The organism is Pseudomonas sp. GW821-FHT10C09 (genome assembly GCF_059415465.1).
Genome location: NZ_JBWKNG010000004.1, coordinates 57672 through 113914, shown reverse-complemented (window position 1 = coordinate 113914; position 56243 = coordinate 57672). Strand labels below are relative to the sequence as shown.

At 58.8% G+C, this 56243-nt stretch carries 54 protein-coding genes and 1 pseudogene (2 of these 55 cut by a window edge); 37 read left to right on the top strand and 18 right to left on the bottom strand.

What is annotated here, in order from left to right; all coding sequences use genetic code 11:
- The 6 genes from AC07N8_RS05050 to AC07N8_RS05025 form a co-directional block, all read right to left on the bottom strand.
- Positions 1-1603 carry the 5' portion of a hypothetical protein gene (locus AC07N8_RS05050; protein WP_493141722.1) on the bottom strand. It extends 506 nt beyond the left edge of the window, so 1603 of the gene's 2109 nt are visible here — the first part of the coding sequence; the start codon lies at positions 1601-1603; its stop codon lies beyond the left edge, outside the window.
- Positions 1590-1967, bottom strand: coding sequence for a hypothetical protein (locus AC07N8_RS05045; RefSeq protein WP_493141724.1), 378 nt, complete (start codon positions 1965-1967; stop codon positions 1590-1592). The genes AC07N8_RS05050 and AC07N8_RS05045 overlap by 14 nt, the downstream gene beginning before the upstream one ends.
- A 39-nt stretch (positions 1968-2006) precedes the next feature.
- Entirely contained in the window at positions 2007-3110 is a 1104-nt protein-coding gene (locus tag AC07N8_RS05040; RefSeq protein WP_493141726.1) for a tyrosine-type recombinase/integrase, read from the bottom strand.
- A gap of 11 nt (positions 3111-3121) precedes the next feature.
- The gene (locus AC07N8_RS05035; protein ID WP_493141728.1) at positions 3122-4375 is read right to left on the bottom strand and encodes a tyrosine-type recombinase/integrase; all 1254 of its coding nucleotides are present in this window, start codon (positions 4373-4375) and stop codon (positions 3122-3124) included.
- 221 nt (positions 4376-4596) lie between these two features.
- Complete coding sequence (locus AC07N8_RS05030) at positions 4597-5106, bottom strand: cupin domain-containing protein (RefSeq protein ID WP_493141730.1); 510 nt, start codon at positions 5104-5106, stop codon at positions 4597-4599.
- An 82-nt stretch (positions 5107-5188) separates the two neighbouring features.
- Positions 5189-6112, bottom strand: coding sequence for a LysR family transcriptional regulator (locus tag AC07N8_RS05025; RefSeq protein ID WP_483842236.1), 924 nt, complete (start codon positions 6110-6112; stop codon positions 5189-5191).
- 142 nt (positions 6113-6254) lie between these two features.
- Between AC07N8_RS05025 and AC07N8_RS05020 the strand changes: the two genes are divergently transcribed.
- From AC07N8_RS05020 to ppk2, 8 genes are all read left to right on the top strand, one after another.
- Positions 6255-6659, top strand: coding sequence for a RidA family protein (locus tag AC07N8_RS05020; protein WP_483842237.1), 405 nt, complete (start codon positions 6255-6257; stop codon positions 6657-6659).
- A gap of 113 nt (positions 6660-6772) precedes the next feature.
- Positions 6773-7804: an NADPH-dependent aldehyde reductase Ahr gene (ahr, locus tag AC07N8_RS05015; protein ID WP_493141733.1), complete on the top strand. Its 1032-nt coding sequence runs from the start codon at positions 6773-6775 to the stop codon at positions 7802-7804.
- 39 nt (positions 7805-7843) lie between these two features.
- Complete coding sequence (locus AC07N8_RS05010) at positions 7844-8452, top strand: trimeric intracellular cation channel family protein (RefSeq protein WP_483842239.1); 609 nt, start codon at positions 7844-7846, stop codon at positions 8450-8452.
- Positions 8453-8550: 98 nt separating this feature from the next.
- The gene (locus tag AC07N8_RS05005; RefSeq protein ID WP_483842240.1) at positions 8551-8826 is read left to right on the top strand and encodes a hypothetical protein; all 276 of its coding nucleotides are present in this window, start codon (positions 8551-8553) and stop codon (positions 8824-8826) included.
- A gap of 300 nt (positions 8827-9126) precedes the next feature.
- Positions 9127-9498, top strand: a complete 372-nt coding sequence (locus tag AC07N8_RS05000; protein ID WP_493141736.1) for a DUF3302 domain-containing protein — start codon at positions 9127-9129, stop codon at positions 9496-9498.
- Between the two features lie 3 nt (positions 9499-9501).
- A complete protein-coding gene (locus AC07N8_RS04995) occupies positions 9502-10461 on the top strand; it encodes an HlyD family secretion protein (protein WP_483842242.1) in 960 nt (319 codons plus the stop codon).
- 159 nt (positions 10462-10620) lie between these two features.
- Positions 10621-12348, top strand: coding sequence for a SulP family inorganic anion transporter (locus tag AC07N8_RS04990; protein WP_493141738.1), 1728 nt, complete (start codon positions 10621-10623; stop codon positions 12346-12348).
- A gap of 140 nt (positions 12349-12488) precedes the next feature.
- Entirely contained in the window at positions 12489-13307 is an 819-nt protein-coding gene (gene ppk2, locus AC07N8_RS04985; protein ID WP_493141740.1) for a polyphosphate kinase 2, read from the top strand.
- Positions 13308-13329: 22 nt separating this feature from the next.
- Here the strand turns inward: ppk2 and AC07N8_RS04980 are convergent, their stop codons facing one another.
- Positions 13330-13671 (bottom strand): potassium channel family protein, encoded by a 342-nt coding sequence (locus AC07N8_RS04980; protein ID WP_493141742.1) that lies wholly within the window; start codon positions 13669-13671, stop codon positions 13330-13332.
- Between the two features lie 95 nt (positions 13672-13766).
- Between AC07N8_RS04980 and potE the strand changes: the two genes are divergently transcribed.
- From potE to AC07N8_RS04965, 3 genes are read left to right on the top strand one after another with little or no spacing between them, the layout of a single operon-like run.
- Positions 13767-15107, top strand: a complete 1341-nt coding sequence (potE, locus tag AC07N8_RS04975) for a putrescine-ornithine antiporter (RefSeq protein ID WP_493141744.1) — start codon at positions 13767-13769, stop codon at positions 15105-15107.
- Positions 15108-15155: 48 nt separating this feature from the next.
- Positions 15156-16049 carry an amino acid ABC transporter substrate-binding protein gene (locus AC07N8_RS04970; protein WP_493141746.1) on the top strand — a complete coding sequence of 298 codons (894 nt, stop codon included), beginning with the start codon at positions 15156-15158 and terminating at the stop codon, positions 16047-16049.
- Between the two features lie 38 nt (positions 16050-16087).
- Positions 16088-16276: a hypothetical protein gene (locus AC07N8_RS04965; RefSeq protein ID WP_483842248.1), complete on the top strand. Its 189-nt coding sequence runs from the start codon at positions 16088-16090 to the stop codon at positions 16274-16276.
- Positions 16277-16307: 31 nt separating this feature from the next.
- Here AC07N8_RS04965 and AC07N8_RS04960 read toward each other — a convergent pair whose 3' ends face one another.
- From AC07N8_RS04960 to AC07N8_RS04940, 5 genes are all read right to left on the bottom strand, one after another.
- A complete protein-coding gene (locus AC07N8_RS04960; RefSeq protein WP_493141748.1) occupies positions 16308-16583 on the bottom strand; it encodes a type II toxin-antitoxin system RelE/ParE family toxin in 276 nt (91 codons plus the stop codon).
- Positions 16583-16855, bottom strand: a complete 273-nt coding sequence (locus AC07N8_RS04955; protein WP_483842250.1) for a CopG family ribbon-helix-helix protein — start codon at positions 16853-16855, stop codon at positions 16583-16585. Before AC07N8_RS04955 ends, AC07N8_RS04960 begins: the two co-directional genes overlap by 1 nt.
- Before the next feature lie 275 nt (positions 16856-17130).
- Complete coding sequence (locus AC07N8_RS04950; RefSeq protein ID WP_493141750.1) at positions 17131-18741, bottom strand: mechanosensitive ion channel family protein; 1611 nt, start codon at positions 18739-18741, stop codon at positions 17131-17133.
- 180 nt (positions 18742-18921) lie between these two features.
- Positions 18922-19119 carry a YbdD/YjiX family protein gene (locus tag AC07N8_RS04945; RefSeq protein WP_007949127.1) on the bottom strand — a complete coding sequence of 66 codons (198 nt, stop codon included), beginning with the start codon at positions 19117-19119 and terminating at the stop codon, positions 18922-18924.
- A gap of 15 nt (positions 19120-19134) precedes the next feature.
- Positions 19135-21192: a carbon starvation CstA family protein gene (locus AC07N8_RS04940; protein ID WP_123431644.1), complete on the bottom strand. Its 2058-nt coding sequence runs from the start codon at positions 21190-21192 to the stop codon at positions 19135-19137.
- 371 nt (positions 21193-21563) lie between these two features.
- Here AC07N8_RS04940 and AC07N8_RS04935 point away from each other — a divergent pair, with 371 nt between their 5' ends.
- The 5 genes from AC07N8_RS04935 to AC07N8_RS04915 all read left to right on the top strand — a co-directional run bounded on the left by AC07N8_RS04935 (position 21564) and on the right by AC07N8_RS04915 (position 27371).
- Positions 21564-22931 (top strand): cache domain-containing protein, encoded by a 1368-nt coding sequence (locus tag AC07N8_RS04935; protein ID WP_493141753.1) that lies wholly within the window; start codon positions 21564-21566, stop codon positions 22929-22931.
- A gap of 32 nt (positions 22932-22963) precedes the next feature.
- Positions 22964-23596: a response regulator gene (locus AC07N8_RS04930; RefSeq protein ID WP_483842253.1), complete on the top strand. Its 633-nt coding sequence runs from the start codon at positions 22964-22966 to the stop codon at positions 23594-23596.
- Positions 23597-23676: 80 nt separating this feature from the next.
- Positions 23677-25233, top strand: coding sequence for an efflux transporter outer membrane subunit (locus tag AC07N8_RS04925; RefSeq protein ID WP_483842254.1), 1557 nt, complete (start codon positions 23677-23679; stop codon positions 25231-25233).
- The gene (locus AC07N8_RS04920) at positions 25226-26353 is read left to right on the top strand and encodes an HlyD family secretion protein (RefSeq protein ID WP_493141755.1); all 1128 of its coding nucleotides are present in this window, start codon (positions 25226-25228) and stop codon (positions 26351-26353) included. The genes AC07N8_RS04925 and AC07N8_RS04920 overlap by 8 nt, the downstream gene beginning before the upstream one ends.
- Complete coding sequence (locus tag AC07N8_RS04915; RefSeq protein WP_483842256.1) at positions 26343-27371, top strand: DUF2955 domain-containing protein; 1029 nt, start codon at positions 26343-26345, stop codon at positions 27369-27371. The genes AC07N8_RS04920 and AC07N8_RS04915 overlap by 11 nt, the downstream gene beginning before the upstream one ends.
- On the opposite strand, the gene AC07N8_RS04910 is transcribed toward AC07N8_RS04915, so the two are convergent.
- Positions 27356-27811: a hypothetical protein gene (locus AC07N8_RS04910; RefSeq protein ID WP_483842257.1), complete on the bottom strand. Its 456-nt coding sequence runs from the start codon at positions 27809-27811 to the stop codon at positions 27356-27358. The genes AC07N8_RS04915 and AC07N8_RS04910 overlap by 16 nt on opposite strands.
- Before the next feature lie 198 nt (positions 27812-28009).
- Here AC07N8_RS04910 and AC07N8_RS04905 point away from each other — a divergent pair, with 198 nt between their 5' ends.
- The 4 genes from AC07N8_RS04905 (at position 28010) to paoC (ending at position 34300) form a co-directional block, all read left to right on the top strand.
- On the top strand, positions 28010-30403 hold the full coding sequence (locus AC07N8_RS04905; protein WP_493141758.1) for a DUF3772 domain-containing protein: 2394 nt from the start codon (positions 28010-28012) through the stop codon (positions 30401-30403).
- Between the two features lie 110 nt (positions 30404-30513).
- Positions 30514-31155 (top strand): aldehyde dehydrogenase iron-sulfur subunit PaoA, encoded by a 642-nt coding sequence (gene paoA, locus AC07N8_RS04900; RefSeq protein WP_493141760.1) that lies wholly within the window; start codon positions 30514-30516, stop codon positions 31153-31155.
- Positions 31152-32108 carry an FAD binding domain-containing protein gene (locus tag AC07N8_RS04895; protein WP_493141762.1) on the top strand — a complete coding sequence of 319 codons (957 nt, stop codon included), beginning with the start codon at positions 31152-31154 and terminating at the stop codon, positions 32106-32108. Before paoA ends, AC07N8_RS04895 begins: the two co-directional genes overlap by 4 nt.
- Positions 32105-34300 (top strand): aldehyde oxidoreductase molybdenum-binding subunit PaoC, encoded by a 2196-nt coding sequence (gene paoC, locus AC07N8_RS04890; RefSeq protein ID WP_493141764.1) that lies wholly within the window; start codon positions 32105-32107, stop codon positions 34298-34300. The genes AC07N8_RS04895 and paoC overlap by 4 nt, the downstream gene beginning before the upstream one ends.
- On the opposite strand, the gene AC07N8_RS04885 is transcribed toward paoC, so the two are convergent.
- Positions 34297-35205, bottom strand: coding sequence for a helix-turn-helix domain-containing protein (locus AC07N8_RS04885; protein ID WP_493141766.1), 909 nt, complete (start codon positions 35203-35205; stop codon positions 34297-34299). The genes paoC and AC07N8_RS04885 overlap by 4 nt on opposite strands.
- A 161-nt stretch (positions 35206-35366) precedes the next feature.
- Between AC07N8_RS04885 and AC07N8_RS04880 the strand changes: the two genes are divergently transcribed.
- The 3 genes from AC07N8_RS04880 to AC07N8_RS04870 all read left to right on the top strand — a co-directional run bounded on the left by AC07N8_RS04880 (position 35367) and on the right by AC07N8_RS04870 (position 39264).
- Positions 35367-36725, top strand: coding sequence for a glutamine synthetase family protein (locus AC07N8_RS04880; RefSeq protein ID WP_483842263.1), 1359 nt, complete (start codon positions 35367-35369; stop codon positions 36723-36725).
- 152 nt (positions 36726-36877) lie between these two features.
- Complete coding sequence (locus AC07N8_RS04875) at positions 36878-37966, top strand: polyamine ABC transporter substrate-binding protein (RefSeq protein ID WP_483842264.1); 1089 nt, start codon at positions 36878-36880, stop codon at positions 37964-37966.
- The gene (locus AC07N8_RS04870) at positions 37963-39264 is read left to right on the top strand and encodes an NAD(P)/FAD-dependent oxidoreductase (RefSeq protein ID WP_493141769.1); all 1302 of its coding nucleotides are present in this window, start codon (positions 37963-37965) and stop codon (positions 39262-39264) included. The genes AC07N8_RS04875 and AC07N8_RS04870 overlap by 4 nt, the downstream gene beginning before the upstream one ends.
- Positions 39265-39295: 31 nt before the next feature.
- Here the strand turns inward: AC07N8_RS04870 and AC07N8_RS04865 are convergent, their stop codons facing one another.
- Both AC07N8_RS04865 and AC07N8_RS04860 read right to left on the bottom strand, forming a co-directional pair.
- Entirely contained in the window at positions 39296-39688 is a 393-nt protein-coding gene (locus tag AC07N8_RS04865; protein ID WP_493141771.1) for a tautomerase family protein, read from the bottom strand.
- A gap of 46 nt (positions 39689-39734) precedes the next feature.
- Positions 39735-40655 (bottom strand): DMT family transporter, encoded by a 921-nt coding sequence (locus AC07N8_RS04860; RefSeq protein WP_493141773.1) that lies wholly within the window; start codon positions 40653-40655, stop codon positions 39735-39737.
- A 99-nt stretch (positions 40656-40754) separates the two neighbouring features.
- On the opposite strand from AC07N8_RS04860, the gene AC07N8_RS04855 reads away from it, so the two are divergent.
- Complete coding sequence (locus tag AC07N8_RS04855) at positions 40755-41660, top strand: LysR substrate-binding domain-containing protein (protein ID WP_493141775.1); 906 nt, start codon at positions 40755-40757, stop codon at positions 41658-41660.
- Between the two features lie 4 nt (positions 41661-41664).
- Here the strand turns inward: AC07N8_RS04855 and AC07N8_RS04850 are convergent, their stop codons facing one another.
- A complete protein-coding gene (locus AC07N8_RS04850) occupies positions 41665-42144 on the bottom strand; it encodes a VOC family protein (protein ID WP_493141777.1) in 480 nt (159 codons plus the stop codon).
- 304 nt (positions 42145-42448) lie between these two features.
- Here AC07N8_RS04850 and AC07N8_RS04845 point away from each other — a divergent pair, with 304 nt between their 5' ends.
- The 4 genes and pseudogenes from AC07N8_RS04845 to AC07N8_RS04830 all read left to right on the top strand — a co-directional run bounded on the left by AC07N8_RS04845 (position 42449) and on the right by AC07N8_RS04830 (position 45449).
- Positions 42449-43009, top strand: a complete 561-nt coding sequence (locus AC07N8_RS04845) for a lipid-binding SYLF domain-containing protein (protein ID WP_493141779.1) — start codon at positions 42449-42451, stop codon at positions 43007-43009.
- A gap of 130 nt (positions 43010-43139) precedes the next feature.
- Positions 43140-43250 (top strand): annotated as a pseudogene (locus AC07N8_RS04840) (MurR/RpiR family transcriptional regulator); the annotation flags it as partial.
- A gap of 189 nt (positions 43251-43439) precedes the next feature.
- Positions 43440-44546 carry an alkene reductase gene (locus AC07N8_RS04835; protein ID WP_493141781.1) on the top strand — a complete coding sequence of 369 codons (1107 nt, stop codon included), beginning with the start codon at positions 43440-43442 and terminating at the stop codon, positions 44544-44546.
- A gap of 540 nt (positions 44547-45086) precedes the next feature.
- Positions 45087-45449 (top strand): DUF6124 family protein, encoded by a 363-nt coding sequence (locus AC07N8_RS04830; protein ID WP_483842272.1) that lies wholly within the window; start codon positions 45087-45089, stop codon positions 45447-45449.
- A 96-nt stretch (positions 45450-45545) separates the two neighbouring features.
- On the opposite strand, the gene AC07N8_RS04825 is transcribed toward AC07N8_RS04830, so the two are convergent.
- Complete coding sequence (locus tag AC07N8_RS04825; RefSeq protein WP_493141783.1) at positions 45546-46166, bottom strand: dihydrofolate reductase family protein; 621 nt, start codon at positions 46164-46166, stop codon at positions 45546-45548.
- Between the two features lie 228 nt (positions 46167-46394).
- Here AC07N8_RS04825 and AC07N8_RS04820 point away from each other — a divergent pair, with 228 nt between their 5' ends.
- From AC07N8_RS04820 to AC07N8_RS04780, 9 genes are all read left to right on the top strand, one after another.
- Positions 46395-46991, top strand: a complete 597-nt coding sequence (locus AC07N8_RS04820) for a paraquat-inducible protein A (RefSeq protein ID WP_483842274.1) — start codon at positions 46395-46397, stop codon at positions 46989-46991.
- Positions 46988-47644, top strand: a complete 657-nt coding sequence (locus AC07N8_RS04815) for a paraquat-inducible protein A (protein WP_483842275.1) — start codon at positions 46988-46990, stop codon at positions 47642-47644. The genes AC07N8_RS04820 and AC07N8_RS04815 overlap by 4 nt, the downstream gene beginning before the upstream one ends.
- Positions 47625-49283 (top strand): PqiB family protein, encoded by a 1659-nt coding sequence (locus AC07N8_RS04810; RefSeq protein ID WP_483842276.1) that lies wholly within the window; start codon positions 47625-47627, stop codon positions 49281-49283. Before AC07N8_RS04815 ends, AC07N8_RS04810 begins: the two co-directional genes overlap by 20 nt.
- A 32-nt stretch (positions 49284-49315) precedes the next feature.
- A complete protein-coding gene (locus AC07N8_RS04805) occupies positions 49316-49873 on the top strand; it encodes a PqiC family protein (protein WP_483842277.1) in 558 nt (185 codons plus the stop codon).
- Between the two features lie 251 nt (positions 49874-50124).
- Complete coding sequence (gene pmrG, locus AC07N8_RS04800) at positions 50125-50748, top strand: lipopolysaccharide core heptose(II)-phosphate phosphatase PmrG (protein ID WP_493141785.1); 624 nt, start codon at positions 50125-50127, stop codon at positions 50746-50748.
- Between the two features lie 102 nt (positions 50749-50850).
- Complete coding sequence (gene arnT / locus AC07N8_RS04795) at positions 50851-52599, top strand: lipid IV(A) 4-amino-4-deoxy-L-arabinosyltransferase (RefSeq protein ID WP_493141787.1); 1749 nt, start codon at positions 50851-50853, stop codon at positions 52597-52599.
- Complete coding sequence (locus AC07N8_RS04790; protein ID WP_493141789.1) at positions 52596-54137, top strand: ArnT family glycosyltransferase; 1542 nt, start codon at positions 52596-52598, stop codon at positions 54135-54137. The genes arnT and AC07N8_RS04790 overlap by 4 nt, the downstream gene beginning before the upstream one ends.
- A 340-nt stretch (positions 54138-54477) precedes the next feature.
- Complete coding sequence (locus tag AC07N8_RS04785) at positions 54478-55491, top strand: iron ABC transporter substrate-binding protein (RefSeq protein WP_493141791.1); 1014 nt, start codon at positions 54478-54480, stop codon at positions 55489-55491.
- 3 nt (positions 55492-55494) lie between these two features.
- On the top strand, positions 55495-56243 hold the 5' portion of the coding sequence (locus tag AC07N8_RS04780) for an ABC transporter permease (protein WP_493141793.1). The gene runs 850 nt beyond the window's last position; only the first 749 of its 1599 coding nucleotides appear in the window; the start codon lies at positions 55495-55497; its stop codon lies off the right edge, out of view.

The window sequence follows — 56243 nt, the reverse complement described above, 5'->3', positions numbered from 1 at the left end:
ACGCCAAGAACTCTTGTTGGGCTGCGTTGTTTTCTTCAATGCTCGTGTGCTGGTAATAGACATTCTGGTCGAGGCGCTTTCGCCCCAGGGCCAACGCCTGCTGAACGTCACTCATGCCGGTCAGATGGTAAATAGTGTTTCGCCAGTGTCGAGGTTGGTGGCTTGTTAGCCTAATCGGAGCTCCATCAGACTCGGTCAATGACCGACGCGAAAAAATGGACGGATACTTTTCATCATTACCCAGCGCGCGATTGATATCCACGAGGGTTACCCGACGCGGGATTGCCCGAAACACATTTGCTTCCCGCCCACCGAGGCGGAATTGACCATCAAACGCGATGGCTAATGTTTCGCTGGTTTGTAGGACAACACAGAGCTTACCTCCAACATTTTCAGTAAGCGCTGCATGACCCCGAAGTTTGGGAACGAGAAAACGCTCAATATCACCGGCCAAGTATCTACGCTCGATATCGTTATACTGATGGTTAGTCCCGTCTAAGGGGTGAACTCCGTTTCGGGAAAGATACACAGAGAGATTCCTAAGGGTATCTCGGTTCTCGCTAAACCCGAGCCAATCTAGAACCTCAATCTCTGACATTGCTGTTTGTGGTGAGTAGCTCCAGAGACGCCCTGGATGGGCTTCTTGCCACCTAGCGAGCTCTCGCTGCTCTTGGGTCAGCTTCTTCAATCGTTCGACCGCGCGCCTAGCTAAAGGAACGTCGCTTTCTGCGAACCAATGAACTCGGGATTGAAATTGCTTTTCCGCAAAGTACCTGATCCCGCATTCGACTATGGGTTTACCATTGGCATCTACAACCACCTTTCCTGCCGTCCCTTTGATCGGCCTTTCGACCCAACAGTCATAGGGAATTACTGTTACCTCATTACCCCGTTGCCCAGTCGCGATCAACAAATCGATCACACGCAGCAAAATTTCTTCGCCCTCACTGATCGGGTGGTTCGAGCATAAGGCGTAGGCTTCCATCGCCTCGCGAGAAGGCAACCTGTCATCAGATTTACGCTGTTTTACCGCACGATCAGGATCGTACAATGAAATGTAGTCGTGGCGACGTTTCTCTGGTTTTGCATCATGCGCAAAGTGGATGGCGATCTCGGTTAATTGCAGATTATCAATCGTATCCGCAACTACTTGAAGATGAGAGATCGCGTCGTAGAGATTCTTGTAGCCACTGTCGCGGAGAAACCCTACGACGCGGTCGAAATCGCCTCGCGTCAACAGTGTGGGGTCGGATACACCGCGCTCAAATAACGGGTTGTACAACCGCCGGACGGCAATATTGTATGCCGCCGCCATCGAAAACTTCAGGTTCCGGGTGCGTTGCAGATACACAATCAAGGCCTTGCTAAAATCTTGGAAAGTGAAGGGGAGTGGCCCCTTAGGCGGGGCGGGATAGCCTGTCTTCTCGAGGGCTTGCCGATGCGTTTCGAAGGTAAGAGCATGTTGGTTATCCCGTTGTGGTAACCAACTTCCGACGTCCCACACCGGTGACGCCCACGTTGTTGAAATTGGCAACGACTGAAAAAACGCTTGCTCCTGTGTAATAAAGCCCTCGAGGCTCTGCCTTGCCCTAGACAGCGTCATCTGCGGCATCCTCCGAGTACTGCCGGCAGCGTTCGATGGTAGCGCTTACCGCCAGGATGGTTGTCTGATGCTGGGCGAGGGGCCGGTTGTGAATTAGGTCACCGGCTTGTTCTGCCATATCAATGAACCGTTGAGCCTCCCGTTGCAGCGCGTCCTTCACCTGCTCATGGCGGCCGTCAGCAAAGGGGTGAAACTTCTTGCAGGTGTAGCAGGCGTAGACGGGATTGTAGGGGCAGTGCGTATGAGCTGGCAGGGCACAGGCACCGATGTCCCCGATGTACTGCGTATCGATTACGCCGCGGATGGCTCTTTCTGCGACTGTATTTCGGCGCTGGACGATTTCCCCGGTTAATAAACTGCGCATAATGCGCTGATAGGAAGGGCTTTTACCGAGTGCTTTCTCTTAAATCCGGGCAATGTTGGGGGTTGCCGTTACGTAAGCACGCGCCGCAACCGTGCTGTTGTGGCCGAGCAGCTCGGCAATCATGTCTGCCGGAGTACCCTGATCCGCCAAACCTTGCCCGAGGTGATGACGCAACAACATGGTTACCTGGTTCGGCTTGTCTATCCCAGCTTCGCGTAGCTCGTATTTGAGGCCCACAATGATTTCGGTTACAGACAGGCGCCTTCCACGAGGACTGACAAATAATGGTTCACAGTCGTTACCAAATCGGCGTTGAATTTCTGAAATGTGCCGTGAGATTTTTTCACCCAACCGCGTGGTTATTTTGCGGGGCCGTCGCTCAGGTCTGCGCTGACCGACCTTTTTGGCCATGGGTAACCACAGTGTGTAATACGTTTCATGATCAGCGCTTTCGATGAACTCAAAATCCGCAATATCAAGCGAATGGAATTGAATCGAGCGCGGGCCTAGTTCGAAACTTAAGTGGAGCATCATGTTGAGCTGAGCTTCACTCCAGTCTTTGGTCTGGATATCGCGCTCAATTCGCTGCAGTAGCCGGATCTCTTCATCAAGGGCTAAACCGGACTGGGATAGAAATATACGTTCGTACGGATCAAGGCGGCTCGTCTTGATTTCTTTAAGTGCTAGATATGTTTCTTTATCAAAGCCCAATATTCCTCGATTAAGGGCCCAGCGATAAAACGTTCTAAAAAAAATAGTGCTCTCGCGAAATTTCGCCCAAGTACTTATGGTCGTGACCACCTCTTGTCGCGTCCAAGGAAACTTGGCTGAGATATCGCTTTCAGCTAGTCGTCCGAACACCCCGGATGCTTTGAATGCCGTTACAGGTGCATACTTTTCCAGTGCATAGGCCACGAACGCTTTGGCGATTTGCATGAGGTTCGGATTCAGGTGGAGCGCATCCCAATCTATTTTCATAGCCGTTCCGCCGTCGTACCACGTCCAAACGCTCAATCGAGTATCGACGTACCTTGGTTGGTCATTAGTGCGAGTTCGAATGGCAACCTGAGCCGGGCCCTTGAATACGTAAGCCGGCAAAGAGGAGGAGGGTGCAGCGTGTTCTTGATCGGCTGATTTGGTCAAGGCGAACCTCCTTAACTGTCAAGTCGGCTCCAGGCTGCCGAGGCACGCTGGGCATTGTGGCGGTTGGCCGACTCGGCTAGATAACGACTTGCATAACGGCGTGGCATCGTCGAAGTGCCAGACCAGCCGCAGACTCGTCGGAGTTCGTCCGTGGCCCGCTCGAGGTCATACCCACGCTTCTCGACCAGGTAAGCTAAAAACCGGTCGGCAAAGGTGTGGCGAAAGTCATGCGCGGAAAGTGTAGGCAACAATCCCGGATGAGCCAGTTCAACGGTCAGAAACAGTCGATCAAGGACGTTAGACAACGCGCGGATCGACAACGGACGACCTCGGTCAGAGATGAACAAATAGCGGTACAGCAATTTCATTGGTCTGCCGTTACGTATGGGGCGCCGATCGCCCTGGATATAGTGCTCGTAGACCTCATACAACTGTGCGGAGATACCTACTGTCCGTCCGTGGGTTTTCAGCGCAGGCTCTTCAGCGCGCGGGTCGCCTGGGTCATGTTCGCGGTCATTGATGCTGACATAGGCATGCTGAGAACCCTGATTGATATCCGTGGTGTAGAGCTTCAGAAGCTCTCCGCGACGGATACCGGTCTCCAGCAGCAATTCAATCATTAGCCAATTGCGCAACTGCAATCGTTCCGGAAACGGATTCTCCGCAGCGCCCGGGCGAATCAGTGTGCGAATGATCTGGAGTTGCGTATCTGTCAGGCTGCGGTAACGAGTGCGGTCGGGACGAACATTGATGATATGGCTCTCAAAGCGTCGTTCAATGACGTCGGCGACATCTGCAAATACCACCTCGATGTTAGCCAGGGTGGTTGAGTTTTGACGGGCGCGCGGGATGTAACGGGTGACACACCAGGACAGGTATTGCTTCAGCAATCGCAGGTACTGGTCACGAGTACGCGGATCGACATGCGGAAAAGGTGCCGTTGCAGCTGTGCCGATTCGGGCGACCAGATTATCGGCCTGACGGCCGCTTTGGAGCCAGATGGCGTAACCATCCAACAAGGCGAGAATCGCCTCAAAGTGACAGGCCAAGATGGCCTCATCGATATCCAGATCTCGGCTGTTGGCATAGGTGTAGAAAGCCTGGATCGCACGCAGGTGCGCTGCGGCGGTGTTGTATGCACGATGCCTGAGCTTGAGCTGGACGTAGATGAATGGGACTAGCTTGGGCAATGGCGCCGCCTGACCATCCTGCACAAGCAGCGGTACCCGCTGACCAGAAGAGTAACGGCACTGAATCAGCTTCATCGGCAGCCACCTCATTCAATGACGCGCCATGAACACGAAGTACATGGCCCGTTGAGAGCGTGGACGGCAGAACCGGGTTTGTCGAATCAGTGCCTTAAGAGCCTCATGAACATTTCTAACATAGCATCTGGTTTAACATAATATACATTACACGTAACAATGTATTTCACGATTAGCCCGGTTGCGCGCAGATTCTGCAGCCCTCAATCCACCTCAAGCCCTTATCCTCGTGTAAGCCTTTCTATCAACCTCGAATACTCAGGAAACCGCTCACTGAGCTTTTCTCGATCACCCAACTCCATATCCGCGTAATCAAACCCCGGCGACACCGCTTCACTGATCAAACCGAATCCTGCCGATCCCTCTACAAGCCGCGAAGCTTTCCAAACGCCGCCAGGTACATTCAACTGCAAACATTCTCCCGCAATGACATCGCTGCCCATCAAGACAGTCTTCAATGTGCCGTCCGGAAAAATCAGCGAGTACTCGATGGCATCGCCCAGATGGTAGTAATGAACAATATCGGACTGGTTCAGATGAAAATGCCCAACCGGAGAATCTTTCGTTAACAGATAGTAAATCGACGTCATCCGGTAACGCAGGCCACCCGTGGTTATGACCATGCTTTGATCATCCGACTGATACGTTCTGCGGTAGTAACCGCCTTCCAAATGCGGCTCCAGATCTAGCGCTGCGACCAGATCGACGATGCTGAATGCTTTTAAAGTCATTGCGCAAACCCCTGTTGTGCGAAATTGATGCACGTTCGCAGCATTTAGCAACATAACTCGACTAAATAGTGCTTTAGATGAGTTAGCCCTGTCGGACGCTGACAGGCGCATGTTGTTCCATCAGTTCGACCACCCAATCGATGAACACCCGCAGCTTGATGCTGATATGCCGGTTTGGCGGATAGGCCACGTAGAGTGGCATCGGATCGAGCCTCCAGTCTTCGAACAGTTGCACCAGGTCACCGCGGTCCTCGTGAATTCTGGACATGTATTTTGGCAGCCAAAGTACGCCCAACCCGGCCAGCCCCGCGGCGATATAAGCATTGCCATCGTCGACGGCCAATACGTAACGGCCTTTGATTTGAAGGTGTTCACTGTGGTTATGCATGGCATAAGGCACCGGTTTGCCGGTGCGTGCCCACAAGAAACCGACGATACGATGATCCGAGTCTTCCAGTTCCTGCGGATGCGCGGGTGTGCCGTTGCGCTTCAGATAATCGGGTGAGGCAAATACACCCAGTTGCAGGTCCCCTACCCTCCGCGCCATCAGCGACTGGTCCGTCAACTCGCCGCCGCGCACCACGCAATCGACGTTTTCATCAATCATATCGACGAGGCGATCACTGACGCCCATGTCGATCTGGATGTCGGGATATCGCGCGTAAAACGCCGGCAATGCGGGTATCAGGATCGAGCTGGCCAGCGGGCTGGGGACATCCACTCGCAAGCGGCCCCTGGGCAGTGTTGATGCGTCGGACAGGCTGGTTTCCGCATCGTCCATGTCGGCCAGTAGCCGCAGCACCCGCTCGTAATAAACAGCGCCATCGGCCGTGACGTTGACTTTGCGAGTCGTACGGTTGAGCAATTTAACGCGTAACCGGGCCTCCAACTGCTGCACCAGTTGCGTCACGGTGGTCTTGCTCATGTGCAGCGTTTCGGCGGCCTTGGTGAAGCTGCCCGCCTCCACGACTCGAGCAAATGCCTGCATTGCATCAAATCGGTCCATTGTTGCCCCGGCTATCGATCGGATTGTTTGAGTTTCACAAACAGTGATGCCTAAGGTTGCTCGTTTATCAGCCGCGCACAAGTACTTACAGTCTCTCCAACGTTATATCCGGGTCGGTTTTGGCCCTTCGAGGAGGCACCGCATGACACCGCGTGATGTTGTTTTTCCACCTGGACGCCAGGCACTGTATGAGCGCAATCGCTATTCGCCTGCTATTCGTTCCAATGGGTTTTTATTCGTTTCCGGGCAAGTAGGCAGCACCGAGGCGGGTTCGCCCGAGCCCGCACTGGAAGACCAGGTCCGCCGCGCGTTCAACAATCTCAATGCCATTCTGATGGAAGCGGGTTGCACCTTCGACGATGTGATTGATGTCACCATCTTCATGGTCGATCCCGAATCAACGTTCGAGAAGATCTGGAAAGTAATACCGGAATTCTGGGGTAACGCGCCGCACCCGACGTTAACCGCCGTCGGCGTGACGTGGCTCTATGGCTTCCAGTTCGAGATCAAGGTGATCGCCAGGCTCGCGGAATCTACAACCGGGTGATCCATGCCGCGGGGCGCCCCATTCATCAACATCCGAGACAAGCGCAAGCGCCCCGCTACACTTCCTTATCTGCGCCGCACCCTCCCTGGCGGCCGCCGATATGGAGGTTCCCCATGAGCGACAGCACCGAACTCTCGACATTCACCGGTTGGGCCGCAACAAAGGCCGGCGCGCCACTCGAGCGCCATAGCTATGATCCCGGCCCGTTGGGCAGCGAGGAAGTGGAAGTCGCCGTGGAGTATTGCGGGGTCTGCCATTCCGACCAATCGATGATCGATAACGAATGGGGCATCAGCCAATACCCGTTTATTCCCGGCCACGAAGTGGTCGGCAGCATCGTTCGCGTGGGCCCGCAGGTACGCGGTCTAAAAGTCGGACAACGGGTCGGCATCGGCTGGTTCAAGGGCAGTTGCATGCATTGTTCTTCGTGCATCGAAGGCTCCCACCAGCTCTGCAACACTGCCAAGCCCACCATCATCGGCAGCAACGGAGGTTTCGCCGACCGCCTGCGCTCACACTGGGCCTGGGCGCTGCCGATTCCAAAAGGGCTTGACCCGTCCATGGCCGGCCCCTTGTTCTGCGCCGGTTCGACGGTGTTTAACCCTTTGGTGGAGTTCGGCGTCAAACCCACCGACCGGGTCGGCGTGGTGGGCATCGGCGGCCTGGGGCACCTGGCACTGCGCTTCCTGAATGCCTGGGGTTGCGAAGTCACGGCTTTTACCTCGTCGTTGAACAAGCAGGATGAAGCCAAGCGCCTCGGTGCCCACAACGTCATCGCCTCGACCGACAGCAACGCCCTGAAGGCCATTGCCGGCACCCTGGATTTTCTGCTGGTCAGCGCCAGCGCCGACCTCGACTGGGCAGCCATGCTCGGCACGTTGCGCGGCAAGGGGCGCCTGCATTTTGTCGGCATCGTGCCCAGCGCCATTCCGGTGCACGTGTTTGACCTGATTCCCAGACAAAAGAGCCTGTCCGGCTCCCCCGTGGGTTCGCCCAGCAACACGGCGACTATGCTGGAGTTCTGCGCACGTCATCAGATCCTGCCGCAGGTCGAGCTTTTCCCGATGAGCAAGGTCAACGAAGCCATCGATCATCTGCGCAGTGGCAAGGCGCGCTATCGCGTCGTGCTGGATGCGAGCAAGTGACCGACTGCTGATGGGCGCAGCCTGAGAACGGAGTAATGGATGCTTTATTTTCAGCAAATGTTGGGCACCGCCGTGTTTGCCATCACCGGGGTGCTGGCGATCCAGAAGGCGGGGGTCGATGTGTTCGGCGCCGTGGTGCTGGGCATCATCACCGCTATTGGTGGCGGGACCGTACGCGACCTGATACTCGATCAACCGATTTTCTGGATCGCAGACTTCAACTACATCTGGGTTGGCCTGATTGCAGCCACGCTGGCTTTTTTTCTCACCAAAAGATTCCAGCAGCGCTATCGCCTTTTGCTGTACCTCGATGGATTTGCGGCCGCGCTGTTCGGATTGGTCGCTACCGAGAAAGTGCTCGGATTGCATCTCGCGGCACCTTTTGCCGTGATGATGGGTGTACTGACCAGTATTGGCGGCGGCATCGTGCGTGATGTTCTGGCCGGCAGAACTTCCTTGTTGATGTCGCGTGAGATCTACGCCACGCCGATCCTGCTGGGGTGCATCGTCTATGTCTTGTTGCGCGATGCATTCCCGACCATCCAGGTCGCTGGGTGGATTGCCTTGCTCTTTACCTCGGGCCTGAGGTTTCTCGCGATTTACAAGGATCTGCAAATGCCAACGATTTTATCCACCCGACAGGGGTAAAAACGAAACTGACATTCGGTGCTACACGCAATGAACCGTTCAACGCTGATCGATTCGAGCAGTGTTGCTGGTAAAAAAATCTACTCAGGAGCTTGGTTATGAGAATCATCGCGACGTTTGTATGCACACTCTTGTTCTCGCTGGCTTTGCCATCGCCGTCCTTCGCCGCTTCAAATTGCAATAACGCGGGCAGTGCAAACGCTGCCAAAAACTGCGTAAAAAACAACAATGATCAAAAAGGCAATTGCAACGGTAATGGCAACTGTGACAAAGCCAAGAATGCCAAAGACAAAGCGGATGATCACGCGGTCAGCTGCATGGAGATCAACAACATGACCCTGCGCCGTCAATGTCTTGATAAGCGCAGGGATTGATTGACGGACGCCAAGTGAATAGCGAGAGCTCTTCGACAGTGCAAAGACGAGCCCTCGCCTCCCTCACTGGTACGGCCCAACCGCCCGTATCCAGCAGCGCGCAGAAAATACCAACGCTTGCATAAAACGACCTAGAACACAGCCTCAATTAAGCAGATTCTCTCGCTCGCCCCCAGGCCAGGCCTGCGTAGGCTGACAATCGAGCGGCGGTTCAGTTCTAGTCATCAAGACTGCCCGCACTCATAAAAATCCGTGACTACACTGACCCAAGTACATCGCTTGTGCCACGAGGGGGCGACCATGCTGGATTACTTCGCACTAGGCCTGCTGTTCTTTGTAGGGCTGGTCCTGTTCTACGGAATCATCGCGCTACACGACATTCCTTACGAAATCGCCGTACACCGCAATCACCCGCACCAGGATGCGATCCATGCCACTGGCTGGGTCAGTTTGTTCACCCTGCATGCGCTTTGGCCATTTCTATGGATCTGGGCGATGGCGTACCGGGAAGACAGGGGATGGGGGTTTGGTGATGGCAAGTCACCACAATTTCATGTTGCGCATCTGGAACAACAGGTTGCCGATCTGCAAAGTCGCATTGAGCGACTGGAGACGGCTACAGGCACTGCGCGGGGCAATCCAGCGTCGGACAATCGAGGCGAGGGAATCTAAGCCATGGATCTTCTACTTATTCTGACTTATGCCGCCATCTGCGTTGCCATCTTCAAGATTTTCCGCATTCCACTGAACAAATGGACAGTCCCTACCGCCGTCCTCGGCGGGATCCTGATTGTGGGCGCATTGATTTTCACGATGAACTACAACCACCCGTACTCAGAGGTCGCGCGTTCTTACTTCGTCTCCGTGCCCGTGATTCCGGTGGTCAGTGGTCAGGTGATCGACGTGCCGGTCAAAGGGAATGAGCCTCTGGAAAAAGGCGACGTGCTGTTTCGGATCGATCCTGCTCCGTTCGAGTACAAGATCCAGTCCATCAAGGCACAATTGATCTCGGCAAAAGCTGATCGTGCTCGAATCACTGAGTTGATCAAGCGCAACTTCGCCACCCAACGAGAACTGGACGTCGTGATTGCTCGATCCGACGATTTGCAGGCACAACTGGACAGTGCCCAGTATGAACTGGACAACACCACCGTTCGCGCCCCGAGCAAAGGCTTCGTGACCCATGTTTCCTTGCGTCCGGGCATGATGGCGACCAAGTTCCCCTTGCGCCCCAGCATGATATTCATCCCTGACGAGGGGCATTATTTTGCCGCCTGGATGCGTCAAAACAGCCTGTTACGCCTGTCGGTCGGCGATGAGGCGGAAGTGGCTTTCGATGGCATTCCCGGCAGAGTCTTCGAGGGACGGGTCTCAAGCGTCATCACCGTTATCGCAGAAGGCCAGGTACAGCCCTCCGGAACGTTGATCGGCTTCACCGGCTCACCGCCGGCAGGCCGGGTACCGGTCATTATCGAGATAACCGATCCGGACTACGCCCAATACAGTAGCCAGATGCCGGGCGGCGCGTACGGGCAGGCAGCACTCTATAGCAAGCACTTTGAGCACATTGCGATGATGCGCAAAATCCTGCTGCGCATGGCTGCGTGGATGAACTACATCTTTCCATTCCATTAATAAAATAACAGGCGTCCCCTTTTACCAAGGGGCGCCTGCCCTCCTCTGCGTGTCCTCGATCAACTGCATTGTCTGTCACTGCACGCCGCCGTCCAGGCGCCGCGTGGTCAGTGGCGTAGGGATTTAACGCGGCATGAAAAGTTTGGGTTGGAGCACCTCATGAACCAACAACGTAGCGATCAGGACGATCGGCTTTCAGGATTAACCCCCCGGCGGGTTGTGAGTTCCCTGTTACCGGAATGGCTCGGCAACTATCAACAGGGCTGGTTCAAAGGCGATGCCATCGCGGGTCTGACCGCCGCAGCCGTGGTCATTCCCAAGGCACTGGCCTACGCCACCATTGCAGGGCTGCCGGTACAGATCGGCCTCTATACCGTATTGGTACCGATGGCGATCTATGCCGTGCTCGGCAGTTCACGCCCGCTCAGCGTCAGCACCACTACGACGCTTGCCATTCTGGTCGCTTCCGCACTGGGCCAGGTCAGCCCGTCCGGCGATACGGCAACCCTGATCGTTGCCTCCGCCACCCTGGCCTTGATGGTCGGCGCCATCTTGGCCCTGGCCGGGATACTGCGCCTCGGCTTCGTTGCCAACTTCATTTCAGACCCGGTGCTGGTGGGTTTCAAGGCCGGCATCGGGATTGTCATCGTGCTCGATCAACTGCCCAAGTTGCTGGGCATCCATATCGAAAAAGGTGGTTTTTTTCACAACGTCATCGCCACTGTTGAAGGGTTGGGGCATGCCTCATTGCCGACCGTGGCCGTCGGTGTGTTCATGGTGCTGATTCTTATCGGCATGAAGCACTTTACCCCGCGATTGCCGGCGCCGCTGATTGCGGTTGCGCTCGGCATTGTCGGCATGAGTGTGCTGAACCTGGAGCAATTGGGTGTGTCGGCCGTGGGAGTCGTTCCAATCGGATTGCCCGCGTTGACGCTGCCCGACTGGTCGATCGTGTCGCAACTCTGGCCATCGGCCTTGGGCATTGCGCTGATGAGCTTTACCGAAACCATCGCGGCGGGACGAGCATTTGCCCGCAGTGATGAACCCGCGTTGCAGCCCAACCGTGAGTTGGTAGCGACAGGGTTTGCCAACATCGGCGGTGCATTGCTGGGGGCCATGGCCGCTGGCGGTGGGACCACCCAAACCGCCGTCAACCGCTTGGCCGGTGCGCAATCACAACTGGCGGGATTGATCACGGCCGGACTGGCACTGGGGACTTGCCTGTTGATCGCACCGTTCATTGGCCTGATGCCCAATGCCACGCTCGCCGCCGTGGTGATCGTGTATTCGATTGGCCTGATCCAGCCTTCGGAATTTCGCGACATTCTCTTGATACGCCGAACAGAATTTATCTGGGCGCTGGTGGCACTGGTCGGGGTCATGTTGCTCGGCACGCTGCAAGGGATCGTCGTGGCGATCATTGTTTCGTTGCTGGCACTGGCCTACCAGGTCTCGGACCCGCCCGTGCACATATTGGGACGCAAACCCTGCACCAATGTGTATCGCCCGCCCTCTGCAGAGACTGACGGCGACGAACACTTTGAGGGGTTGCTGATGCTGCGCCCTGAAGGTCGCATCTTCTTTGCCAACGCCGAACACCTCAGTACGAAAATCCGCTCGTTTATCGAGGTGGCAGAGCCTCGCGTTGTGATTCTCGATCTGCGCAGTGTTTTCGACCTGGAGTACACCGCGTTGAAAATGCTCACGGCGGCAGAACAGCGCTTGCGAGAAAAAGGCATTTCATTGTGGCTGGTGGGCATGAGTCCCAGTGTTTACGCGATGGTTATCCATGCTCCATTGGGCCAGGCATTGGGTGATACACGGATGCTCCCCAATCTGGAGCAAGCCGTTGCGGATTATCAACGCCTGCAGCGAGATCAACAGTGATTTCGCACGCGGCCCGGAAGGCGGATGACCTGCGTCATCTTGCCCTTGGTAATTTGAACTACCCTTTATTCGCAAGCCGTACCGGGAACTCGCAACCGGTACACACCCTATTCAAGACCACCAGAGGTTGAAGTATCGCGATGAAAAAAACCAATCGTGAAATAGCCGATTCTGCGGAAAAAAAAGCCGACACGCTTAGCCGCAAAGACTACGAAAAACAGCTCAAGACCCTGCACGTCGAACTGGTCAGATTGCAGCAGTGGGTGGTCGCCACCGGGGCCAAGGTCGTGATTGTTTTCGAAGGCCGCGACGGCGCCGGGAAAGGTGGCACGATCAAGGCGCTGACAGAGCGTGTCAGCCCGCGGGTGTTTCGTGTGGTAGCCCTGCCGGCACCGTCCGAGCGAGAAAAAAGCCAGATGTACCTGCAACGCTACATGCCGCACTTTCCGGCGGCCGGCGAAGTCGTGATCTTCGATCGCAGCTGGTACAACCGCGCGGGCGTCGAGCGGGTCATGGGGTTCTGCGACGAGAAGCAGGTCACCAGCTTTTTAACGCTGGCACCGATGTTCGAACGGCTTATGGTCAATTCCGGCGTGCTGTTGTTCAAGTATTGGCTGGAAGTCAGCCCTGAAGAGCAGGCCCGCCGGCTCAAGGAACGCATCACCGACGGGCGCAAGATCTGGAAACTGTCGCCGATGGACATCAAGTCCTACAACCGCTGGGACGACTACACGCGCGCCCGTGACGAAATGTTCGAAGCCACCGACACCGACTGGGCACCGTGGAACGTCGCTCGCTCCGAGGACAAGAAATCCGTACGGCTGAACGTCCTGACTCACTTGCTGGAGAACATCCCCTATAAAAAGGTCAAGCAAGAAAAAGTCAGCCTGCCGAAACGCAAAATTGGCGGCTACAAGGCGGCCAATTACCCGTTCAAATACATCGCTGAACCCTACTAGGGTTCAGCGCGATGCGACGGCCTTATTCCTCGGATTGGGCCGCTCGCGCGGTCTCCTCGATGGCGCGGATACTGACGGCGGCGAATATCGCCGTCATCAGGACGCCATTGAAACCCAGCAAGACTGCAAGGACACGCGAGAGAGGCGTTTTGGGTACCAGGTCGCCGTAGCCGATGGTTAAACCGGTCACGAACCCGAAGTAGATCCCGTCAAGCGCCCCCCACCCTTCCAGGTAGGCGATGATCAAACCGAACAGCACGATCGTAAACAACAGAATTGAGAAAATCGGCCAGACAACTCGAATGTAGAACCACACTGTTTTGTAAAACTCGCGACGGACCTGCTTTGCATGAGATTGCGTCATGACATGGGCTTCCTGAAGTTGAGCTTGGCGACATCTGAGTGCGTGGTGCAGTAACACCTGACAGCTTGGCACATGTGAGGAAAAAGGAGTTTTTGATGGCCGACTCAAGCAAAAAAATGAGCCTCGTGGGGCTTACTACACTGGTGATGGTCAACATGATGGGGTCGGGCATCATCATGTTGCCGACCAGCATGGCGCAGCTCGGGGCCATTTCCTTGCTGTCATGGATCGTCACCGCTGTCGGCTCCATGGCCATCGCCTACTGCTTTTCCCAGTGCGGCATTTACTGTCAGCGCCCGGGCGGGTTGTCCGCCTACACCGAAGAGGCGCACGGCAAGTCCGGGTTCTTCCTGTGTTCGTATCTGTACTTCCTGTCGCTGGCCATTGCCAACGTCGCGGTCGCCATCTCCGCCGTGGGGTACATGACCTCGTTCCTGCCCTGGCTGGGCACGGGCGCAATCCCCCTGTTCATCGGCACGGTCGGCCTGCTGTGGCTGACCACCGTCGCCAACTTCGGTGGCCCCGGCATTACCGGCAGGATCGGCGCGATCACCGTCTGGGGAGTGATCATCCCGGTGGCAGGCCTGAGCATCATTGGCTGGTTCTGGTTTAAACCAGAGATATTGGTGTCCGCCTGGAACCCGAATAACCTTTCCAACGCCGATGCGATCAGCAGTGCGATTCCATTGACCCTTTGGGCGTTCCTCGGCATGGAATCAGCGGCGCAGGCCAGCGATGCCGTTGAAGATCCCAAGCGAACCGTCCCACTGGCCTGTCTGTTTGGCACGCTCGGCGCGGCGGTGGTCTACGTGCTGTCGACGACCGTCATCCAGGGCATCATTCCCAATGAACAACTGGCCAACTCCTCGGCCCCCTTCGCGCTGGTCTACGCACAAATGTTCAACCCCACGGTCGGCACCATCATCATGGCGCTGGCGGTGATGGCGTGTGTGGGCTCGCTGCTGGGGTGGCAGTTCACCCTGGCTCAAACGGCGAAAATGACCGCTGACCAAGGGATGTTTCCGAAACTGTTCAGCAAGCTCAACCGGCACAACGCGCCCCTCATGGGCATGCTGGTGTGTGGTGTGTTGCAGACGCTGATGGCCCTGTCGACCATTTCGCCCAACGCCGCTGCCCAGTTCGGCAAACTGGTCAATCTTGCCGCCGTGACCAATCTGATCCCCTACGTGACGGCGCTGACCGGGCTGCTGGTCATGATGTACAAGGCGCGGGTTTCGCCAGCGGTTTATCTGCGCAACACCCCCGTGCTGCTGATCGCGATCGCCTATTCGTTGTACGCCCTGCACGCCTGCGGCAAGGATGCTGTGTTCGGGGGCGCCCTTGTGCTGGTGTTCGGCTACCCGCTTTATGGCTGGCTCGCCAAGCGCTTTGCCGTTATGCCTGCCACCGACCCCGCCAGGGTCGACACCCCTTAGCTCTGGTTTCTGGACGGTACTGACATCTGAACTCGGGGGAATCAGGACATGAACGCACAACGAAGCAAAACCATCGCACTGCTCTTTGCCTGCCTGCCGCTGCTGGCCGCTGCCAACACCCTTGAACGGGTGCGTTCAAGCAATACGTTGACCCTCGGCTACCTGCCGGATTTCGCCCCTTTTAGCGTCAAAGTGGGCGACAAGGTCCAGGGTTATGCCATCGGTCTTTGCGAAAAAATCGCCGACAAGATCAAGGCCGAACTCGGTTTGCCCGAACTACAGGTGAGTTACCAGCCTGTCACCGTCGCCGATGAGGTCAGCGCCGTGAGTTCGGGCAAGGTCGACCTCCTTTGCACACCGACACCGCCAACCCTTGAGCGACGAAAATCAGTGAGCTACTCGGTGCCTGTTTACACCGCTGGCCTCTCCGCGGTGGTGCACCAGGATGCCCCGGCGACGCTGCTGGACGTGCTCAACGGCAAAGTCGCTCACACCGGACCCACTTGGCGTGCCACCGTCAACCGTGGCCTGGCCAACCAGACTTACGTCACCACGGCAGGAGGTGTGACCGAGGCGTGGATTCGACAGCAGATGCGCTTGCTCGGCGTGGTCGCCACACTGATCACGGTCGACACTACCTCCGAGGGGCTCGAGTTGATTGCCAAAGGCAAAGCCGATGCCATGTTCAGCGAACGAATGATGCTCAGGAACCTCCTCGACAGCCGTTACCCGACCGGCAATCTGGTGTTGCTGGAGCGTATTTTCGAGTACGCCCCGACGGCCATGGCGGTGCCGCGTGACGATGAAGATTTCCGCTTGCTGGTCGACACCACGCTGAGTGAAATGTACCGCTCCGGTGAGATTGAACAGGCGTACGATAAGTACCTGGAAGGCGCCAGCGAGACGACCAAAAAGCTGTTCAAGGTCTATGCGCTGCCATAGCGCCGGTGAAAACAGACGGTGTCCACTGGAGAACTCCCGTGATCAAGCACTTGATTCCCCCCGTCATGGTCGCCCTCCTCATCGCGATCAGCGGTTCGTCCTGCCATGACCATCAACAGGACAACGATGAAAACGCCGTGCAACATCCACCGTTTACCGATGGCAACGGCAAGTACATCCCGCAGCAGCAACTTCAGCCTCCGATGATGCCTCGGCAGAGAATGTAAACACGGGTTGAGTTGCCGTGATCCGGGTGCCCTACCGATTCTCGCGTGTATGCCAAAGGCGCAGCAGGTAAATGGTTGAGCTCTGAATTTCATAACGTAGTTCGTAGTGGCCAATCAGGATTCGGCGCACATCGCGTGGCTCAAACTCTTCCAGGCGCTCACCAATGCGCGGATTAACCAACAAGGTGCCTGGAACGGCGGTGAGTTGTTGAACGGTATGGATGGCGGCGTCTTTGTTCACCGAGGCCAGAAATTCATACAATCGGGCAATGTCGGAAAGTGCTTTGCTGGTCCACTTCAACTCCATTAGCGCGGCACCGGCAACGGGGAATCTGTACTGAGACTGTCAGCCCACGCCTGAACAGCCTGATGATCGATCACGCGGCCAGCGTCTACATCGGCCAAGGCTTCACGGGTGAGACGACTGCGTTCTTCTTCCTGATCTATCCAGGCAGACAGCGCTTGCTTGACGATCCAGTTCTTGGAGCGCTCAAGACGCTCGGCAATCTCGTCAATCCTCTCGGCCAGATCTACAGGGACGTGAGCCGTCACAGATCGGGTTTTGACGTTAGTAGCCATGGTAGTTACTCCAGTGCTGCTCAGCGCAGCAGATTCGCTTTATGTATTTTCAGACGCCAAGGCCGATGCGGTACTCGCAACTACTGACTGACATTGCGATAGCTACCTTATTGCCGTAAATCACAATGCTTCATTACGATCTAAATTAAATCATAATTAATCACTTTGGGCGCAACAGTGCGGATGTGCGGTCAGTAGATGTCTGAATTGGGCCATGCGGTGGGTTGCAATGCGATGAAAACTCAAACGTGGCTCGGACTCCTTGGCATCGGCGCTCAACTGTCCTTCAGCTCTTGCGCAGGTGCCTTATACCACTTGTCCCTGGGCACCCACTTCTCAGCCTGCGGATCGCCCAAATAATGCGGCGACATGATCTGCACGCCGTACTCATTGAACACATCCTGAATATTGGCGTGCAGCATGCTCAGCAATTCCGCACGCGGTCGAGGCTCTCGAGGGATCGCCTGAGCTACCAGGCGGTATTCCGGATAAAAGTCTGATAACGCGGTTTGAAATACCTGCGGGGCCGGGTCTTCAAGAATGCCTTGGGTGCGTCTGGCGGCTTCCAGCAACATCGCTTCCACCTGTCGCCACGGCGTGTCGTAGCCAATGGTCACCACGGTGTCGACCACGTAACCGGCTCCCTGCACAGTGCGCGAGTAGTTCTTGGTCACGGTGTTGGTGATCATCGAATTGGGCAGGGTCAACACTTCGCCCAGGCCCGTGCGGATGCGTGTGGTAAACATGCCCAGCTCAGTCACCGTGCCTTCGTATTCGCCAATGCGTACAAACTCGCCGGGGCGCAATGTTCGGGTATACGTCAGGATCAACCCGGCCGCCGCTTGGCCAACCACGCTGGACGCGCCCAACGAAATCATCAAACCGATCAGCACCGACAAACCTTTAAATGCATCGGTGCCGGCGCCCGGCAGGTATGGATAAGCCATGGCCAGGGCAAACAGCCACACCGCCAGGGACACCAGGCGTTGGGTTGGTTGCAGGGTTTCATGGTTCAACCAACTGAAGGTGCCGGGGGTCGCCATGCGCCGAAGCACCCGGCGCATGAAGGCGGTAACGCCTCGGGCGATAAAGTAGATCGCCACCGCCACACCCAGCCCGGGAATGGCGCCGAGGATGCCTTGCAGCAAATAGTCGCCGAGCTCCAACAGGTAGGCGTTAAGGCTTTCGCCCCATGGCCGGGTGTAGGGGAATCGCGACAAGACAAACCCCAGCCATTCATAGGTCAGCAACACCACCACGGCCCAGCGCAGCAGTTCAAACGCACGGCTGACCAACGGATAGAGGTAACTGACGTCGAGAAGCTGTGTGCGCCCGACCTTCAGCGCCTGGGTATGGCGATGCACCAATCCCGGGAGTTTCTTCAGCAGTTTGCGCCGCAGATACGCCATGGCGTAGAGCAAGGCGATGAAAATGCCGGTGGCGAGCACCGCAGCGCCAACCGACCTGATGATCAACTGCACGCTGCGCGCTTCCTGGGTTTCAGCCACCACCAGACGCAGATTTTGCGCTGCCGCTTCGGCAGCCTGCTGCGCCGAGTCGAATTCGCTGGCGTCGAAATCCTTGGGCGAAACGATAAACGCGCGCCGGCTGCCCAGCAGCACCATATAGCTGTTCAGCACCGGGTCGACGGTGACGTTCAGGTCATCCGCCTCATCCAGCGCTTCGCCGATCACCGCTTTCGCGCGCTTGACCCGCGACACCGGGGGCTCACCCAATATCGTTGCGCGAAACACCATGACGCTACGGTTGGCGACCTTCAATTCAGCCGGTGCATCCACCACTTTGGGTGCATTTTCGGCCCACACCAACACCGACCCGAACATCCCGAAAACAATCAACATCACCGCGAGCAACCTGCTCCGCATGCGTCAGTTCCTTACGCCACAGGTTTAGATCAAGGGTCTGTATCGCAGCGTAGACGAGCGATGATTGGTTGTCAGATTCCCGCCGTTGCTGCGTGGTAAGCGATTGTGCAGCGGTCGGCGAACAAAAAAAAACAGGAGCGCGGCAAGCCGGGCTCCTGTTTTTTGTCTGGGCTTAGTGCATCAACAGCACTTCGGCCCAGCCTTGCTGCCATATCGAGCTTCCTGGCGTTCCCTGAAGAACACCTCGTAGCTCATCACCGGTTTATCCGGGTGCTTGTTCTGCATGTGCTCGACGTAGGTATCGTAGTCCGGCATGCCCACCATCAGGCGCGCGGCCTGGCCGAGGTATTTACCGAGGCGACTCAAGTCATTGAACATCAACATCCTCCTCCATCAAGCCTGTGGAATGGCCTGGAATGGCGCTTCTTTATCCGTGCGTTCCTTGGTGCCCCAGGCGGCGATGCCGACCTTGAGTGCGAAGAACAGAATACTGAAGACCACGAACAGGAACAGCGCCGTCAGCGTTGCGTTGGTGTAGGCGTTGAAGATCACATGCTGCATCTGGTCGATACTCTTGGCCGGGGCCAGCACCTGACCGTTGGCCAGCGCGTCGCTGTATTTCTTCGCCAGGGCGAGGAAACCGATGGCCGGGTTGGCGTCGAACAGCTTGATGAAGCCTGCGGTCACGGTGCAGATCAGCAACCAGACGGCTGGCAGCATGGTCACCCAGATGTAGCGCTGGCGCTTCATTTTGATCAGCACAACCGTTGCCAACATCAGCGCGATACCGGCCAGCATCTGGTTGGAGATGCCGAACAGCGGCCACAAGGTGTTGATGCCGCCCAACGGGTCGATCACGCCTTGGTACAGCAAGTAACCCCACATCGCCACGCAACCTGCGGTGGCGATCAGGTTGGCAGGCCAGGAATCGGTGCGTTTCAGCGCCGGCACGAAGGAGCCAAGCAAGTCTTGCAGCATGAAGCGACCGGCACGGGTACCCGCATCGACCGCCGTCAGGATGAACAGCGCTTCGAACAGGATCGCAAAGTGGTACCAGAACGCCATGGTGTTTTCACCCGGCAGGACGTGGTGCAGGATCTGCGCAATACCGACCGCCAAGGTCGGCGCACCGCCGGCACGAGCGAGGATGGTGGTTTCACCGATGTCCTTGGCCACCGCTTGCAGGGCTTCCGGGGTAATCGCAAAGCCCCAGCTGCTGACGGTTTGAGCGACGGAGACAACATCCGCGCCGACCAACGCTGCCGGGCTGTTCATCGCAAAGTACACACCCGGCTCGATCACCGAGGCGGCAACCATAGCCATGATGGCGACGAAGGATTCCATCAACATGCCGCCATAACCGATGTAACGGGCATGACCTTCACTGGCCAGCAGTTTCGGCGTAGTGCCGGACGCGATCAGCGCATGGAAACCCGAGACCGCGCCACAGGCGATGGTGATGAACAGGAACGGGAACAACCCGCCTTTCCACACTGGGCCAGTGCCATCGATGAACTGGGTCAGCGCAGGCATTTTCAGGTCGGGCATGGTGATCAGAATGCCGATCGCCAAGGCCACGATGGTACCGATTTTCAGGAAGGTCGACAGGTAGTCACGCGGGGCCAGGATCAGCCACACCGGCAGTACCGCCGCGACAAAACCGTAACCGATCAGCATCCAGGTGATCTGAATGCCAGTAAACGTAAAGGCCTTGGCCCAGACCGGATCAGCCGCAATCTGCCCACCGAGCCAGATCGAACCGAGCAGCAACGCCACGCCGACCACGGAGATTTCGCCAATGCGACCCGGGCGGATGTAGCGCATGTAGATGCCCATGAACATCGCAATCGGGATGGTCGCCATCACCGTAAAGATGCCCCAAGGGCTTTCGGCCAGGGCTTTCACCACGATCAACGCCAGCACCGCGAGGATGATGATCATGATCAGGAAGCAGCCAAACAGCGCGATGGTGCCGGGGATACGGCCCATTTCTTCACGGACCATGTCGCCGAGCGAACGACCGTTGCGGCGAGTGGACATGAACAGGACCATGAAGTCCTGAACCGCGCCGGCCAGCACCACGCCGGCAATCAGCCACAGCGTGCCGGGCAGGTAGCCCATCTGCGCCGCCAATACCGGGCCGACCAAGGGACCCGCGCCGGCGATGGCCGCGAAGTGGTGACCGAACAGTACGTGTTTATTGGTCGGCACGTAGTCCAGGCCATCGTTATTGATGACCGCGGGCGTGGCACGATTGGGGTCGAGTTGCATCACCTTGGTGGCGATGAACAGGCTGTAGTAGCGATAGGCAACGAGGTAGATAGCGACAGCTGCGACGACGATCCAGAGGGCGTTGATCGCTTCGCCGCGGCGCAGGGCCACGACACTTAGCGCAAACGCTCCCAGAACAGCCACGGCAAACCAGGCGAGGTGTTTAGCCAGACGGGGCATAGCGTGTCTCCTGCCGACAGCCAGTGACTGCGGCGGTAATTTTTATAATTGTGTCCGCGGTGCGGAGCTGGCCCAATATCCCCGCATGCCGTCTACAAATAAATCCGCGTTACTACGTACGCGGCGCCTACGTAGTTCTACGTAGACGGGTTTGATCCCCTGTGGGAGCGAGCCTGCTCGCGAAGGCGATGTATCAGGCGACATTGATGTTGAATGACAAAATGCTTTCGCGAGCAGGCTCGCTCCCACAGGGGTTTTGTATTTCATCTCGCTGACACACCGGTCATTCCGTCCAGCAGCGCTACTGGAAACGCATCCCTTTGGCCTATGATGCCGGCCTTCGCCCTTCTTCGGTCCGGCCTGGAGCCAAGATGCAGCTCAAACACAAAATCGTCGCGCTCGGGATTCTTCCGCTGGTACTGGCCATCGCGGTGATCTGTGCGCTGGTGATTTCACTCAATCGGCAGCTCGGCGATCAACAGGCCCAGTTGATCGAAGACAGCATTCTGGCCAGCAAGCGTGCCGAGCTTAAAAACTACGTCGAAATGGCGCAAAGCCTGATCGCGCCGCTGTACGACGACGGCCACGGTGACGCACACGCCCAGCAGCAAGTCCTGGAAGAATTGCGCAAACTCAGCTTCGGCATTAACGGCTACTTCTTCGTCTACGACCGCGAAGGTCGCAGCCTGATGCACGCGCGCCAGACCGAACTGGTGGGCAAATACCTGTGGGACATGAAAGACCCCCACGGTTTGCCGGTGATTCAGGCGTTGCTCAAAAGTGCGCAATCGGGCGAAGGCTTTCAGCGTTACGCCTGGAACAAACCCTCCTCCGGCCAGGTCACCGACAAACTCGCCTACGTGGTGATGCTGGACCGCTGGGGCTGGATGCTCGGCACCGGCATTTACCTGGAGGACGTCGAACGCGCCACGCAGCAGGCCCGTGACGAAGTGGCTCAGGGCATCCGCAAGACCATGCTGGCGATTGCCGTGGTGGCGCTGGTGGCGGTGCTGTTTGTGTTCGCCAGTGGCATGACGCTCAACGTCAGCGAGCATCGCCTGGCGGATAAAAAACTGCAGCGCCTGACCCAGCGTATCGTCAGCCTGCAGGAAGAAGAGCGATCACGGGTCTCCCGTGAGCTGCACGACGGCATCAGCCAGTTGCTGGTGTCGATCAAGTTTCGCTTCGAACTGGCCAGCCATTTGCTGGAAAACGAACAGGGCCACGACAAGGGCTTGAGCACGCTCAAAGACGCCACCGAACGCCTGGGCGAAGCCATTGGTGAGGTCCGCAGCCTCTCCCACGACCTGCGTTCTTCCTTGCTCGACACCTTGGGCTTGCCGGCTGCCATCGGCCAACTCGCCGCCGAATTCGAGCAACGCAGCGGCCTAAAAGTGACGTATGACGACAACGAATTCGACTGTCACCTGGTCGACGGTGCGGCCGTCGCGCTGTTCCGGATCGTGCAAGAAGGCCTGACCAATATCGAACGCCACGCCCAGGCAAAGAACGTTTCCATTACCCTGCACGGCGCGCAAGAATCGGTACGCCTGAGCGTGGTGGATGACGGGATCGGCTTCAATGTCGCCCAGGTCGAACGTCGCCACGCGGGCATCGGCCTGCGTAACATCCGTGAGCGGGTCGAGCACTTTGGCGGGCGTTTCGAGCTGATATCGGTGCCCGGCAGAAGTGAACTGGACGTGCAGCTGCCGATGAAAGTGCCCGCGACGAAACGCTGACTCACCCCTTACAACAAGAGTGAACACCCGCGATGAACCTGCCCTACCCGATCCGCGTCGCCCTGGTCGACGATCATTCCCTGGTCCGTGACGGGATCAAAGCGCTGCTGGCGGTCATGGCGCCCCTGGAAGTGGTGGGCGAAGCCGAAAGTGGCGCGCAGGCGATCGAGATGGTCGGGCGCTGCCAGCCGGACCTGTTGCTGGTCGACATCAGCCTGCGCGACATGAACGGCCTCGAACTGACGCGCGTATTGCGCAGCCGGTACCCGACGCTGAAAGTCCTGGTGCTGAGCATGTACGACAATAATGAATACGTGAGCGAGTCCGTGCGTGCCGGCGCCAGCGGCTATGTGCTGAAAAACTCGCCCTCGCGGGAAATCATCGCGGCCATCGAAGCCATTGCCAGCGGCGGCACCTTCTACAGCGCCGAAATTGCCCAGCGCCTGATCGCCGATAAAAGCACCGACAACGAGCTGACCCCACGCGAAAGCCAGGTGCTGTACAAAATGGCTCAAGGATTGAACAACAAGGAAATGGCCCGCGAACTGGACATCAGTGTGCGCACCGTCGAAACCCATCGCTTGAGCATCCGCCGCAAACTCAACATCGACAAACCGGCGGCGCTGGTCAAATACGCGATCGATCACGGGATTATTTCGCGCTAGGAAAAAAACCGCCGCCGGCCACTCGACAGTTCAAACAGCCGTCTATGCTCCAGTGATCTTTCTTGGCTGGACACGGAACTATGCCTCCAAGTCGGTCCCCGCTGGTGCAACCGGGCTACCTCACCCTGCTGGGGGCACTGGCCCTGAGCGGCTGCATTAAGCTCGGCCCGGATTTCCAGCCACCCGGTGAAGAATGGATCAAGCATTGGGACACTCCGTCCCTTGAGCAATCCAGCCAGCGCGGGGCGAATCCGGATCTGCGCCAGTGGTGGCATGTCTTCAACGATCCGGTGCTCGATCAACTGATTGCGCAAGCGGATGCTCACAACTCCAGCCTTAAAATCGCCGGTTTGCGCGTCATGGAGTCCCGCGCCCAACTGGGCATTGCGCAAAGCACGCTGTACCCGCAACTGCAGCAAGTGAGCGCTGACAGTGTGTATGTCAAACGTCACCAATACGGTGGCAACAATCCGCAGGACAATAATTTCTGGCAACACAGTGGCGGGTTTGACGTCGGCTGGGAGCTCGACTTCTGGGGACGTTTCGCCCGTGCCATAGAATCCGCCGATGCGCTGTATTTTTCTGCCCAGGCCAACTACGAAGACGCGCTGGTTTTGCTGCGCGCTCAAGTGGCCGATACCTATTATTTGTTGCGCACCACAGAAGCCCGGCTGCGCGTCGCCCGTGAAAACGCCAAACAGCAAAAGCGCAATTTCGAAATCACTGAAAAACTGTTCAAGAGTGGCCAGGACGCCGAACTCGATCTGCAACAGGCCAAAACCCAATACTTGGGCACGTTGGCCAGTATTCCCAACCTCCAGGATCAGTTGCAACGCACGCGTAACGCCCTGGCTGTGTTGATCGGGCAACCGCCGGGCGGGCTGCCGCAGGTGATCGAGAATGACAGCCTGGTGCCGCTGGTCGATCGCGCCGTACTGCAAGATGTGCCCGCCAGCCTGCTGTTGCGTCGGCCTGACGTCCGCGCCGCCGAACTCAACGTGGCCGCCCAAGGTGCGCTGATCGGCGTGGCCGAAAGTGATTTCTATCCGTCGCTGACCTTGCTCGGCAGCATTGTCTGGTCGACTGACACGATTCACGGCACGTCCAGCAGCCTGGACCTGGTCGGTGGTCCCAGCCTGCGCTGGAATGTGTTCGATTACGGGCAGATCACCAACAACGTGCGCGTGCAGGACGCGCGGTTGCAGCAGTTGATCGAAGCCTACCGCGACAAGGTTCGCCAGGCTGCGCGCGAGGCCGATGATGCGGCCAACGGGCTGATCCAGTCCCTGGAAAGCGAGCGCATCCTGCGCGAAGCCGGCGGCGCCGCCACGCGTTCGCTGTCACTGGCCAGCGTGCAATTTCGCGAAGGTTACTCCGACTTCCAGCGAGTACTCGACGCGCAACGGGCGCTGCTCGAACAACAGGACAATTACCTGATCGCCCGCGGCAATGCGGTGAGCAATGTCATTGCTCTGTACAAGGCCTTGGGCGGTGGTTGGTACTCCGCCCTGCCACGTGTCGACCCGGCCACGCGCCATCTGATGGAACAACGCACCGACTGGGGCAACATGCTGGACGAGCCCGCCGCCGACCTGCCCGCTTTCCCGCTACCCGCCAAGGACATTAGCCATGAGTGACGCTGCGCAGCCCTCCCCCAACGCCGCCGAGCCCGTGGCGGCCGATCCGGCGAAAAAAGGCATCAAATGGGTGTTGCTGCTGATCATCCTGAGCCTGGTCTGGTATGTGTTGGCCGACCGTTTCACGCCCTATACGCAACAGGCGCGGGTCGGCGCATTCGTCATTCCGGTGGCATCGGAAGTCGCGGGCCGGGTGATCCGGGTAAACGTTCACAACAATCAGACCGTCAAGGCCGGCGACGTGGTGTTCGAGGTGGACCCGGCGCCTTACAAGATTGCCGTCGACCGCGCCCGCGCCGACCTTGAGACAACCCGTCGGCAATTGGGCGCCAGCACTGCGGGGATTTCTTCGGCGCAAGCGGCCTTGCGCGCCGCCCAGGCCAACGAAACCAAGGCCCGTCAGGAGAATCAGCGCCTGGAAGGGTTGTATCGTGAAGACCCGGGAACCATTTCCGTGCGCGTTCTCGACGCGTCACGCACCAGCCGCGAAGCCGCGATCAGTCAAACGGCGGCCGCCCGCGCCGAGGTAGAGCGTGCAAAAGAAACCGAAGGTGGCGGTGAAGACGTCAACGCAAAACTGCGCAGCGCCGCCGGGGTGCTGGAAAAAGCCGAGCTGGACCTGTCCAACACGCAGACACGGGCACGCTCGGCGGGGTTGATCACGGACTTGCGCACCGACGTCGGGCAATTCGCCGCCGCCGGCAGCCCGGTGATGACCCTGATCACAATTCAAGACATCTGGATCACAGCCGACATGACCGAGAACAACCTCGGCCTGGTGCGGCCCGACACGCCGGTGTCCATCGTCCTCGATGCGGTGCCGGGTGAAGTCTTCGAGGGCCACGTGCGCAGTGTCGGTTATGGGATCAGCGTCGGGCAGCCAGCCCCGCCCGGCACCTTGCCCGGCATACAGAACAGCCGCGACTGGCTGCGACCGGCTCAACGCTTCCCGGTGATCATCGAGTTTTCCGAGCAGTCCATGAGCAAACTGCTTGGCAGCGGGAACATTCGTGCCGGCGGGCAGGCTGAAGTCATGGCCTTCCCTTCACCGGGCAATTGGCTCAACCCGCTGGGCCGGGTCTTTTTAGGGATGATGAGCTGGCTGTCCTATGCCTACTAAACGCACGCCACGGGCACAACGCGCGTTGCGGTTGGCCAGCGGTGCGGCACTGTGCCTGGCCATCAGTTTCGGCCTGGCGCTGCCGATTCCGTTTCTCGCGCCTGTGCTGTGCCTGCTGCTCCTGGCCTCGGTCAATCGACCGCTGCCGTTCAAGGCTGCCATTGTTCTCGCCCTGGTGGCGATGCTGACCACCGGCATCGGCCTGCTATTGATCCCGATCCTGCGTTACTACCCGTTGAGCGGCGTGCTGTTGGTCACGGTCAGCCTGTTCCTGGTCTTTCGCTGGGGGCTCAGTGGCGGCAATAACCTGATCGTGACCCTGCTGGTGATGGGGCTGACGATGATTTCATCGGCGGGCGTCGCCGAATTCGACCTGGCGGCGATGGTCATCGGCGCGTTGGTCAAAGGTTTGTTACTGGCGGTGATAGTGATTGCGATCAGTCACTGGCTATTCCCCGAACCTGCCAATGCGCCCTCTCCGCCCGCCGCCCCACCGCCGGAGGGCGTAGAAGCCAGTCGGATCGCGCTGCGTGCAACCTTGATCGTTTTACCAACGTTCCTGCTGGCCATGGTCGACCCGGCGAGCTACCTGCCCATCATCCTGAAAGCCGTCGGCCTGGGTCAGCAATGCTCAACGACCAGCGCGCGCAATGCCGGACGTGAGCTGCTCGGCGCGACGTTGCTCGGCGGATTGCTGGCCATCCTGTTCTGGTGTGCACTGAGCCTGTTTGTGCACCTGTGGATGTTCTTCCTGTGGATGCTGCTGTTCGGCCTGATCCTGGCGCGCAAGCTGTATGCGCTGAGTCCGTCCCGTTATGGCCCGGGGTTGTGGCTCAACACCTTTATCACGCTGATCATTCTGCTGGGCCAGTCCGTGCAGGACAGCGCCTTGGGCAAAGACGTCTACACCGCCTTCGCCGTGCGCATGGGACTGTTCATCGCCGTCACGCTGTACGCCTGCGTGATGGTTCGCTTGCTTGACCGGCCGACAGCGGCACCGGCTCAGGGATTGACCTGATAACCCTTGCCTTGCAGGCAGCTGGTATAGGAAGCCTGGCTGTTGGCAGCGCTGGTTTTTTCATCCGCTCGGCGTTCCTGACGCTGGCGCGAACCACCCACCACGACACCGGCCGCCGCCGCCCCTTTGGCTTGATTTTGCCGATATTCCTGCTTCACGTTGTCATTCGCGTTGTCGTAAAACTCGTCGTGCTGACGCCCGCGGGCGTCGGCTGCAACAGCACCGGCGGCGGCACCCACCGCTGCGCCCTTCACTCTTCCCCCCGAAGGCGACGTGTCGGTCGAAGCCGTCTGGCTGGCCGCGATGCTCTGGCATTCATTGATATCCAGCTGGGTCTGTTGCGAACTCTGGCCTTTGGTCGGCACAACGGTTTGCGCCCAGCCCTGGGCAGATGCAACCGATAACGCGACACACAGGCTGATGGAAGACAACTTGGGCATGACGACCTCCTGCGCAGTACCGAGCAGTCCGTTGACCACTATCCCGCGCTTGATTGAGCATCAAGAAGTGTAGATCAGCCATCACCCGCCTCAGGGCCCTTATGTCGATTGCGGCCCGTCAACATGAAACTTTTCGATCGTTTTGGCCTGATGACCTAACCTCATAGGCTGAGTGACCAACAACAGGGCCGCACGCCTATGCGTCATGTATTGATGTCAGTGATCTTCGTCGCGCTCACCCTGCTGGTGCCCAGTGGCGCAGCGCTGCCTGCCGACGATCCGACACCGTCTTCAATCATTGCGCCGGAGTCTGCGCCCGCGGCGGTGTCCACCACTGAACTGCAAGGCCTGCAACTGCGCCTGGACCTGATCAAACAGCGGGTTTCACTGGCCAATAACGTCACCATGATGGTCGGCCTGCAAGATTCCGTTCAGTCGTTCATCAATGACGTGGACAACCTGCAATCATCGCTGCTGCCCGAACAGAAACAACTGCAAGCGCAACTGGATGTGCTGAGCGGTCCGGTTTCCCTGGGTGGCGAAGCTGTCGAGAAATCGGATATCACCACGCAACGGGCAGTTCTTTCCGAGCAAAAGAAAGTCGTCGATGCCAGTTTGAACACCCTCGCCGCGCTGAGAGGCAGTGCTGTTGACCTGCTCACTCAGATTGCCAGTATTCGACGCAGTCTCCTGGAAAGCGAAGTCACGCTGCGCAGTGGCAGCATCCTGGGCCGGGATTTTTGGGAACCGTTAATTAATCCCCTCCCGGAGGATCGCCTGCGGCTCATAAATTTCATTGAGCAGGCCGGCAACACCCTTGCGGCCGCCTGGCAACCCGGCCAGCGTTTTTCGGCAATCATGATTATTTTGCTGGCCCTGGTCATCTGGATCTGGGGCCGTCGGCTGGCTGATCGCGGGCTGACCTGGATTTGCATCCATCGCCTGCCTGAAGGGCGATTACGGCGAAGCACGCTGGCGCTGGCGTCTGTCGTGGCCACGGTATTGACCACGGCGTGCGCACTGCAATTGCTGTTTTACGCGCTCACGCGAGAACTGCCGTTGTCGCCGATGATCCAGAACTTCGCCGAGGAATTCGAAAGGGTGGTCTATACCTGCGTGCTGATCACCGGGTTGAGCCGGGCATTGCTGGCCAACCAGCACCCCTCCTGGCGACTGCCCGCTATCGAAGACTCCGTCGCGGAGGCCATTCAGCCCTACCCCAAAATACTGGCCGCCACCCTGCTGGTGATGGCGTCGGCGGCGCAAATCAGCAATGTCTCCGGCATGAGCGGCCCCGCCTTGCTGTTGGGACGAGGCTTGATCGCGCTGGTGGTCGCGGTGATTTTCACCCTGCTGTTCCGCCGCGCCAGTCACGCCCGTAGAGTCCTGGTAGCCTCCGGCGAAGCTACTGAAACGGGGACGGCCCTCGCCGGCCTGATTTACACCTGCACGATCATTGCGCTGGTCATCTCGTTCTTCGCCTTGCTGATCGGCTACGTCTCCCTGGCAAGGTTCATCACCTACGAACTGGTCTGGGGATTTATCATCCTCTCCGGCTTCTACATGCTGATCCAGTTGCTCAAGGACAGTTGCGAATACCTGTTCTCACCCAAGAGCCCGAGCGGCAAGGCGATCAAACAGTTGCTGGGGATGGGCGATGTACGCCTTGAGCAAGCCCAGATCATTTTGTCCGGGGCCGGTCGTGCGACGTTAATACTGTTGGCGGTCATTTCGCTGTTTGTAGGCGGCGTGGGCACCACGTTCGGGCAACTGGTGGCCCAGGCAATGTCGATTCTCGGCGGCGACGGCTTGCGCAAACTGAACATCATCCCGGGTCATTTGCTCAACGCCATCCTGGCCCTGTTTGTCGGTATCTACCTGATTCGGGCGCTGTGCCGCTGGCTGGATAACGAGTTCCTGCCAAAAACCGACATGGACCCCGGCATGTGTGCCTCGCTGAGCACGCTGTTCGCCAACATCGGCTATGCCCTGGTGATTCTGCTGACCTTGTCTTCACTGGGCATCAAGTGGACCAACCTGGCGTGGATCGTCAGCGCCCTGTCGGTGGGTATCGGTTTCGGCTTGCAGGAAATCGTCAAGAACTTCGTCTCCGGCCTGATCCTGCTGACCGAGCGCCCGGTGAAGGTCGGCGACCTGATCAGCATCAGTGGGGTCGAGGGCGATATCCGCCGCATCAACGTCCGGGCCACCGAAATACAACTCGCCGACCGCTCGATCGTGATCGTGCCCAACTCCCAATTGATCTCGCAAAACCTGCGCAACGTGACGTTGGGCGGCAGTGCGCAAGGCGTGGCGAGCCTTGAGTTGATGTTCCCGTTGGACATCGACCCGGAGCAGGTGAAAGACCTGCTGTACGACACCTACCACGAGAATGAGAACATCCTCGACAAACCGGCGACGTTTGTCCGCTTCAGCAAACTCAGCCCGGATGGCATCACCCTGACCATCACCGGTTACGTCAGCAGCCCGAGAATTGTCGGCATCACCAAAAGTGACCTGTTGTTCGAGATTTTGAAGCGCCTGGGCGCGGCGGGTATCGAACTGGCCAAACCGGCGACCCCAGCGGATTGATGAGCACCGCTCATAACTCTATAGACGAATTACGCAAAAACATTCGCCGCTCAGGCGGGTCACTCTTTCTGTGAGCCTTGGCCATGCCCAAACACACAGGAATCGAATCAATGGACAACCGTGCCCCGCTACCGCTTTCAAGACGCACCTTCCTGATCGTCGGCGTCGTGACGGCGACAGCCATGGTGCTGCCGCCCTTTATCTCGGCCAAAGCCTGCGCCGCCAATGCCGCGCAGCCGATCAAGGCTGCTGTGTCCCTGTCGGTCAATGGCCAACAGCGCCACCTGGACCTCGACACCCGAACCACACTGCTCGATGCATTGCGCGAACACTTGCAGCTTACCGGCACCAAAAAGGGTTGTGATCACGGCCAGTGCGGCGCCTGCACGGTGATCGTCGATGGCCGGCGCATTAACGCTTGCCTGACGCTGGCGGTGATGCACAACGGCGCCAAGGTCACCACCATCGAGGGGCTGGGCACGCCTGAAAAGCTCCATCCGATGCAGGCCGCGTTCATCAAGCACGACGGCTACCAATGCGGTTATTGCACGCCGGGGCAGATCTGCTCGGCAGTCGCGGTGCTCGAGGAAATGCGCGCCGGCATTCCGAGTCACGCCAGTGCCAGCCTGACCGATTCGCCGCAACTGATCGCCAGTGAACTGCAGGAGCGCATGAGCGGCAACATCTGCCGCTGTGGCGCGTACTCCAACATCATCGAAGCGATCACCGAAGTCGCGGAGGCCAACGTATGAGGCCCTTCACTTACCTGCGTGCCAAATCCCCCGCCGAAGCCGCTGCATTGGCAGCTCAGGTCAACGGCTCACGGTTTATCGCCGGTGGCACCAACCTGCTCGACCTGATGAAACTGGACATCGAAACCCCCACGCACCTGATTGATGTCAACGGTCTGGCGCTGGAGCGGATCGAAGCCACTCCCGAAGGGGGCTTGAGAATCGGTGCGCTGGTGCGCAATACCGACCTCGCCGCCGACGCCCGGGTTCGCAAGGACTACGCGCTACTGTCGCGCGCCCTCCTCGCCGGTGCTTCCGGTCAGTTGCGCAACAAGGCGACCACCGCTGGCAACCTGTTGCAACGCACGCGCTGCCCGTATTTCTACGACACCCATCAAGCCTGCAACAAGCGCCAACCCGGCAGTGGCTGCGCGGCCATCGGTGGTTTCAGTCGTTCGCTGGGCGTCATCGGCGTCAGTGATGCCTGCATTGCCACGCACCCCAGCGACATGGCTGTGGCCATGCGTGCACTCGATGCGCAGGTGGAAACCGTGCGCCCCGATGGCTCGACCCGGGTGATTGCCATCGCCGATTTCCATCGGTTGCCAGGCAACACGCCGAACATCGAAACCACGCTGGCAGCGAATGAGTTGATCACCGCCGTGACACTGCCGGCGCCACTCGGCGGGACGCACATTTATCAGAAGGTTCGAGACCGCGCTTCATACGCGTTTGCACTGATTTCCGTGGCGGCCATCATTCAGCAGGACGGCAGCGGCCGCGTCGCGCTGGGCGGCGTTGCGCACAAGCCATGGCGAGTCGAAACGGCTGAAACGGCGATGCCACAAGGGGCCAAAGCCGTGGCAGATCAGTTGCTCGCCGGCGCGACGCCCACTCCGGAAAACGCCTTCAAACTCACCCTCGTCGAGCGCACGCTCGCGTCGGTCATGGCACAAGCGAGGACTCACGCATGAAATTCGACACCCTCGCCACCACCAATCCCATCGACCAGATGAAAGTGGTCGGCAAGCCCACCACCCGTATCGAAGGGCCATTGAAGACCACCGGTTCTGCGCCTTATGCCTACGAACACCACGACGTAGCGCCGAACCAGGCGTATGGCGTGGTCGTCGGTTCGGCCATCGCCAAGGGCCGCATTGCCTCGATGAACCTTGAAGAGGCGCAGTCTGCTCCGGGCGTGATCGCCATTGTCACGGCCACCAACGCCGGCAAGTTGGGCAAAGGCAAATACAACACCGCAAAACTGCTTGGCGGTCCTGAGATCGAGCATTATCACCAGGCCGTGGCGCTGGTGGTGGCGGAGACCTTCGAACAGGCACGGGCCGCTGCGCAGCGGCTCGACATCCAGTATGTCAAAAGCGAGGGCGCCTTCGATCTGGCCAGTGTTCACAGTTCCGGCGAGCCCACCAAAGAATCGCCGGACACCACCCATGGCGACTTTGCCGCGGCCTTCGCGACAGCGCCGGTGCAGTTTGATGCGACGTACACCACCCCGGATCAAGCCCATTCGATGATGGAACCCTTTGCCTCGATCGCCGCGTGGCAAGGCGATCAACTGACCGTGTGGACCTCGAATCAGATGATCGACTGGTCGGTGACAGACCTGGCGACCACGCTCGGTATCCCTAAGAAAAATGTGCGCCTGATCTCGCCCTACATTGGCGGCGGCTTTGGCGGCAAGCTGTTCCTGCGCTGCGATGCAGTCCTCGCCGCCCTCGGCGCGCGCCTGGCCGGTCGGCCGGTGAAAGTCGCGCTGGCACGGCCGATGATCTTCAACAACTCGACCCACCGCCCAGCAACGATTCAACGCATTCGCATCGGCGCCACCGTGGACGGCAAGATCACCGCCATGGGCCATGAAGGCTGGTCCGGCGACCTGCCCGGCGGCAAAGTCGAAAACGCCTCGCAACCGAGCAAACTGCTGTATGCCGGGGACAATCGCCTGGTGTCGATGCGCCTGAGTACGCTTGATCTGCCGGAAGGCAACGCCATGCGCGCACCGGGTGAGGCACCGGGGCTGATGGCACTGGAAATCGCCATGGACGAGATGGCCGAGAAACTCAAACTCGACCCCATCGAGTTTCGGATCATCAACGACACTCAGGTCGATCCGGTCGACCCCAAGCGCCCGTTCTCCCAACGACAACTGGTCGAATGCCTGCGCACCGGGGCCGCGCGATTTGGCTGGGACAAACGTCATCCACAGCCGGGCACTCAACGCGAAGGTCGCTGGCTGATCGGCATGGGCGTCGGCGTCGCGTTTCGCAATAACCTGCAGGTGAAGTCCGGCGCACGGGTGCGTCTGGATGCCAGTGGAACGGTGACCGTGGAAACCGACATGACCGATATCGGCACCGGCAGTTACACGATCATCGCCCAGACCGCCGCCGAGATGATGGGCGTCGGCCTCGATGACGTGGTGGTGCGGCTCGGCGATTCGAGCTTTCCGGTGTCCTCCGGTTCTGGCGGTCAGTTCGGCGGCAATTGCTCGACGGCGGGCGTGTACGCGGCGTGCGTCAAACTGCGCGAAGCGGTAGCCCGACAATTTGGCGTCAACGTGGAAGAGGCTGTGTTTGCCGGTGGTGAAGTCCACGCGGGCGGCAACACCTTTGCGCTGCACGATGCGGCCACCGCAGGCGAAATCGTCGCCGAGGACTCCATCGAATTCGCCGAACTGAGCAAGCAGTACCAGCAATCCACCTTCGGCGCGCACTTTGTCGAAGTCGCGGTCGACAGCGCCACCGGTGAAACCCGCGTACGGCGGATGCTCGCGGTGTGCGCAGCCGGGCGGATTCTCAACCCGACCTCGGCGCGCAGCCAGGTGATCGGCGCGATGACTATGGGTGTCGGCGCGGCGTTGATGGAGGACCTGGTGGTCGATAAGCGCCTGGGCTTCTTCGTCAACCACGACCTGGCCGGCTACGAAGTGCCGGTGCATGCGGACATCCCGCATCAGGAGGTGATTTTCCTCGACGAAACGGACCCGGCCTCATCGCCGATGAAAGCCAAGGGCGTCGGCGAGTTGGGTTTGTGCGGCGTCAGTGCGGCAATTGCCAATGCGATCTACAACGCCACCGCCGCGCGCGTTCGGGAATACCCCATCACGCTGGACAAGATTTTGCAGAAGCTGCCGCCGATGATCTAGCGTTGGCCGCCGCGCTTGAGCGTTTCACTCGGCAACTCTTTGAACAACGCCCGATAGCTGCTGGAAAATCGCCCCAAATGCCAGAACGACCAGTTCATTGCCACTTCAGCGACGGTGGTCTCGTTGGGGGTGCGGCTGAGCAGTTCGCGGTGTGCGCTGTTGAGCCGGCGCAGGCGCAGCCAATGGGTCGGCGTCATCCCGGTGAAGGCCTTGAACGCATGCTGCAACTGGCGCAACGAAACCCCGGCGACCTGGGAAAGCTCGAGCAAATTGAGGGTTTCTTCCGGAGAATCGGCGGCCCACTCGCCGATGCGTTTCATGACCGCGCGCTCTTCGCTGCGGCGCTGTAAGCCACCCCGGTCGAGGCACACGCAGGCGTTGTCGAGGATGTACAAACAGTCCTCCAGCAATTGCTGCGTCAAGGCTTCCTTGCTCGGTGGGTCGAGGGTTTCTCCCAAGCGGGTCAGCGTGCCGCTCAACCAGCGGCTGAACAATGCGTTCTGCCCCGAGTTGAGTGGCGACAGGAACAACCCTTCCAGCCGCTCCACGTCCAAACCCTGTCGCTGAACGAACTCCGGGCCGAACACCACGGCGATTTCCTGGTAGTTCTCGGGGGTGATCCAGATGTTGCGGCTTTCGCCATTGAGCAGGTAAAGCGCGTTGTCGCTGCGATCGAAACAGAACGCCAACGACCCTTGCGGCGCGCTGAAATTCTGCTCGACGCGGGTGTTCATCTGTTCTTCGTAGATCTCCACGCCTTGCAAGTCCAGATAGCGCACACGCCCGGCGAAATGCCCCGGGGACATTTGCTGATAGTGCTGGACCCAACCCGGTGTGGCGCGGATTTGCTCGGCGACATCTTCGGTGTTGAACGCTTGAACCTGAATCGGACTGGACGCTGACATGGGTGACCTTACGCACTCGTTTGGTGCGTTTTGGTGCTGCTTAAAGTGGATAGATGGAACCGCAAGGCTCGCCCAAGATAGTCGTCAACGCGTCTCAGGGGAAGAGTGCGGTGGATGAAACCGCCCTCCCCGACGTTAATAAAACCAATAACGAGGTCTTTATGAATGTCCCTTTCGATCAGCTGTTCACTTGGCTGAAAGATCACAAGATTACCGAAGTCGAGTGTGTGGTCAGTGACTTGACCGGCATTGCACGCGGCAAGATTGCACCCACCAACAAGTTCCTGCATGAGCGAGGCATGCGCCTGCCGGAAAGTGTGCTTTTGCAAACGGTAACCGGGGACTTTGTCGACGACGACATCTACTACGACCTGCTCGACCCGGCCGACATCGACATGGTCTGCAAGCCGGACCCGAATGCGGTCTACGTGATTCCATGGGCCATCGAGCCGACCGCCATCGTCATCCACGACACCTTCGACAAGTTCGGCAACCCGATCGAATTGTCGCCGCGCAACGTGCTGAAGAAAGTGCTGCAGTTGTACACCGACAAAGGCTGGCGGCCGATTGTTGCGCCGGAAATGGAGTTTTACCTGACCCAGCGATGCGAAGACCCGGACTTGCCACTCAAGGCACCAATGGGCCGTTCGGGCCGTGCCGAAAGCGGTCGTCAGTCGTTTTCCATCGACGCGGCCAACGAATTCGATCCGCTGTTCGAAGACGTCTACGACTGGTGTGAACTGCAGGGCCTGGACCTCGATACCTTGATCCACGAAGACGGCCCGGCGCAGATGGAAATCAACTTCCGTCACGGCGACGCACTGGACCTGGCGGACCAGATCACCGTGTTCAAGCGCACCCTGCGTGAAGCGGCGCTCAAGCACAACGTCGCGGCGACCTTCATGGCCAAACCGATTGGCGATGAGCCCGGCAGCGCCATGCACATCCACCAGAGCGTGGTCGACATCGCCACCGGGCTGCCGATCTTCGCCGACGCCGATGGCAACATGAGCGAGTTGTTCCTGCACCACATTGGTGGTCTGCAAAAGTACATCCCCAAACTGCTGCCGATGTTCGCGCCTAACGTGAACTCGTTCCGCCGCTTCCTGCCGGACACCTCGGCGCCGGTCAACGTTGAATGGGGCGAAGAAAACCGCACCGTCGGTTTGCGTGTGCCGACCTCGTCGCCGGATGCGATGCGCGTGGAAAACCGCTTGCCGGGCGCCGACGCCAACCCGTACCTGGCGATTGCCGCCAGTTTGCTGTGCGGTTACCTGGGCATGGTCGAGCGCATCGAACCGAGCGCTGCAGTGCAAGGACGCGCCTATGAGCGTCGCAACCTGCGCTTGCCGATCACCATCGAGGACGCCCTGACCCAGATGGAAGAATGCGACACCGTCGAGCGTTATCTGGGCAGCAAGTTTGTTCGCGGCTATGTCGCGGTCAAACGCGCGGAACACGAAAACTTCAAGCGCGTGATCAGCTCCTGGGAGCGTGAGTTCCTGCTGCTGAGCGTGTGAGACCTGATTTGCCTGTACTGGCCTCTTCGCGAGCAGGCTCGCTCCCACATTTGAAATGCATTCCCCCTGTGGGAGCGAGCCTGCTCGCGATGGCGGCCTCAGGAACACCAAAGAATCTCCGGAAGAATCCAATAATTAGAAGAGGTGTCGATATGCGTCTATTGAAATCCATGGTCCCGGTCGCGCTGGCGGCAATGTTCAGCGCCGGTGTGCAGGCTCAGCCACAGGTCAGCGTCTACAACTGGACCGATTACATCGGCGAAACCACCCTCGCCGACTTCCAGGCCAAAACCGGGATCAAGGTGATCTACGACGTCTTCGACTCCAACGAAACCCTGGAGGGCAAACTGCTCGCGGGCCGCACCGGCTACGACGTAGTCGTGCCGTCCAACCACTTCCTGGCACGCCAGGTGAAAGCCGGCGCGTTCCTGAAACTCGACCGCGAACAACTGCCGAACTTCAAGAACCTCGACCCGAAACTGTTGGCGCTGCTGGAAAAGAACGACCCGCAAAACGCCCACTCGGTGCCGTACCTGTGGGGCACCAACGGCATCGGCTACAACGTCGACAAGGTCAAGCAAGTGCTGGGCGTCGACCATATCGATTCCTGGGCCGTGCTTTTCGAACCGGAAAACATCAAGAAACTCAGCCAGTGTGGCGTGTCGATGATGGACTCGGCGGATGAAGTGTTCCCGGCGATGCTCAACTACATGGGCATGGACCCGCGCAGTGAAAACCCTGAAGACTTCAAAAAGGCCGAAGCCAAGTTGTTGGCCATCCGCCCTTACATCACCTACTTCCACTCCTCGAAGTACGTGTCCGACCTGGCCAACGGCGACATATGCGTAGCGTTCGGCTACTCGGGTGACGTGTTCCAGGCCGCCAACCGTGCCAAGGAAGCCAAGAACGGTGTGAATATCGCCTACGCCATTCCCAAGGAAGGCAGCAACCTGTGGTTCGACTTGCTGGCTGTTCCCGCCGACGCGAGCAACCCAAAAGAAGCCCACGCGTTCATCAACTACCTGCTGGACCCAAAAGTGATTGCCAAGGTCAGCGCGTCGGTCGGTTATGCCAACCCGAACCCGGCGGCCAAGGAATTCATGGACCCGGAACTGGTGAACAATCCTGAGGTGTATCCATCGCAGGCCGTCCTCGACAAACTCTACATTTCGACCACCCCGCCCCAGGCGATCATGCGTTTGATGACCCGTTCCTGGAGCAAAGTGAAGTCCAACAAATGACTCAGTACAGCAACGAACACACCCATTCCTACTACGCCGCGTCGGCAAACGGCCTGACGCCGCGCCCCGCGCTGGCCTCGGACCTGACGGCCGATGTCTGCGTGATCGGCGGCGGCTTTACCGGCGTCAACACCGCCATCGAACTGGCGCAGCGCGGGCTCTCGGTGATCCTGCTGGAGGCCCGGCGGATTGGCTGGGGCGCCAGCGGGCGCAATGGCGGCCAGTTGATTCGCGGCATCGGCCACGACGTCAGCGGGTTTGCCAAGCATGTCGGTGCCGAAGGTGTGCGCTACCTGGAACGGGCCGGCGTCGAATCGGTGCAAGTGGTGGGCAACCGGGTCCGCGAACACGGCATCGATTGCGACCTGCGCTGGGGCTTCTGCGAACTGGCCAACACCCCGGCGCAATTCGCCGGGCTGAAGGCCGAACACGCGGAACTGATCGCGTCGGGCTACGCCCATGAAACCCGTCTGGTCGAACCCGGACAGATCCGCGAGCAAGTGGTGAACTCCGGCGTGTATGCCGGCGGTTTGGTCGACATGGGCTCGGGGCACTTGCACCCGCTGAACCTGGTCCTCGGCGAAGCCAAGGTCGCGCAATCCCTCGGCGTGCAGATCTTCGAGCAGAGCCCGGTGCTGGAGCTGATCCATGGAAGTACCGTGCAGGTGCGCTGTGCCGGTGGCACGGTGCGCGCCGGCAGCCTGGTACTGGCGTGCAATGCGCATCTGGAGGAACTCGAACCCAAGCTCAGCGGCAAGGTGCTTCCGGCGGGCAGCTACATCATCGCCACCGAACCGCTGTCGCAAGAAGCCGCGGCGCAGCTGATCCCGCATAACGTCGCGCTGTGTGACCAGAAAGTCGGCCTCGATTACTACCGGCTCTCGGCGGACCGGCGTTTGCTGTTCGGCGGGGCTTGCCATTACTCCGGTCGCGATCCAGCGGACATCGCCGCCTACATGCGCCCGCACATGCTCAAGGTGTTCCCGCAACTGGCCAATGTAAGGATCGACTATCAATGGGGCGGGATGATCGGCATCTCGGCCAACCGCTTCCCCCAGGTAGGTCGCTTGAGCCAGCATCCCAACGTGTTCTACGCCCAGGGCTACTCCGGCCATGGCCTGAACGTCACCCATTGGTGCGCCAAACTATTGGGCGAAGCCATCCATGCCGGGCACAGCAAAGGCTTCGATGTATTCAGTGCCGTTCCGCACATGACCTTCCCCGGCGGCCGCGCCCTGCGCTCACCACTGCTGGCGCTGGGCATGCTCTGGTACCGGATGCGCGAAATGTTGGGTTAGCGGCGTGTGGCGAGGGGGCTTGCCCCCTCCCTCAATCGACGGGTGCGTATTGCATCTCGCCATTGCCGAACGACCAGTCCTCGCGCTTCACATCCACCAGACTGATCCAGACATCTTCCTTTCGCAGTCCTGTCCTTGCATGAATGCCCTGGGCAATTGCCTGGTAAAACGCTTTCTTGACCTCAACGGTTCGCCCGGCATTCCAGGTCACTTGAATGAACACAATCCCCGGGGTGTAAGTCAGGCCCAGGTAGCCGGCCGACGGATAAACCAGCTCATCCTTGCGGTGGCGATTGATGATCTGGAACTTGTCATGTTCGGGAACGTTGGCCGTCTGCATCATGGCCTCGTAAACCACATCGCTGATGGCGGCGACGGTTTCTTCGGAGGTATCAGCGGCAACGTCGATTCTGGCTAAAGGCATGGTGGTTTCCTGCTGGGGTTGAGGGTTTGTTTGTTGGAGGACGTTTTTAAAGCGGTTTTAAAGAAGACGCGGTGGCTATCGGGCGCGGCGCAGACTTCCCGACCTGCAATACATAGACCCCGACGATGATGCACAGCAGTGCCAGCACATCATGCGCCTGCAACGGTTCATGGATCAGCAATGCACCAATGCCCAGTGCCACGACGGGCGGAATGTAGGTGACACCCGCCGCCTTGAGCGCGCCGAGGTGCTGCACCAGGAAGTAATACAACAGGAACGCCACGCCGGTGCCGATGACCCCAAGCCCGAACACCAGCCCACTCAAGGCGACGGGCTCGTGTGCAATGCGCTCGATCCCGTGAAGGTCGGCGGTCAACAACAGCACCAGCAGTGCCAGGCCGATCTGGTATGTGGACAAGGCCAGCGGCGACAGATCCTTGTCCATCAGGAACCGTCTGGCGTAAACGAATGAGCAACCCAGGCTCAGCGAACCGCCGACCATGTACAGCACGCCACGAATATCAACGGCATTGCCGCCGCTGTTCCATGGCTGGGCGATGAGCAGCACACCGACAAAACCGATCATCAGGCCCGTCACGGTCAAGCGGTTGATGGGTTCCTGGCGCAAAAACACAAACGCCGTCAAAAAGGCGAAGAGCGGAATCGCACCACTGAGCATGCCGGCGATTCCCGAAGGAAGCAGCGCCGCGCCCTTGGCAAACGCCAGGTAATACACGGTGGTGGCGAGCAACGACATAACGAAGAAATGGTGCAAGTAGCGCAAATGTGACCAGCGCAACGCACGGCGGGACAGTGCCAGGACAAGGATCGGGAGGAAGCCGAAGAGCACCCGCAACAGCACAATCTGCATCGGCGTAATCACCTCGGCAGCCCACTTCATGAAAATGAAATTAGTGCCCCAGATCAGCCCGAGCAAAGTAAAGGCAGGATAGACAAATTTGTTCATGATGAACCTCTGCGCGGGGAGTTAATGTGCGAAGGTACGGGCTGAAGGCCGAACTGAACAAACGATTAAAAAACCTGCATGGAGTAGCAAAATTTCAGTATGAACAACATGCCTCCCCTCAAGGCACTGATCGCATTCGATGCCGCGATGAAACACGCCAGTTTTACTGAAGCGGCGGCTGAACTGCATGTCACCCCGGGCGCCGTGGGGCAGCAGATTCAGAAGCTCGAGGAATGGTTGGGTACGCCGCTGTTCATCCGGTCGGTGCGGCAAGTCCAGCCGACTCAAGCTGCGCTGAACTACTGGGCCGCCGTGCAACCCGCATTGCTGCGGATCCAGCAAGCCAGCAACGAGCTGCGCCTGAGCAACGTCAATGAAGTGTGGCTGTCCATGCCGCCGACGCTGGCTGCGAAGTGGTTCGCGCCACGAATGGCCGACTTCTTGAGTTTCAGGCCCGACATTTCCCTGCACCTGAGCGCATCGACGGCGTTGATCGACTTTGAGCGGGATCGGGTTGATCTGGCGATTCGCTACTTTGACGGCAACGATCCGACGCTGGACGCAACCTTGCTGTATCCGGATGAAGCCCGGCTTTATTGCTCACCCGACTATGCCCGCAAACTCAAGCTCAAAGGCCCCGAAGACCTGGTGCGGGCCACACTCCTGCAAACCACCCTGCTTCCCCACTGGACGCCGTGGTTCAAACGGTTCAGCCAATTGACCGACGCGCAGGTGGCTGGCATCCCCAGTCAACATTTCGACCAGTCCATTCTGGCCATAGAAACGGCACGACATGGACAGGGGGTTGTACTGAGTAGCGCGGTCCTGACGGAGGTGGAAATGCGCAATGGCTCGCTGTGCGAACCCTTTGAAATGCGCCTACCGGTATCCAGAGGCTATTACCTGGTTCACCACCGTCAGGCTGTATTACGTCCAGCCGCTGCGGTATTGAAGAAGTGGTTGATTGATCGGGCCAGCGCGGAGCAATCAACCACTTCCACGTGACCCGCTAACGCCCCACCGCTGCTTCGATCGCCGCGATGTCGATCTTGCCCATTTGCATCATGGCCTCAAACGCACGCTTGGCCACCGCTTGATCAGGGTTGGTGACCGCGGCCGTCAACACACGAGGGGTGATCTGCCACGACAACCCCCACTTGTCTTGGCACCAGCCGCAGACATTTTCCGTGCCGCCGTTGCTGACAATCGCATGCCACAGGCGATCCGTTTCGGCTTGGTCGTCAGTCGCGACCTGGAACGAAAAGGCCTGGTTATGCTGGATCCCCGACCCGCCGTTCAGGCCCAGACACGGAATGCCCATCACCGTGAACTCAACCGTCAAGACATCGCCCTGCTTACCCGCCGGATAGTCGCTCGGCGCGCGGTGCACGGCGCCCACGGCGCTGTCGGGAAATGTCTTTGCATAGAAGGTCGCAGCTTCCAGCGCGCTGCCGTCGTACCAGAGACAAATCGTGTTTTTGCTGATCATCTTGGTTCTCCTGGATTGGAACTCGAAGGTGCATTTTAGCAGCGCAGATGATTACGGCCGGACGCCAAGGAATTGATCGAGGTTCGAGGCGTGTCAGCCATCAGCGAACCCCGCCGTTACACAGTGGTCACAACAAGTGATGGCATCGCAACTGATCAGCGGCCCGGGGCCTCTAGTGTTCAAGCGCGACGCTTGCAATCCCAACCTTTCAGGGTGAGCCGGATAACTTCAGCAAACCCGGTTCCTGCCAGACGCAGGCACTGACTGCTGTTCCCGTCCAAGCTCCCTTTCTCGGAGTACGGTAATGACACAATCAATGCGATTCCTCCTCTCGTTCTTTCTCGCGACAGCCTCACTGGCCTCGGCGAGCTTCCTCAACACAGCCGGTGCAGCCACCGCCGAGGATCTGAACGCCGACGCTCGGCAAGAATTGAAAATCCTCTACAAATCCACTCCTGCTGCCGAAACCCTCTCAAAACAAGCCAAGGCTATCCTGGTCTTCCCGAAAATCATCAAGGCCGGCCTGGTATTCGGCGGTAGTTATGGCGAAGGCGTGTTAATGAAGGGCGATAAAGCAGTGGATTATTACAACTCCGTCAGCGGGTCCTGGGGGCTGCAAGCCGGCGCCCAGTCGTACGGCTATGTGGTGTTTCTGATGACCGACAAAGCGGTGAAATACCTCGCCGAAACCAAGGGCTGGGAAATCGGTGTCGGGCCAACGGTTGTTGTAGTGGATGAAGGGATTGCGAAGAACCTGTCCAGCTCAACGCTGAAGGATGACGCGTACGCGTTCATTACCGACCAGCAAGGCTTGATGGCCGGGGTCAGCATCGAAGGCACGAAGATTTCCCAGATCAAGCGCTGAAACCGTTGGATTGATTAGGCGTCGGGGCATCCCGACGAGCACTTTCCTGGTCGATTGCTGCCCGCCGTAATGGGCAGCAATCGGCCAGGCATTGAAACGACCTCCCCCTCCCCGATACAAAGCCCCCCCTGCTGGCGTGATGGCGCGCAATAAAGAAGCGGTCAAACTCGCCACCGAACTGACGGAAAGCGTGATGTCGTACCTGCACATCCCTACCAGCGGAAAACCTGCGAAGAGGTGATTGTGTTAACCGGCTAGCCGACAGGCATTACAGCCGAAAAGTCCGAAGTGTTGGGAATCACAGCCCATTTATCCGCCTGGGGAAATCGCATTAACTAATGCCAAGCGCCTCAACCCCGAAAGCCACACGGCAATCGACCCAGGCAAATGATCAATGGCTCTACCCCTAACTCTTCAGACCGAGGCAATCATGTCCAAACTTCATTCCCCAGTTAACGTCGGCCCCTTCACCTTCGCCCACCGCGTTGTATTGGCACCGCTGACCCGGATGCGTGCCGAAGACGGCGCCCGCCCTGGCGCCTTGATGGCCGAGTACTACGCCCAGCGCACTTCCGAAGGCGGTTTCCTGATTGGTGAAGCCACCATCGCCGCGCCAAACGGCAATGGCTATCTCGGCGCACCGGGCCTGTTCGAGGACAGCCAGATCGCAGGTTGGAAACACGTCACTGACGCCGTGCACGCCAAAGGCGGCAAGATCTTCCTGCAGCTTTATCATGCGGGTCGCCAGTCCAATGTCGACGTGCAGCCTGCAGACAGCCTCCCGGTCGGCCCATCGGAAATCCTGCACGGCGGCGTGGCTTACACCACTGAAGGTTGGGTACCCAACACCCCGAACCGCGCCCTGACCATCGAAGAGATCGCAGAACAGGTAGAAAACTTCCGCACCGCAGCCGAACGCGGCGTGAAAGCCGGTTTTGACGGCGTGGAACTGCATGGCGCCAACGGTTATCTGGTCGATCAGTTCCTGCAGGACAACAGCAACAAGCGCACCGACATTTACGGCGGCTCGTTCGAAAACCGCGCTCGTTTCCTGTTGGAAGTGACCAACGCGCTGATTTCCGTGTGGGGCAGTGATCGCGTGGCGGTACGTGTCGGCCCGAGCGGCACCTGGGGTGACATGGGCGACAGCGATCCGGAAGGCCTGTTTACCTACGTAGCGCAGCAACTGGCGCCGCTGAACCTGGCTTACCTGCACCTGATCGAGCCGCGGATCCTGGGCAACATCGAGGACGAAAATGCCGACCCGGCGCCGGTCGCAGCCCAACTGATGCGCAAACACTACAACGGCGTGATCATTGCTGCCGGTGGCTTCAACGGCGAATCCGCCGAGGCCATCATTCAGGCTGGCGACGCCGACCTGGTGGCCTTCGGTCGTCACTTCATCGCCAACCCGGACTTGCCGGAGCGCCTGCGCCACAATCTGCCGCTGAACGCTTATGACCGCCCAACCTTCTTTGGCGGTACCGAAGTGGGCTACACCGACTACGCGTTCTATCAAGAAGAAGCCACGGCGTAATGTCTTTTTCCGGGCGCCAGTTGCTGTAGCGCAAAGACCCAATGAAGCGCCCCTTGCTTATCCAAAAAGAAGGGGACTGCTGCGCAGTCCAGCGGGAGCAAGCTCCCTCGCCACAAGTTTTCGTTTGTCCCGAGATTTTCTTAAGTGAACGGTATTACCCCCTTGTGGGGACTGACGCTTAAACAACGAAATTCCTGCCTGTTTAAACGAAGCCTCCTGTTACCACCCAAAGGCTACAACGCCTTGCGCCATCGCCTACGGGTAAGACAGAATCCGCCGGCTTGTGCGTCTGGGGCACGGGTTCTATCGTGGCTGGGTCACTGAAAACAGTGATCGGGTTTGGTAGCCCGGTATTTCCAGGCGCATAGCGCCACCTTTTACAGAGATCGTCTTAATCTCTGTTTTTTATGGTGGCCATGCGTAGGGCTCCCTCGGGAGCGCCGGGTTCCTGGACCGGTCTACCAACCTGTGCATGGCCACCACCTTTCGTTTGGTAGCGAAGGGAGATGGCTCCTCAGTAGTTCTTCCAGGAGTTTCACTATGAAAAAACCAACACCCAACCCACCGGACACTGACCCGGCATCGCCCTACGAATCCCTCGATTCGAAAAAATTCCACGAAGCGGCCGAACGCGCCCTCGACCACTACCTCAACCCGGCCGCCCAGATCATGGCCAGCAACCACGAACCTGAACCGATGTTCCTCGCCAACCCCAAGTACGACACCGAATCCCTGCTGGTCAATGCCAGCGAATCACTGGGCTCGGCCACCACCATGCTCAGTAATCTCGCGGCGCTACTGGACAACTCAAACCGCAAGACACTGCTGGGGATTACACAAGTGGTGATGTTGGGGGAATTGGCGGTGAATCAGGTATTGGATAAGGTTGAAGTGAAGGTGTAAGCACAGATCCTCTGTGGCGAAGAACCGGTTCGTCGCCACAGAGGGAGAATCGATTACCCATTGGGTGGAACAGAAGTCCGCCGATGGCCATGCTATTCATTTATCAAACGTACCGGTGCGCACCTCCCCGTCGCGCACATACCGGGTGATCAGCACACCGTTGGACGTGCTGGTGGAGTTCACCAACGTGAAGGCCGAAGCCTGCGCCGTGTCGTCGAACAAGCGCCTGCCGCGCCCCAGCATGACGGGAAACGTCATCAGCCGAAGTTCATCGACCAATCCGGCAGCAAGCAGTTGGCGCACCAGATCGCCGCTGCCCTGCGTCAACAGGTCGGCACCCTCTTGTTGCTTGAGCGCGCGTATCGCATCGGCAACGTTCCCTTCCAGCGCATGACTGTTCTGCCATTCCAGCGTATCGGGGCGATGCGTGGCCACATGCTTGGTCGCACGGTTGAACAGGTCAGCAATGCAATGGCTATGTGAATCGGCCGTTTGCCGCGGCCAATACGCCGCAAATATGTCGTAGGTGCGACGCCCCAGCAGCAACTCGAACGGCTGCGAGAACAAGTCCTGTACCGCCTCGCCGGAGACCTTGTCGGCGTGGGGCACGATCCAGCCACCGAAGCGGAATTCGTCGCTGGTGTCTTCGTCAGGGCCGCCGGGGGCTTGCATAACGCCGTCCAGACTCAGGAAAGCGGCAACGGTGAGCTTGCGCATGGTCTTCTCCTGTTAAGTGCATGTTCCGGGAATGCCGGGGATCACAGCGTATCCGCCGTCTCATTCCTTAGTAGATAGTCGAACGAGCTGCTGCGAAATCGACAGTACGCCGAACAAATGAAGGTTCACCGATACAGCACCGTTTCGACTTTCGATTTGCTCAATTGCGAGGCACTTCTATATTGAGGAGGTGCTCTGAACTTCCTGCCTACTGTTGAGCCTTGGCCCATGGCGAATACTGATCAATTGATCATCTGCGAGCACTGCGACTGTGTGTATGAAAAAGTCACGCTCGCCAAACACCAGAAAACCCTGTGCACCCGCTGCGGCGGCGTGCTCCAGCGTTACAACGGCCTGACGGTCGAGCAACGACTGGCGTTGACGTTCACGGCGTTGGTGCTGTGGATTTTCGCCAATTTCTATCCGGTCATGAGCATCAGCCTCAAAGGCCTGAAAAACAGCGCAACCCTGTGGGATTCGGTCATGGCCCTGAGCCTGGGGCCGATCACCTTCATCGCGATGGTCGCAGCGATTGCCATGATCATCGCGCCGATTTTCCAGCTGTTGCTGCTGATCTGGGTCCTGGGTTTTGCCCTCTCGCACCGACGTGCCCCCGGTTTTAAATTCTGCATGCGCTGGCTCGAATCCTTGCGGCCGTGGAGCATGCTCGAAGTCTGCCTGCTTGGGGCAATGGTCGCGGTGATCAAACTGGCCGGACTGCTCGACGTGCTGCCCGGCATCGGCCTGTTTGCCCTGGCCGTGCTCAGCCTGATGATGATCCGCATCGCCGGGCGCGATATCCGTGAATTGTGGGACATCCTATGAACACGCCCCCGGTCGCCAGAGACCTCAACCTCTGCCTGTGCCATACCTGCGGCATGGCCTGCGACATGACCGGTGAGCCTCACGAATGCGAGCGCTGCGGCGCGCCGCTGCACCGGCGTAAAACCAACTCGCTGACCCGCACCTGGGCCTACATGTTCACCGCCCTGGCGTTTTACGTGCCGGCAAACCTGTTGCCGGTGATGAACACCAAGATGGTCGGCAATGGCGCCGACAGCACGATCATGAGCGGCGTGCTGGAATTTTGGGAGGCCGGTGCGTGGGACATTGCCCTGATCATTTTCATTGCGAGTATCGCGGTACCGGGCATCAAGTTCGCGGCGCTGACCTTGCTGCTGGTGACCGTCAAGCGCGAGAGCCTGTGGGCACGCAAGGAGCGGTCGAAGCTGTACCGCTTCGTCGAGGTCATCGGCTACTGGTCGATGCTCGATGTGATCGTGGTGGCGCTGGTCGCCTCACTGGTGAAGTTTCAAGCCCTGGCCGACATTGAACCGCGCCCGGGCATTCTGTTTTTCGGTTTGGTGGTGGTGTTCACCATGCTGGCGGCGATGAGTTTCGACCCGCGCCTGATCTGGGATAAAAAGCGGGAATACCCACAAAACGAGGAGGTCATGGATGAAGTCGCAAGCCACTGAAGGGCCTCAAGCCCCCGGACAGGCCCCGGTCAAGACCGGTCGCAGTCTCTCACTGGTCTGGATCGTGCCCATTGTTGCGGTGTTGGTGGGGTTGTCACTGGTGGTCCACAGCATCTTGCAGGAAGGCCCGACGATCACGGTCACGTTCAAGACCGGTTCCGGCCTGACGGCCAACAAGACCGAGGTCAAATACCGCAACGTGGTGATCGGCCAGGTCTCGGACGTGGAGCTGAGCGACGACCAGAAGAGTGTCAACGCCACGATCAAACTGACCAAACAGGCCGAAAGCTTCACCCGTTCAGACTCGCAGTTCTGGGTCGTACGGCCACGCATCGGTGCTGGCGGGGTTTCGGGCATTGATACCTTGCTGTCCGGGGATTACATCGGCGCCGACATTGGCCAGGCCAATGGCCGCTCGAAAAACTTCACGGGCCTGGAAAACCCGCCACCGATCACTTACGGCGAGCCGGGCAAACGGTTCACCTTGCACACACCGGACCTCGGATCGCTGGACATCGGCTCACCGGTCTATTACCGCAAGATACAGGTCGGCCAAGTAGTGGCCTATGCGCTGGACCCGGATGGCAAAGGCGTAAATATCGACCTGTTCATCCATGCGCCCAATGACCAGTACGTCACCGAAAACACCCGATTCTGGAATGCCAGCGGTGTCGACGTGAGCGTCGGCGCCAACGGCTTCGCGCTCAAGACCGAGTCCTTGTCCGCCTTGCTGGTGGGCGGTATCGCCTTCCGCGCACCGGATTACAACCCGAACGACAAACCGGCCGCCGAAGAGTATGCCTACGAGCTGTTCGAAGATCAGCAAACCGCCCTCGCCCCGCCCAATGGCAAGGCACAGTTCCTGGCCCTGCGTTTCGATCAGGCCATGCGCGGGCTCAAGGTCGATGCACCGGTGGAATTCCTCGGCATGGAAATCGGCAAGGTGGTGTCGGTCAACCTGGATTTTGACCCGGTAAAACGCACCTTCCCGGTCAACGTCGGCATCGTGATCTACCCGCAACGCCTGGGTCAGGCCCACACCAAAATGATCAAGGCGCTCAATCATGACCCCAATGACGAAGCGGCTGGCGTTCGGATGATCGGCACCTTCATCGAAAACGGCCTGCGTGCCCAGGCCCGTACCGGCAACCTGCTGACCGGCCAGTTGTACATCGCCCTGGACTTCTACCCCAAAGCGGAGAAAGTGGCTTTCGACGCGACCGCGCGCCCGGTCATGATTCCAACGCTTCCGGGCAGCCTCGAACAGTTGCAGGAAAAACTCGAAGCCATGATCACCAAGATCAACAAGCTGCCCGTGGAACGCATTGCCGACAACCTCGACAGCAACCTCGTGGAACTGCGCAAAGGCCTGGTGAAATTCAACAGCAAGACACTCCCCGGCGTAGATTCCACTCTGTCAGACGTCGGCAAAACCCTGCAATCGGCCAATACAACATTGCAATCGGCTAACTCCACCATTGCCGAAGATTCGCCACAAAGGGAAAAACTGGGGCAGACCCTGGATGAGCTTTCACGCACGGCGCGATCGTTGCGTGAACTGGCGGATTACCTGGGCCGCCATCCGGAATCGCTGATTCGTGGTCGACCTGACAATGCCGCGGCAAAGGACCTGAAATAATGACCGGGCCGCAGAAGAAAGGAGCAATACCTATGGCTTTTTTGCCGAAGCTCGCCTTGGTCACTGCGCTGTTGCTGCTCGCAGCCTGCCGCAGTGATCCCGTTCACTACCACACCCTGATGCCGGCTCAAACGGGCGGTGCGACGCACTCCAGCGCGGGGTCCATCGAGATTGAGAGCCTCAGTGTGCCGGCGCAGGTCGATCGGCCACAGGTAGTGATTCGCCAAGGCAACAGCGGCCTGGTGCTGCTTGAAACCGAATGGTGGGGGGCGTCGTTGGCGGATGAGTTTCGAAGTGCGCTGGTGGATCAATTGGCCAACGCAAACCCTCCACGCAAGTTGTCGTTGCGCATCGACTTGCAGCGCTTTGACTCCGTTCCGGGACAATACGGGCTGATCGATGCAACGTGGCGCTTGCGCGTCGCCGGCGAAGGCAAAAACGCTGCAATCACTTGTCGCAGCACCCTGCAAACGCCTTCCGGAGCAACCATCGAAGATCTGGCCCTGGCCCAGCAGAACAACGTCAAGCGCCTGGCTGCACAAATCATCCAGGCGGCCAGGGGAACACAACAGAGTTGCCCGTCCTCTTGAGCCCCTTTTCTTAAACGTCCGGGCACTGTTCAGCGGTGCCCCGGTCACCGCTGAACTAACCGTTGCATGACGGCTTTATTTCATAAACAAAGCGTCGACAGCTTTCGAGTAAAAGATAAGAATTTTCAATAACTAACTAAGTTAATCCCGCCTTCCCCCTGCGCAATTTTTTCACATTCGTTTCACTCCTCCGCTACCTGCGCGGCTCTAGTTTTGCTCGTAATTCTTCTACTTCAGATTACGAACAAAACATGACTTCGCGCATAGTAAAACTGGCCTCACTGATCACCGCCTCAGTGGTTGCTGTTGTCGTCACGGGTTTTGTCTTGTGGCCGAGATCGCCCACTCACTTGGCCAGCGCCGATAGCGCCGCCAAGTCTGAACTGTTGCAAGACTGGCAGGCTGGCGAAGTCGTAGCGCTGGTCCGTCACGCCGAACGGTGCGACCAATCCAGCAACCCTTGCCTGGGGCCAGCGGACGGTATTACCCGGTTCGGCAATGAGTCTTCTACGGCAGTCGGCCAGCACTTCATGCACTTGGGGATGGCGCAAACCGATGTGTTGAGCAGCTCGACCACGCGCACGATACAAACGTCGCACGCCATGTTCGGCAACGACCCGAAGACTCAGGAATGGCTGGCCAGTTGTGGCAAGACACTGCGCAACGACGTGGTCGCGCACAAGCAGGCTCATCGCAATCTGGTGCTGGTCTCTCACAGTGGTTGTATCGGCGACTTCCTGGCCGAGACCGGTTTCCCGCATGCGGCCAAGAGTGAATATGGCAGTTCACTGTTCCTGCGCATCGACACTAACGGGCAACTTCAAGTGCTCGGCATTGTTAACCCCGAAGACTGGAACGCTGTGCAGGGCCAATAAAACTCGCCATCACTCGCCACCGACTCAACTTGAGTTACCCCACTGCCTATTGAACTTCGCTACCCACGCTGCCCGCTCGCGGTATTGCGCCAAGGACGAGTCATGACTTCACATAACCCACTGCCCCTTTCTGCGGTTCAGTCAAGCCGCGCTCGCGACCCCATCGAGCGATGGCTCGTGCCCGGCCTGCTGTTGGCGTTTGTAGTTTTTTACCTGCTGGCGCTGGTGACGCACGGGTTGTGGATTCCCGATGAAGCCCGCTACGGCCAGATCAGCCAGGAAATGCTCCTGAGCGGCAACTGGGTCGCGCCGCACTTCATGGGTATTCGCTACTTCGAAAAACCCATCGCCGGCTACTGGATGATTGCCATCGGTCAGGCGATCTTCGGCGATAACCTGTTCGGTGTGCGTATTGCTTCTGCAGTGAGTACCGGGCTGAGTGTCTGGCTGACTTACCTGATCGCCCGCAGGCTGTGGAACGATCCGCGCAAAAGCGCTGCCTGCGCGCTGCTGTACATGAGTTTCGGGCTGATTGCCGGTCAGGCCGGTTACGCCAACCTCGATCCGCAATTCACCCTTTGGGTCAACTTGAGCCTGGTCGCGCTGTGGTTTGCCATCGACAGCCATACGTCTCGAAGCAAAGCAGGTGCGTGGGCATTGACGGGATTTGCCTGTGGCATGGGCTTCATGACCAAAGGCTTTCTGGCGTGGCTGTTACCGGTGTTGATCGCCCTGCCCTACATGACCTGGCAACGACGCATGGGGGAACTGTTGCGTTACGGTTCGCTCGCCGTGATGGTCGCGGTCGCGGTGTGCTTGCCGTGGGTGCTCGCCATCGCGCATCGGGAGCCGGACTTCTGGAATTTCTTCTTCTGGAATGAACACGTGCGCCGGTTCGCCGCCGATGATGCGCAACACGCACGGCCATGGTGGTTCTATCTGCCGCTGCTGGTCGCGTCGAGCCTGCCGTGGGCTGCATTGCTGCCGAGCACGTTGATCAACGCCTGGAAGCAAAAACGCCAACCCGCCATCGCGTTCATGCTGCTGTGGTTGATGTTGCCACTGGCGTTCTTCAGCTTGAGCAGCGGCAAGCTGCCGACCTACATCATGCCGTGCCTGTTGCCGTTGGCCCTGCTGATCGGGCACACGGTCATGGAACAGCTGAATCAGGGGCGAGGCCGTTCAATCCGCATCAATGGTGTGATCAACATCAGCGTGGGCACGGCGGCGCTGATCGCCTTGCTCTATATGCAAACCAGCAAGGAAATCTACCAAAACACTGAGATGTTCAGCCTGTCCCTGGTGTTCATTGTGTTGATCGGCTGGATCATCTCCAACGCCTTGCAAGTCATGCGGCCATTGACGTTTTGGGCGATGCCGGCCGTCGGTATCTGGCTGCTGGTTGCGTTGGCACCGGCCGCAATGCCCTCGCAGATCGTCAACAGCAAGATGCCGGATCAGTTTATCGCCGAGCACCTCGATGCCTTGGCGCACACCTCTTCATTGCTGAGTAATGATCTAGGGGCGGCTTCGGCGTTGTCCTGGCGTTTGAAGCGGCCACAAGTCGATCTGTTCAATACCATAGGCGAGCTGAAATACGGCCTCGCTGACCCTGCCAAGGACTCACGCAAAGTCACCAAGGACAGTGTCGGGAAGTGGATGACCGAAGCACGGAAAAAAGGTGCAGTCGGCGTGGTCATGCGGGTGAACAGCGTCCAGGAAGTGCAGGAAGTCGAGCTGCTACCTATCGACGGCGTGCGCTATCAGCGAGGCAATCTGCAGATCCTGATATTTCCGAAAAGCGGCCCTGAAAGCGTTTCTGCCAACGTGCCAACTGGGAACCCGTCATGAAATTCTGGGCCAGTGACAAGGGCCGGTTAACGCTGCTGCTGGGTGTCACTGCGCTGATTCTGTTGTTGGGCCTGGGCACCCGCGAGTTGTGGGGCGCGGAAACACGCTGGGCCAACATCGCGTTGCAGATGCTGCAAAGCGGCGACTATTTCGACCCTTACCTCAAGGGTGGCGCCTATTACGACAAGCCGCTGCCCTCCTATTGGCTGATCACGGCCTCCGCCTGGTTGACCGGCGGTCTGGACCATTGGTCATTGCGCCTGTCTTCGGTAATAGCCGCGTGGCTGAGCGTGTGGCTGGTTTACCTGATTGGCGAACAGCTGTTTCGTAAAGGCACCGGTTTGATTGCCGGGTGGATGCTGGCGACCACCTTCTATTTTGTCTTCTGGGCACGGGTGGCCACGGCCGACATCCTCACGGTGTGCGGCGTGCTGGCGGCGGTGTGGTGGTATTGGCGCGGACCGGACGACACCCGCCTCGGCCGCTACCTGGTATTTTTCCTGCTGCTGTCCCTGACCTCGCTGTTCAAAGGCTTGATCGGTTTCATCCTGCCGGGCTTGTTGCTGCTGCCGCATCTGGTTCAGCAAGGACGCTGGAAACGCCACCTCAATCTGCGGCTGTGTGCTGCCCTGCTGATTGCCGGTGTTTTCTACATGACCCCGTTCATGCTGTCGCATGTCTACGGTGCACCGACCTATGGTGAAAGTGGCCTGGGCCTGGTGTTGCGTGAGAACGTCGTCCGGTTTTTCCAGCCATTCGATAACATCGGTCCGATTTACACCTACCTGCTTTATCTCCCCGTCTACACCTTGCCGTGGGCGCCTTGCTGGCTATTGGCGTGCTGGGTCGCGTTGCGCAACTGGCGCAGTGTCGAGCCCACTACACGCTGGCTGATCTGGGGCCTGGGGTTACTGATGCTGTTTTTTACCGCCAGTGGCAGTCGACGCAGCTACTACGTGCTGCCGCTTGTGCCCTTCGCGCAATTGCTGGGCGCGTGGTGGATCACCCGACGCATGGCTGAACGCAACGCGACCGGCACGTTTGCCAGTCGCGGCTTGCAGATCGGTTTCGGGGTGAGCGCAGTCGCCCTGATGGCCGTGCTCGGTGTGCTGTATCCCTGGACCAACAGCGGTGGCGGCGTGGTGGATTTCGGTGACACGGTCAAGCTTGAGGCCAGCAAACGGGCGCCCTTGAATCACTGGCGCATGGTGATGATCGACGTCGACAACAAAGTGCCCCTGTACCTGCAGACCGGCGGGCCAGCGTTTTTTTACGTACAGCAAACCGAGGACTTTCCCCGCACCGGCGACACCGCCGCGCTGATGGCCTGGCTGGACCGCACCAGCGGCCAGCACTGGAATCCGCAGCGCACCATTGTTATCGCGCAGTACCGCAATGGCGATGCACTGCCGCTGAACTACCTGAGTGCCGACCACCAGGTGATCACCACCACGCCCACCAACGGCGAGCGGCTGTTTCACGCCCGTGAAGACCAGAGCGTCGCGTTTATTCCCGAGCCGTCCACCACGAAGAATTGAAACGCCTGGCCCCGCTTCCCGGCGTGCCTTTGAGAACGGTACTATCCTTTCGCCACCTTTTACACATGAGCGGCCGCCCGCCGGTTGCTCACAACGAGGTGTGTGGAAAGAAATTCTGCCGGGGATGAACCTGACATCGTTTGATATCAGCCCCGGCGGGCAAGGCGCTGAGGGGCTGCTAATCTGAATGAAAATGACATGTATTAACGGTTTCTTTGACGTTTTTTTCTCATTTTGCGTTCTACATTCCCTGCCACTCAAAATCATGCAAATGATTCGCATTGATTTGCTAGCGAATCGGCGTGCATGACACCTAAAAAGAACAGGAGCCGCCCCCAGAATGACGCCCTCAATTCCTTCGTTCCTCAAAACCGCACTGCTGACCACTGCACTGCTCGGCGCCGGACACGTGTATGCCGCGGAAACCGCCGGTATCGTGGTCTACAACGCCCAACACGAAAGCCTGACCAAGGCCTGGGTCGAGGGGTTTACTCAGGAAACCGGGATTCCCGTCACCTTGCGCAATGGCGACGACACGGAGATGGGCAACCAGATCGTACAAGAAGGCGCCGCCTCCCCGGCCGATGTGTTCCTGACCGAGAACTCCCCGGCCATGGTGCTGGTGGACAACGCCGGCCTGTTTGCACCGGTCGCGCCGACCACGCTGGAACAAGTCGAGGCGGCTTATCGTCCGGCGCATGGCAAATGGGTCGGGATCGCTGCGCGCTCCACTGTATTCGTCTACAACCCGAGCAAGCTGCCTGAAGCCGATCTGCCAAAATCGCTGATGGACCTCGCCGGCCCCAACTGGAAAGGCCGTTGGGGCGCCTCGCCCGGCGGTGCCGATTTCCAGGCCATCGTCGCCGCCGTGCTGGAACTCAAAGGCGAAGCCGCCACCCTCGAATGGCTTAAAGGCTTGAAAACCAACGCCACGATTTATCGCGGCAACAGCGCCGTGCTCAAGGCCGTCAACGCCGGTCAGGTCGACAGCGGTGTGATCTATCACTATTACAGCTTCGGCGATCAAGCCAAGACCGGCGAAAACAGCAAGAACACCGCCCTGTACTACTTCAAGCACAAAGACCCGGGGGCCTTTGTCAGCGTCTCCGGTGGTGGCGTCCTGGCCTCCAGCAAACACAAGGAAGAAGCACAGGCACTGCTGAAGTGGATCACGGGTAAAGAAGGCCAGAAAGTCCTCGAAACCGGTAAATCCTTCGAATACGCCGTGGGCAAGAACGCGCCCTCCAATCCTAAACTGGTGCCTTTGCAGCAACTCGACGCGCCAGCTGTCGATGCCTCGAAACTCGACAGCAAAAAAGCCGTGGAGTTGATGACTCAGGCGGGACTGCTCTAATTGATGCCTGAAACCTTGCCAGGGGGCGTCGCCACGGCGATGCCCTCGAACTTGCGACGACGTTCCCGTGGCGTCTTCGCAGGTCGCGGCGGCGTGTGGGTGATCGGTTTGTCCGTACTGGTCTCCCTCCTGTCGCTGTTGCCGATTGCCTTCGTCATCGGCGTGTCGATTCAAACGGGCTGGTCGGCCATCGTGTCGCTGGTCTTTCGGCCTCGTGTCGCTGAATTACTGATCAACACCGTGTTGCTGGTGGTGATCACCATTCCGTTGTGCGTGATGCTGGGCCTGGCGCTGGCCTGGCTGACAGAGCGCACCAATCTGCCGGGCCGACGCGGCTGGTCACTGCTGGCCACTGCCCCGCTGGCCGTGCCGGCTTTTGTCCACAGCTATGCGTGGGTGAGCCTGGTGCCACCGATTCACGGGTTGTTTGCCGGCGTACTGGTCTCGGTCATCGCCTACTTCCCGTTTCTGTACCTGCCGATTGCCGCCGCCCTGCGCCGGCTCGACCCGGCCATCGAAGACGTTGGCGAATCACTGGGGCTCAAACCGTGGGCGGTGTTCTTTCGGTTGGTGCTGCCACAGCTGCGCCTGGCCATTTGCGGGGGCGCCTTGTTGGTGGGCCTGCACTTGCTCGCGGAATATGGCCTGTACGCGATGATCCGCTTCGACACCTTCACCACCGCGATCTTTGACCAGTTCAAATCCACCTTCAACGGCCCTGCCGCCAACATGCTGGCCAGTGTGCTGGCGCT

Excerpts from the sequence above, each read along its gene's own strand:
- AC07N8_RS05045 (WP_493141724.1), bottom strand. The coding sequence starts at position 1,967 with ATGCGCAGTTTATTAACCGGGGAAATCGTCCAGCGCCGAAATACAGTC.
- AC07N8_RS05035 (WP_493141728.1), bottom strand. The coding sequence starts at position 4,375 with ATGAAGCTGATTCAGTGCCGTTACTCTTCTGGTCAGCGGGTACCGCTG.
- AC07N8_RS05030 (WP_493141730.1), bottom strand. The coding sequence starts at position 5,106 with ATGACTTTAAAAGCATTCAGCATCGTCGATCTGGTCGCAGCGCTAGAT.
- AC07N8_RS05025 (WP_483842236.1), bottom strand. The coding sequence starts at position 6,112 with ATGGACCGATTTGATGCAATGCAGGCATTTGCTCGAGTCGTGGAGGCG.
- AC07N8_RS05020 (WP_483842237.1), top strand. The coding sequence starts at position 6,255 with ATGACACCGCGTGATGTTGTTTTTCCACCTGGACGCCAGGCACTGTAT.
- ahr (WP_493141733.1), top strand. The coding sequence starts at position 6,773 with ATGAGCGACAGCACCGAACTCTCGACATTCACCGGTTGGGCCGCAACA.
- AC07N8_RS05010 (WP_483842239.1), top strand. The coding sequence starts at position 7,844 with ATGCTTTATTTTCAGCAAATGTTGGGCACCGCCGTGTTTGCCATCACC.
- AC07N8_RS05005 (WP_483842240.1), top strand. The coding sequence starts at position 8,551 with ATGAGAATCATCGCGACGTTTGTATGCACACTCTTGTTCTCGCTGGCT.
- AC07N8_RS05000 (WP_493141736.1), top strand. The coding sequence starts at position 9,127 with ATGCTGGATTACTTCGCACTAGGCCTGCTGTTCTTTGTAGGGCTGGTC.
- AC07N8_RS04995 (WP_483842242.1), top strand. The coding sequence starts at position 9,502 with ATGGATCTTCTACTTATTCTGACTTATGCCGCCATCTGCGTTGCCATC.
- AC07N8_RS04990 (WP_493141738.1), top strand. The coding sequence starts at position 10,621 with ATGAACCAACAACGTAGCGATCAGGACGATCGGCTTTCAGGATTAACC.
- ppk2 (WP_493141740.1), top strand. The coding sequence starts at position 12,489 with ATGAAAAAAACCAATCGTGAAATAGCCGATTCTGCGGAAAAAAAAGCC.
- AC07N8_RS04980 (WP_493141742.1), bottom strand. The coding sequence starts at position 13,671 with ATGACGCAATCTCATGCAAAGCAGGTCCGTCGCGAGTTTTACAAAACA.
- potE (WP_493141744.1), top strand. The coding sequence starts at position 13,767 with ATGGCCGACTCAAGCAAAAAAATGAGCCTCGTGGGGCTTACTACACTG.
- AC07N8_RS04970 (WP_493141746.1), top strand. The coding sequence starts at position 15,156 with ATGAACGCACAACGAAGCAAAACCATCGCACTGCTCTTTGCCTGCCTG.
- AC07N8_RS04960 (WP_493141748.1), bottom strand. The coding sequence starts at position 16,583 with ATGGAGTTGAAGTGGACCAGCAAAGCACTTTCCGACATTGCCCGATTG.
- AC07N8_RS04955 (WP_483842250.1), bottom strand. The coding sequence starts at position 16,855 with ATGGCTACTAACGTCAAAACCCGATCTGTGACGGCTCACGTCCCTGTA.
- AC07N8_RS04950 (WP_493141750.1), bottom strand. The coding sequence starts at position 18,741 with ATGCGGAGCAGGTTGCTCGCGGTGATGTTGATTGTTTTCGGGATGTTC.
- AC07N8_RS04945 (WP_007949127.1), bottom strand. The coding sequence starts at position 19,119 with ATGTTCAATGACTTGAGTCGCCTCGGTAAATACCTCGGCCAGGCCGCG.
- AC07N8_RS04940 (WP_123431644.1), bottom strand. The coding sequence starts at position 21,192 with ATGCCCCGTCTGGCTAAACACCTCGCCTGGTTTGCCGTGGCTGTTCTG.
- AC07N8_RS04935 (WP_493141753.1), top strand. The coding sequence starts at position 21,564 with ATGCAGCTCAAACACAAAATCGTCGCGCTCGGGATTCTTCCGCTGGTA.
- AC07N8_RS04930 (WP_483842253.1), top strand. The coding sequence starts at position 22,964 with ATGAACCTGCCCTACCCGATCCGCGTCGCCCTGGTCGACGATCATTCC.
- AC07N8_RS04925 (WP_483842254.1), top strand. The coding sequence starts at position 23,677 with ATGCCTCCAAGTCGGTCCCCGCTGGTGCAACCGGGCTACCTCACCCTG.
- AC07N8_RS04920 (WP_493141755.1), top strand. The coding sequence starts at position 25,226 with ATGAGTGACGCTGCGCAGCCCTCCCCCAACGCCGCCGAGCCCGTGGCG.
- AC07N8_RS04915 (WP_483842256.1), top strand. The coding sequence starts at position 26,343 with ATGCCTACTAAACGCACGCCACGGGCACAACGCGCGTTGCGGTTGGCC.
- AC07N8_RS04910 (WP_483842257.1), bottom strand. The coding sequence starts at position 27,811 with ATGCCCAAGTTGTCTTCCATCAGCCTGTGTGTCGCGTTATCGGTTGCA.
- AC07N8_RS04905 (WP_493141758.1), top strand. The coding sequence starts at position 28,010 with ATGCGTCATGTATTGATGTCAGTGATCTTCGTCGCGCTCACCCTGCTG.
- paoA (WP_493141760.1), top strand. The coding sequence starts at position 30,514 with ATGGACAACCGTGCCCCGCTACCGCTTTCAAGACGCACCTTCCTGATC.
- AC07N8_RS04895 (WP_493141762.1), top strand. The coding sequence starts at position 31,152 with ATGAGGCCCTTCACTTACCTGCGTGCCAAATCCCCCGCCGAAGCCGCT.
- paoC (WP_493141764.1), top strand. The coding sequence starts at position 32,105 with ATGAAATTCGACACCCTCGCCACCACCAATCCCATCGACCAGATGAAA.
- AC07N8_RS04885 (WP_493141766.1), bottom strand. The coding sequence starts at position 35,205 with ATGTCAGCGTCCAGTCCGATTCAGGTTCAAGCGTTCAACACCGAAGAT.
- AC07N8_RS04880 (WP_483842263.1), top strand. The coding sequence starts at position 35,367 with ATGAATGTCCCTTTCGATCAGCTGTTCACTTGGCTGAAAGATCACAAG.
- AC07N8_RS04875 (WP_483842264.1), top strand. The coding sequence starts at position 36,878 with ATGCGTCTATTGAAATCCATGGTCCCGGTCGCGCTGGCGGCAATGTTC.
- AC07N8_RS04870 (WP_493141769.1), top strand. The coding sequence starts at position 37,963 with ATGACTCAGTACAGCAACGAACACACCCATTCCTACTACGCCGCGTCG.
- AC07N8_RS04865 (WP_493141771.1), bottom strand. The coding sequence starts at position 39,688 with ATGCCTTTAGCCAGAATCGACGTTGCCGCTGATACCTCCGAAGAAACC.
- AC07N8_RS04860 (WP_493141773.1), bottom strand. The coding sequence starts at position 40,655 with ATGAACAAATTTGTCTATCCTGCCTTTACTTTGCTCGGGCTGATCTGG.
- AC07N8_RS04855 (WP_493141775.1), top strand. The coding sequence starts at position 40,755 with ATGAACAACATGCCTCCCCTCAAGGCACTGATCGCATTCGATGCCGCG.
- AC07N8_RS04850 (WP_493141777.1), bottom strand. The coding sequence starts at position 42,144 with ATGATCAGCAAAAACACGATTTGTCTCTGGTACGACGGCAGCGCGCTG.
- AC07N8_RS04845 (WP_493141779.1), top strand. The coding sequence starts at position 42,449 with ATGACACAATCAATGCGATTCCTCCTCTCGTTCTTTCTCGCGACAGCC.
- AC07N8_RS04835 (WP_493141781.1), top strand. The coding sequence starts at position 43,440 with ATGTCCAAACTTCATTCCCCAGTTAACGTCGGCCCCTTCACCTTCGCC.
- AC07N8_RS04830 (WP_483842272.1), top strand. The coding sequence starts at position 45,087 with ATGAAAAAACCAACACCCAACCCACCGGACACTGACCCGGCATCGCCC.
- AC07N8_RS04825 (WP_493141783.1), bottom strand. The coding sequence starts at position 46,166 with ATGCGCAAGCTCACCGTTGCCGCTTTCCTGAGTCTGGACGGCGTTATG.
- AC07N8_RS04820 (WP_483842274.1), top strand. The coding sequence starts at position 46,395 with ATGGCGAATACTGATCAATTGATCATCTGCGAGCACTGCGACTGTGTG.
- AC07N8_RS04815 (WP_483842275.1), top strand. The coding sequence starts at position 46,988 with ATGAACACGCCCCCGGTCGCCAGAGACCTCAACCTCTGCCTGTGCCAT.
- AC07N8_RS04810 (WP_483842276.1), top strand. The coding sequence starts at position 47,625 with ATGAAGTCGCAAGCCACTGAAGGGCCTCAAGCCCCCGGACAGGCCCCG.
- AC07N8_RS04805 (WP_483842277.1), top strand. The coding sequence starts at position 49,316 with ATGGCTTTTTTGCCGAAGCTCGCCTTGGTCACTGCGCTGTTGCTGCTC.
- pmrG (WP_493141785.1), top strand. The coding sequence starts at position 50,125 with ATGACTTCGCGCATAGTAAAACTGGCCTCACTGATCACCGCCTCAGTG.
- arnT (WP_493141787.1), top strand. The coding sequence starts at position 50,851 with ATGACTTCACATAACCCACTGCCCCTTTCTGCGGTTCAGTCAAGCCGC.
- AC07N8_RS04790 (WP_493141789.1), top strand. The coding sequence starts at position 52,596 with ATGAAATTCTGGGCCAGTGACAAGGGCCGGTTAACGCTGCTGCTGGGT.
- AC07N8_RS04785 (WP_493141791.1), top strand. The coding sequence starts at position 54,478 with ATGACGCCCTCAATTCCTTCGTTCCTCAAAACCGCACTGCTGACCACT.